General features: G+C 41.5%; 53 protein-coding genes and 1 pseudogene (2 of these 54 only partly in view). 27 read left to right on the top strand and 27 right to left on the bottom strand.

Translation table 11 applies throughout. The features are described 5' to 3' along the window. The 14 genes and pseudogenes from Xenpb_RS01425 to pcp form a co-directional block, all read left to right on the top strand. Nucleotides 1-571, top strand: the 3' portion of a protein-coding gene (locus Xenpb_RS01425) for an IS6 family transposase (protein ID WP_187652753.1). Its footprint begins 125 nt before the window's first position; 571 of the gene's 696 nt are visible here — the last part of the coding sequence; the start codon falls outside the window, past its left edge; the stop codon is at nucleotides 569-571. Between the two features lie 108 nt (nucleotides 572-679). Beyond that, nucleotides 680-847, top strand: coding sequence for a 2OG-Fe dioxygenase family protein (locus tag Xenpb_RS19835; protein ID WP_368666788.1), 168 nt, complete (start codon nucleotides 680-682; stop codon nucleotides 845-847). Between the two features lie 17 nt (nucleotides 848-864). After that, on the top strand, nucleotides 865-1,050 hold the full coding sequence (locus Xenpb_RS19830; RefSeq protein WP_255522989.1) for a hypothetical protein: 186 nt from the start codon (nucleotides 865-867) through the stop codon (nucleotides 1,048-1,050). A 2-nt stretch (nucleotides 1,051-1,052) separates the two neighbouring features. Beyond that, nucleotides 1,053-1,412 (top strand): hypothetical protein, encoded by a 360-nt coding sequence (locus tag Xenpb_RS01415; RefSeq protein WP_255522988.1) that lies wholly within the window; start codon nucleotides 1,053-1,055, stop codon nucleotides 1,410-1,412. Between the two features lie 367 nt (nucleotides 1,413-1,779). After that, complete coding sequence (locus tag Xenpb_RS01410) at nucleotides 1,780-2,454, top strand: PAS and helix-turn-helix domain-containing protein (protein WP_187652752.1); 675 nt, start codon at nucleotides 1,780-1,782, stop codon at nucleotides 2,452-2,454. A gap of 151 nt (nucleotides 2,455-2,605) precedes the next feature. Continuing rightward, nucleotides 2,606-3,607 (top strand): LacI family DNA-binding transcriptional regulator, encoded by a 1,002-nt coding sequence (locus Xenpb_RS01405; protein ID WP_187652751.1) that lies wholly within the window; start codon nucleotides 2,606-2,608, stop codon nucleotides 3,605-3,607. A gap of 36 nt (nucleotides 3,608-3,643) precedes the next feature. Next, complete coding sequence (gene nhaC, locus Xenpb_RS01400) at nucleotides 3,644-5,122, top strand: Na+/H+ antiporter NhaC (protein ID WP_187652750.1); 1,479 nt, start codon at nucleotides 3,644-3,646, stop codon at nucleotides 5,120-5,122. Then, entirely contained in the window at nucleotides 5,109-6,287 is a 1,179-nt protein-coding gene (locus tag Xenpb_RS01395) for a MalY/PatB family protein (RefSeq protein WP_187652749.1), read from the top strand. The genes nhaC and Xenpb_RS01395 overlap by 14 nt, the downstream gene beginning before the upstream one ends. An 857-nt stretch (nucleotides 6,288-7,144) precedes the next feature. Next, nucleotides 7,145-7,862, top strand: a pseudogene (locus tag Xenpb_RS01390) (IS30 family transposase); the annotation flags it as partial. A 304-nt stretch (nucleotides 7,863-8,166) separates the two neighbouring features. Then, nucleotides 8,167-8,847, top strand: a complete 681-nt coding sequence (locus Xenpb_RS01385) for a PAS domain-containing protein (RefSeq protein WP_187652748.1) — start codon at nucleotides 8,167-8,169, stop codon at nucleotides 8,845-8,847. A gap of 34 nt (nucleotides 8,848-8,881) precedes the next feature. Then, the gene (locus Xenpb_RS01380; RefSeq protein ID WP_187652747.1) at nucleotides 8,882-9,562 is read left to right on the top strand and encodes a PAS and helix-turn-helix domain-containing protein; all 681 of its coding nucleotides are present in this window, start codon (nucleotides 8,882-8,884) and stop codon (nucleotides 9,560-9,562) included. Between the two features lie 252 nt (nucleotides 9,563-9,814). Continuing rightward, nucleotides 9,815-10,543, top strand: a complete 729-nt coding sequence (locus Xenpb_RS01375; protein WP_187652746.1) for a DUF969 domain-containing protein — start codon at nucleotides 9,815-9,817, stop codon at nucleotides 10,541-10,543. Beyond that, nucleotides 10,540-11,559 carry a DUF979 domain-containing protein gene (locus Xenpb_RS01370; protein WP_187652845.1) on the top strand — a complete coding sequence of 340 codons (1,020 nt, stop codon included), beginning with the start codon at nucleotides 10,540-10,542 and terminating at the stop codon, nucleotides 11,557-11,559. The genes Xenpb_RS01375 and Xenpb_RS01370 overlap by 4 nt, the downstream gene beginning before the upstream one ends. A gap of 20 nt (nucleotides 11,560-11,579) precedes the next feature. Then, on the top strand, nucleotides 11,580-12,227 hold the full coding sequence (gene pcp, locus Xenpb_RS01365; protein ID WP_187652745.1) for a pyroglutamyl-peptidase I: 648 nt from the start codon (nucleotides 11,580-11,582) through the stop codon (nucleotides 12,225-12,227). Between the two features lie 98 nt (nucleotides 12,228-12,325). Here the strand turns inward: pcp and pgpA are convergent, their stop codons facing one another. From pgpA to queA, 13 genes are all read right to left on the bottom strand, one after another. Next, nucleotides 12,326-12,817 (bottom strand): phosphatidylglycerophosphatase A, encoded by a 492-nt coding sequence (pgpA, locus tag Xenpb_RS01360; RefSeq protein ID WP_187652744.1) that lies wholly within the window; start codon nucleotides 12,815-12,817, stop codon nucleotides 12,326-12,328. After that, entirely contained in the window at nucleotides 12,810-13,856 is a 1,047-nt protein-coding gene (gene thiL, locus Xenpb_RS01355; RefSeq protein ID WP_187652743.1) for a thiamine-phosphate kinase, read from the bottom strand. The genes pgpA and thiL overlap by 8 nt, the downstream gene beginning before the upstream one ends. Nucleotides 13,857-13,957: 101 nt before the next feature. Continuing rightward, nucleotides 13,958-14,374, bottom strand: a complete 417-nt coding sequence (gene nusB, locus Xenpb_RS01350; protein ID WP_099114948.1) for a transcription antitermination factor NusB — start codon at nucleotides 14,372-14,374, stop codon at nucleotides 13,958-13,960. Nucleotides 14,375-14,402: 28 nt separating this feature from the next. Further along, nucleotides 14,403-14,873 carry a 6,7-dimethyl-8-ribityllumazine synthase gene (gene ribE, locus Xenpb_RS01345; RefSeq protein ID WP_187652742.1) on the bottom strand — a complete coding sequence of 157 codons (471 nt, stop codon included), beginning with the start codon at nucleotides 14,871-14,873 and terminating at the stop codon, nucleotides 14,403-14,405. A 98-nt stretch (nucleotides 14,874-14,971) separates the two neighbouring features. Next, nucleotides 14,972-16,093 (bottom strand): bifunctional diaminohydroxyphosphoribosylaminopyrimidine deaminase/5-amino-6-(5-phosphoribosylamino)uracil reductase RibD, encoded by a 1,122-nt coding sequence (ribD, locus tag Xenpb_RS01340; RefSeq protein WP_187652741.1) that lies wholly within the window; start codon nucleotides 16,091-16,093, stop codon nucleotides 14,972-14,974. 5 nt (nucleotides 16,094-16,098) lie between these two features. Then, entirely contained in the window at nucleotides 16,099-16,548 is a 450-nt protein-coding gene (gene nrdR / locus Xenpb_RS01335) for a transcriptional regulator NrdR (RefSeq protein WP_092549050.1), read from the bottom strand. Nucleotides 16,549-16,670: 122 nt separating this feature from the next. Next, nucleotides 16,671-17,639 (bottom strand): protein translocase subunit SecF, encoded by a 969-nt coding sequence (gene secF, locus Xenpb_RS01330; RefSeq protein ID WP_187652740.1) that lies wholly within the window; start codon nucleotides 17,637-17,639, stop codon nucleotides 16,671-16,673. Nucleotides 17,640-17,649: 10 nt separating this feature from the next. After that, complete coding sequence (gene secD / locus Xenpb_RS01325) at nucleotides 17,650-19,497, bottom strand: protein translocase subunit SecD (protein ID WP_187652739.1); 1,848 nt, start codon at nucleotides 19,495-19,497, stop codon at nucleotides 17,650-17,652. Nucleotides 19,498-19,525: 28 nt separating this feature from the next. Further along, nucleotides 19,526-19,864, bottom strand: coding sequence for a preprotein translocase subunit YajC (yajC, locus tag Xenpb_RS01320; protein ID WP_047962359.1), 339 nt, complete (start codon nucleotides 19,862-19,864; stop codon nucleotides 19,526-19,528). Nucleotides 19,865-20,035: 171 nt separating this feature from the next. Continuing rightward, the gene (gene tgt, locus Xenpb_RS01315) at nucleotides 20,036-21,160 is read right to left on the bottom strand and encodes a tRNA guanosine(34) transglycosylase Tgt (RefSeq protein ID WP_187652738.1); all 1,125 of its coding nucleotides are present in this window, start codon (nucleotides 21,158-21,160) and stop codon (nucleotides 20,036-20,038) included. Between the two features lie 454 nt (nucleotides 21,161-21,614). Next, nucleotides 21,615-21,965: a type II toxin-antitoxin system PemK/MazF family toxin gene (locus tag Xenpb_RS01310; RefSeq protein ID WP_187652737.1), complete on the bottom strand. Its 351-nt coding sequence runs from the start codon at nucleotides 21,963-21,965 to the stop codon at nucleotides 21,615-21,617. After that, entirely contained in the window at nucleotides 21,965-22,210 is a 246-nt protein-coding gene (locus Xenpb_RS01305) for an AbrB/MazE/SpoVT family DNA-binding domain-containing protein (RefSeq protein ID WP_187652736.1), read from the bottom strand. Before Xenpb_RS01305 ends, Xenpb_RS01310 begins: the two co-directional genes overlap by 1 nt. A gap of 308 nt (nucleotides 22,211-22,518) precedes the next feature. Then, a complete protein-coding gene (gene queA, locus Xenpb_RS01300) occupies nucleotides 22,519-23,619 on the bottom strand; it encodes a tRNA preQ1(34) S-adenosylmethionine ribosyltransferase-isomerase QueA (protein WP_187652735.1) in 1,101 nt (366 codons plus the stop codon). Between the two features lie 105 nt (nucleotides 23,620-23,724). Here queA and Xenpb_RS01295 point away from each other — a divergent pair, with 105 nt between their 5' ends. The 3 genes from Xenpb_RS01295 to ggt all read left to right on the top strand — a co-directional run bounded on the left by Xenpb_RS01295 (nucleotide 23,725) and on the right by ggt (nucleotide 27,124). Next, a complete protein-coding gene (locus Xenpb_RS01295) occupies nucleotides 23,725-24,312 on the top strand; it encodes an ACP phosphodiesterase (protein WP_187652734.1) in 588 nt (195 codons plus the stop codon). Between the two features lie 191 nt (nucleotides 24,313-24,503). Next, complete coding sequence (locus Xenpb_RS01290; RefSeq protein WP_187652733.1) at nucleotides 24,504-25,106, top strand: peroxiredoxin C; 603 nt, start codon at nucleotides 24,504-24,506, stop codon at nucleotides 25,104-25,106. Between the two features lie 254 nt (nucleotides 25,107-25,360). Continuing rightward, nucleotides 25,361-27,124, top strand: coding sequence for a gamma-glutamyltransferase (gene ggt, locus Xenpb_RS01285; protein ID WP_187652732.1), 1,764 nt, complete (start codon nucleotides 25,361-25,363; stop codon nucleotides 27,122-27,124). A 102-nt stretch (nucleotides 27,125-27,226) separates the two neighbouring features. On the opposite strand, the gene brnQ is transcribed toward ggt, so the two are convergent. From brnQ to phoB, 3 genes are all read right to left on the bottom strand, one after another. After that, the gene (brnQ, locus tag Xenpb_RS01280) at nucleotides 27,227-28,567 is read right to left on the bottom strand and encodes a branched-chain amino acid transport system II carrier protein (RefSeq protein WP_187652731.1); all 1,341 of its coding nucleotides are present in this window, start codon (nucleotides 28,565-28,567) and stop codon (nucleotides 27,227-27,229) included. 381 nt (nucleotides 28,568-28,948) lie between these two features. Continuing rightward, nucleotides 28,949-30,259, bottom strand: coding sequence for a phosphate regulon sensor histidine kinase PhoR (phoR, locus tag Xenpb_RS01275; RefSeq protein WP_187652730.1), 1,311 nt, complete (start codon nucleotides 30,257-30,259; stop codon nucleotides 28,949-28,951). Between the two features lie 84 nt (nucleotides 30,260-30,343). Continuing rightward, nucleotides 30,344-31,033: a phosphate regulon transcriptional regulator PhoB gene (gene phoB / locus Xenpb_RS01270; protein ID WP_187652729.1), complete on the bottom strand. Its 690-nt coding sequence runs from the start codon at nucleotides 31,031-31,033 to the stop codon at nucleotides 30,344-30,346. A gap of 277 nt (nucleotides 31,034-31,310) precedes the next feature. On the opposite strand from phoB, the gene sbcD reads away from it, so the two are divergent. From sbcD to Xenpb_RS01235, 7 genes are all read left to right on the top strand, one after another. Further along, the gene (gene sbcD, locus Xenpb_RS01265) at nucleotides 31,311-32,549 is read left to right on the top strand and encodes an exonuclease subunit SbcD (RefSeq protein ID WP_187652728.1); all 1,239 of its coding nucleotides are present in this window, start codon (nucleotides 31,311-31,313) and stop codon (nucleotides 32,547-32,549) included. Further along, on the top strand, nucleotides 32,546-36,226 hold the full coding sequence (locus Xenpb_RS01260; RefSeq protein WP_187652727.1) for an AAA family ATPase: 3,681 nt from the start codon (nucleotides 32,546-32,548) through the stop codon (nucleotides 36,224-36,226). Before sbcD ends, Xenpb_RS01260 begins: the two co-directional genes overlap by 4 nt. A 55-nt stretch (nucleotides 36,227-36,281) precedes the next feature. Beyond that, a complete protein-coding gene (locus tag Xenpb_RS01255) occupies nucleotides 36,282-36,479 on the top strand; it encodes a type II toxin-antitoxin system HicA family toxin (protein ID WP_187652726.1) in 198 nt (65 codons plus the stop codon). A 915-nt stretch (nucleotides 36,480-37,394) separates the two neighbouring features. Then, complete coding sequence (locus Xenpb_RS01250) at nucleotides 37,395-38,159, top strand: ATP-binding cassette domain-containing protein (RefSeq protein ID WP_187652725.1); 765 nt, start codon at nucleotides 37,395-37,397, stop codon at nucleotides 38,157-38,159. Beyond that, nucleotides 38,149-38,901 (top strand): ABC-2 family transporter protein, encoded by a 753-nt coding sequence (locus tag Xenpb_RS01245; protein WP_187652724.1) that lies wholly within the window; start codon nucleotides 38,149-38,151, stop codon nucleotides 38,899-38,901. The genes Xenpb_RS01250 and Xenpb_RS01245 overlap by 11 nt, the downstream gene beginning before the upstream one ends. Then, complete coding sequence (locus tag Xenpb_RS01240; RefSeq protein ID WP_187652723.1) at nucleotides 38,894-39,664, top strand: ABC-2 family transporter protein; 771 nt, start codon at nucleotides 38,894-38,896, stop codon at nucleotides 39,662-39,664. Before Xenpb_RS01245 ends, Xenpb_RS01240 begins: the two co-directional genes overlap by 8 nt. 9 nt (nucleotides 39,665-39,673) lie before the next feature. Beyond that, complete coding sequence (locus Xenpb_RS01235; protein WP_255522987.1) at nucleotides 39,674-40,471, top strand: NAD(P)H-dependent oxidoreductase; 798 nt, start codon at nucleotides 39,674-39,676, stop codon at nucleotides 40,469-40,471. On the opposite strand, the gene Xenpb_RS01225 is transcribed toward Xenpb_RS01235, so the two are convergent. The 10 genes from Xenpb_RS01225 to mak all read right to left on the bottom strand — a co-directional run bounded on the left by Xenpb_RS01225 (nucleotide 40,439) and on the right by mak (nucleotide 53,002). Then, nucleotides 40,439-40,606, bottom strand: a complete 168-nt coding sequence (locus Xenpb_RS01225) for a hypothetical protein (RefSeq protein ID WP_255522986.1) — start codon at nucleotides 40,604-40,606, stop codon at nucleotides 40,439-40,441. The two genes, Xenpb_RS01235 and Xenpb_RS01225, sit on opposite strands and share 33 nt — an antisense overlap. A gap of 75 nt (nucleotides 40,607-40,681) precedes the next feature. Then, a complete protein-coding gene (locus Xenpb_RS01220) occupies nucleotides 40,682-42,307 on the bottom strand; it encodes an ABC transporter substrate-binding protein (protein ID WP_187652722.1) in 1,626 nt (541 codons plus the stop codon). A gap of 107 nt (nucleotides 42,308-42,414) precedes the next feature. Continuing rightward, nucleotides 42,415-44,049, bottom strand: coding sequence for an ABC transporter substrate-binding protein (locus Xenpb_RS01215; RefSeq protein ID WP_187652721.1), 1,635 nt, complete (start codon nucleotides 44,047-44,049; stop codon nucleotides 42,415-42,417). A gap of 129 nt (nucleotides 44,050-44,178) precedes the next feature. After that, nucleotides 44,179-45,813 (bottom strand): ABC transporter substrate-binding protein, encoded by a 1,635-nt coding sequence (locus Xenpb_RS01210; RefSeq protein WP_187652720.1) that lies wholly within the window; start codon nucleotides 45,811-45,813, stop codon nucleotides 44,179-44,181. Nucleotides 45,814-46,077: 264 nt separating this feature from the next. Then, on the bottom strand, nucleotides 46,078-46,821 hold the full coding sequence (locus tag Xenpb_RS01205) for a bifunctional UDP-sugar hydrolase/5'-nucleotidase (RefSeq protein WP_255522985.1): 744 nt from the start codon (nucleotides 46,819-46,821) through the stop codon (nucleotides 46,078-46,080). Next, nucleotides 46,802-47,071 carry a hypothetical protein gene (locus Xenpb_RS19825; RefSeq protein WP_368666787.1) on the bottom strand — a complete coding sequence of 90 codons (270 nt, stop codon included), beginning with the start codon at nucleotides 47,069-47,071 and terminating at the stop codon, nucleotides 46,802-46,804. The genes Xenpb_RS01205 and Xenpb_RS19825 overlap by 20 nt, the downstream gene beginning before the upstream one ends. Nucleotides 47,072-47,082: 11 nt before the next feature. Further along, nucleotides 47,083-47,856, bottom strand: a complete 774-nt coding sequence (locus Xenpb_RS01200) for a ribonuclease (RefSeq protein ID WP_187652719.1) — start codon at nucleotides 47,854-47,856, stop codon at nucleotides 47,083-47,085. A 67-nt stretch (nucleotides 47,857-47,923) separates the two neighbouring features. Next, nucleotides 47,924-49,879, bottom strand: coding sequence for a bifunctional 2',3'-cyclic-nucleotide 2'-phosphodiesterase/3'-nucleotidase (locus Xenpb_RS01195; protein ID WP_187652718.1), 1,956 nt, complete (start codon nucleotides 49,877-49,879; stop codon nucleotides 47,924-47,926). Nucleotides 49,880-49,941: 62 nt separating this feature from the next. After that, nucleotides 49,942-51,141 (bottom strand): porin, encoded by a 1,200-nt coding sequence (locus tag Xenpb_RS01190; RefSeq protein WP_187652717.1) that lies wholly within the window; start codon nucleotides 51,139-51,141, stop codon nucleotides 49,942-49,944. Between the two features lie 952 nt (nucleotides 51,142-52,093). Then, entirely contained in the window at nucleotides 52,094-53,002 is a 909-nt protein-coding gene (gene mak, locus Xenpb_RS01185; RefSeq protein WP_187652716.1) for a fructokinase, read from the bottom strand. Nucleotides 53,003-53,193: 191 nt separating this feature from the next. On the opposite strand from mak, the gene rdgC reads away from it, so the two are divergent. Beyond that, nucleotides 53,194-54,105 carry a recombination-associated protein RdgC gene (rdgC, locus tag Xenpb_RS01180; RefSeq protein WP_187652715.1) on the top strand — a complete coding sequence of 304 codons (912 nt, stop codon included), beginning with the start codon at nucleotides 53,194-53,196 and terminating at the stop codon, nucleotides 54,103-54,105. Between the two features lie 86 nt (nucleotides 54,106-54,191). On the opposite strand, the gene Xenpb_RS01175 is transcribed toward rdgC, so the two are convergent. Then, a complete protein-coding gene (locus tag Xenpb_RS01175) occupies nucleotides 54,192-55,349 on the bottom strand; it encodes a porin (RefSeq protein ID WP_222942830.1) in 1,158 nt (385 codons plus the stop codon). Between the two features lie 566 nt (nucleotides 55,350-55,915). Here Xenpb_RS01175 and Xenpb_RS01165 point away from each other — a divergent pair. Then, nucleotides 55,916-56,554, top strand: coding sequence for a TetR/AcrR family transcriptional regulator (locus tag Xenpb_RS01165; protein ID WP_187652713.1), 639 nt, complete (start codon nucleotides 55,916-55,918; stop codon nucleotides 56,552-56,554). 94 nt (nucleotides 56,555-56,648) lie between these two features. After that, nucleotides 56,649-57,671: the start of a family 20 glycosylhydrolase gene (locus Xenpb_RS01160; RefSeq protein ID WP_187652712.1), read on the top strand. 1,374 nt of this gene lie beyond the right edge of the window; the window shows 1,023 of its 2,397 coding nt (coding positions 1-1,023); it begins with the start codon at nucleotides 56,649-56,651; its stop codon lies off the right edge, out of view.

The following is a 57,671-nucleotide window of genomic DNA, read 5'->3' as shown; positions in this document are numbered from 1 at the left end:
TGGTGTTATCGTTGATCATTCCACGCTTCACCGTTGGCTCATCCGTCTGGTGCCATTGCTGGATAAGGCATTTCGCCGGCATAAACGGTCGGTAGGCCGCCGCTGGCGAATGGACGAAATCTACATCAAAGTCAAAGGCCAGTGGAAATACCTGTACCGGGCCGTCGACAGCACGGGGCAGACCATCGACTTTCTGCTAACCGCCAAACGGGATGCCGCCGTCGCGTTGCGTTTCTTTCGCAAGGCCATCCGTCACCTCGGCGAACCTGAAATGATGACGATCGATAAAAGCGGCGCCAATACTGCGGCTCTGGCCACGCTCAATGCCGACAAACCTGAAGAGGAAAACATCACCATCAGGCAAAGCAAGTATCTGAATAACCTGGTTGAGCAAGATCACCGTAATATCAAACGTCGGACACGACAGATGCTGGGGTTCAAATCGTTTCGCCGGGCACAGACGCTCCTGGCCGGCATCGAACTGATTCACATGATACGCAAAGGGCAATATCAACATCCACAAAGTGATGGATTATCACCCGCGGAACAATTCTATTTGCTGGCTGCCTAAATAACCGGCAACACCACTTTTGCTAACTTGCCGCCGTTAACGCGACACTGCACTTTATCCAAAGCCACAATACTGAACCCGTGATTTCCGAAGTTTACGCCACCGCCTATGAAGCTCCCCCCCTTATTACATACCGCGATGGGACACTTTCTTGAAACGCTCGCAATAAATGATAAACAACTTTATCATCGAGCAAGCAATGTTCGACAAGTATCTCCTACAAACGCGGCATTTCGGGATCTCTTGCTGGTGACTTTCCGGCAACTTCCTGAATAACAAGAGAGCTAATAATAATGTCAAGTCAGGAAAATAGTTTGAATTTGCGTTGGTCAAGCCTTAATGCCTTACTGATCGTCAGTGCCCGGTTTATTTCTGATTTTGGTGCATTCCTAAATATGGTGGCGCTATCCACCTACGTTTACCTGCTCAGTAATAGCGTCATGCACGTCAGTATTTGCTGCGTAGCCGCAACCTCTTGAGGATGGAAAAACTGTTCTTTATCGGTGTCGCTCTGATGTCAACCGGGTTTATTCTCACCTTCCAACAAAGCAACGTATTCTGGCTACTGACATTTGCAATTTGGGCGGGCATTGGTGGTGGGATCGCGGAAGTCAGCCTGATTTCACGGGCACAAAGCGAACCAGAAAGCTTACGCCTGCCGGTTTTTAGTTTGCTGACGCTGTTGCAAATGACGGGCTTTGGGATAGGTATGCTACTGGTTGCCCCGTTCTACGTCTGGCTGCCACCTTCCATAGTGATCCTGATATTCCACGGATTACCGCTGACGGTATTAGTGCTGGTCTTATTATGGAGCCGATGCTTTACTGTAAGCAAAGTGTAATTGTTGGCAATGTAATAATCAGCACCAATTAAGAGGATAGCTCTGCGGTGCTGATTTTCTGATGATAACAGCATGAATTACTGAGTTAGCTGGTAACAACACCATTCTTGTTTTTTCAGTAATAGCAATATAAAAAATTGCAATAAAGATCACATTTTCATACCTCATGAAACCGGTTACATGGATAGCAAACACCTCTCACATTCCATCTTAAATAAATTGTTTACCCTGCCTATAGCAACTCATTCGAATTGGAGTTATCCCAAAATACATAGATAAACATGTAATTGGACGGGTGCAACCAACAAAGCAACAGCTTGGAAAATAACAGGCATATTATAATATTAATAATTATTTAAGGTTATATATGAGTCAAATAACCCCTCAGTTAACAAACATGTGGAATAAGAGTCATGACTCATGGTCTGTAAAAGATAAGGAGCTGCGTTTTATATATACAAATAAGGTATTTATTGAATTAAATAATTTACCTGAAGATTTTGATGCTATCGGGTATACCGAAAAAGAATTACCTGTTTCTTTCAATCATTATGTTCATCTTTCTGAAGATCATGACCGCCAGGTCTTACAATCTATGCAACGAATATCATCTGTCACAGCTTATTTTCAACGAAGTGCTCAACAAACAAAGCCCTATTTTTGTGAAAAACATCCATTGATGGATGAAGATAATCAATGTATCGGCGTTATTTGTCATACTAAAGAAATAAATCATTTTTCAGTACATCATTATATTAAAAGCGATATGGCTACATCTATTAATCTTAATCCTCCGAACAATATACTGACAGAAAAAGAATGGCGAATCATTTTCTTATTCTGTCGCGGGATCAGAAACAAAGATATCGCTCATAATTTGAAAATATCATGCCGCACTCTGGAAAAACATTTTAAAATCATCTATGAAAAATTATCAATCAATTCGATTATTGAGTTAAAAACACTTTGTGAGAAAAACAATTACAACCTATATATCCCGCCAGAATATTTAAAATCAATAAACCATGCTTTGCTATATTAAAGGCAATACCTATAATGCGGTTAAACCATTCAAACAAACATGATAGATTACTCGCTTGAAATAAAATCAACGAAACCTTTCATGATAATTTGAACAAGTTTGGATATGATCCCAAATCATATTTATCTTATATAACCGCTGGGGGAAGAGCATGGCCACAATGAAAGACGTAGCACATCACGCCAAAGTATCCGTAGCCACTGTCAGCCGTGTCATTAATAATACAGCTTACGTCGAACCGGGAACTCGTGAACGTGTAGAAAAAGCCATGCGTGAGTTCAACTATCACCGTAATTCAGCAGCACTCGCATTGGCAAAAAGATCCGGGAATATGTTGGGATTACTAACGGGTAATCTGGCTGACCCTTTCTTTTCTCTTTTGGCTCGCGGCGTTGAAAACATTGCCCGGAAAAAAGAAGCCAAACTCATGGTTTGTAGTGGGGGGCATCAAGCTGAACTTGAAAAATCTGCCCTAGACTTTTTAATCAATCAAGGATGTGAAGCAATAGTAGCCCATATTAGTAGAATGAGCGAAGCAGATATATTACGTTATGCGGCCCACACCCCAGGATTAGTGATTATCAACCGATATTTCCCAGCTATCGCTAACCGATGTGTTTGGTTAGATAATGTCAGTGCTTCTCAGACAGCTACCAACTATCTTCTCCAAAATGGTCATCGAAAAATTGCTTATGTAACAACAGACCTGCCGATAGATGACAGAAGGCTCCGTTTGGAGGGATATCATGCTGCAATGGCTGATGCGGGTATCACGGTGCCCAGTGATTGGGTTATCAGCGTTCCATTTAACGAAAAAGGCGGGGAACAAGCAGCAGAAAAGCTCTTGGACAGCGGCATCAACTTTACTGCGGTATTAACATTCAACGACGTTATGGCCGCCGGTATGATGCGATCCCTGCATCGGCGGAAAATCAACTTACCGGAACAACTGTCAATCGTTGGGTTTGATGATATTGTCACAGCCCGATATCTCTATCCCCCCTTAACAACCATACATAATCCAATCGAACAAATGGCGCAACGGGCGGCCAATCTGGCATTACAACTCAACGCCAAAAAAGAACTGCTTCCACAAAAAAATATGTTCTCAACGAAACTTATCATCAGAGATTCCGTTTTTTTGATAGAGTAGTTTTTTTCAATAACCTACCGAAAACTGGATTTTTACATGGATGACAAGAAAAAACTTAATCTAGGACTCTCCATACTACCGATTGCAGCCATGCTCCTACTACTCATCATTGGCTATGGTCAACTGGGTCTGCGCATCGAATCCTTATTGCTTATATCAGCAGCTATAGCAGCAGCCTTGGCATATTGGCAAGGCTATCGCTGGGATAACATTATTGATGCCATTGTGGCAAAGCTCGCCAAAGCAATGCCAGTGATCATGATCCTGATTTGCGTCGGGGGGTTAATTGGTACCTGGATGTTCAGCGGAACTATACCTTACATGGTCTACTGGGGCTTAAAGCTGATTAGCCCTCAATACATACTCATTGCCGCCTTCTTTATCACCAGCGTTATCTCTGTTTGTACTGGCACATCATGGGGATCAGCCGGAACAGTTGGGGTTGCCCTAATGGGAGTTGCTTCAGGCCTTGATGTGTCTTTAGCAGCTGTAGCGGGTGCGATTGTTTCAGGTGCATATTTCGGCGATAAAATTTCACCGTTATCTGACTCAACTAATTTCGCAGCCATCGTTGCTGATACTGATCTTTACAGCCATATTCGACATTTAATGTATACCACTATCCCTGGCTTTGTTTTAGCCAGCATCGTTTATTTTATTGCAGGCCATACAAGCTTAACAAATGGTGCCTCAACCCCCGAAAAAATCACAGAAATAATACAATCTCTTGAAAACCTGTATCGCTTTAATTTATTGCTGATTTTGCCACCGATGCTGGTTCTGTGGGGTGCTATGACAAAACGCCCAGTGATCCCAGTCATGTTGACTGCCTGTACATTAGCTATTGCGATAGGTATAGGTGTTCAAGGATTCACAGTTAAACAAGGTCTTAATGCCTTAATTGATGGTTTTAATCTCTCAATGTTCTCTGACCAAGGACACAATATCACAGGAGTTGTTAACGATGTTCCCCGCTTACTCAATCGCGGTGGCATGTCATCAATGATGAGCACTGTTTTGCTTGTATTTTGTGCATTTTCGTTTGCAGGTACCTTAACACTCACAGGCGCCCTAACTATCATCATTAACCAGCTTCTGCGCGCTATTCACACAACCGGGCAACTTATTGCTGCAACTCTAGCCACAACCATTCTTGTAACTGGAGCAACCTGTGATGGAAAACTAGCTCTCCTTATCCCGGCAGAATTGTTCAAAGGGGCTTATCGCCGGATGGGGCTGGATAACAAAAATCTATCACGCACCATAGAAGATGGTTGTACTGTCATTGAACCTCTGCTCCCTTGGACTTCAGCTGGCATTTACATGGCGACGACATTAGGTGTCAGTACGCTTGATTTACTCCCTTGGGCAATCCAGTGCTATGCTGCAGTCTTTTTTGCTCTCATTTATGGTTTTACTGGTTTTGGTATAGCAAAAATTATGCCAGAAACTATACCCGAAACCACACCAGAAAATTCCCTGAAGAAAAAGGAAATTCAACGTGAAATCATGTGATTTCAACCAGATATTTGATCGCTACAATACGGGCTCTGTTAAGTGGGATTTTTTAGATCGCTACCTAAACATAAACACAACTGACCTTCTGCCAATGTGGGTATCTGATTTCGACTTTCGATGCCCAGAAGAAGTCCTGCAAGCTTTATCCTCCCGAATTGACCACGGAATTTTTGGTTATAGCGAACGCGACGACCTCTACTACCAAGCAGTAATAGATTGGTTTTCAAAACGCCATAACCTGATGTTGCACAGGGATTGGTTTACATCAATAGAAGGTGTCATACCCGGATTAGCTTTACTGATACAAATGCTGAGTAAATCAGGAGAAGGAATCATCGTACAAGGCCCCTATTATGGTTCATTTGCCAAAATTATCACGATGAATGACAGGGTGGTCATTGAAAATCCACTTCTTGAGAATCCGGAAGGTTACAAAATTGATTATGACCATCTGGAATACATATTAGAGCAACACAGACCTCCTCTACTATTGTTCTGTAACCCACATAATCCTACTGGTCGATGCTGGAATCGTGACGAATTACTCCAGCTATTGGAACTCTGCAAAAGGTATGGCACAACAGTAATTTCTGATGAAATTTGGGCTGATTTAATTTTGCCCGGAGAAAAATTTACCTCAATATTGCATCTTGGAAGTGAATGGCATAGTCATGTTATTACTGCCACCTCAGCCAGTAAGACGTTTGGGCTTTCCTCACTCCGTATATCAAACTTTCTTATCCCTAATCTCGCTCTCCGGCAAGCCTTTATTGATCGGTTAAATGCTCACGGATTGGATGTATTCAATTCATTATCTATGACCGCAGCTACAGCAGCTTACCAATATGGGGATATATGGCTTGATAAACTACAGGATTATCTGGCTGAAAATCGTAACTGGCTCGAACAGGCTTTAGCATCTTCCATTCCCTGGTGCCGAATGGTCAAAGCGGAAGGGACATATCTGGCTTGGCTGGATTGCCGTGATTTAGGTTTAGATGATAGCACGTTACAACAATCGTTAATCGAAAAAGCGAAAATAGCTGTTTCAATGGGATGCAGTTTTGGTGATAAAGGAAAAGGATTTATCCGTATAAACTTAGGTTGTCCTCGTCAATACCTTGAACAAGCCATCACTGGTTTAGCTCAGTTAAAACGATAATGTTAACATTCTAAAATAAACAGGTATCCGAAAAACCAATCCTACTTTAATTTTATAGTTCTACCTGAAACTTTTTACAAAAAGTTTCAGGTAGTTATCTTCCTTTTACTGATTTCTGCATAAAGTATGTTTGTAAAAGTCATTTAAAATATCTGTTTGGTTATAGAAATAGCTGATAGTGATGTTCCTCATTTCTGAATAAGCCAATAATATCAACTCAATGCCACTCTTGCTATAAGCATTTCCTTTTCCTCTCTCAATCTGGTTATTTAACGCATTAAATGCGTATCCTATTTTTTATATTATTACAAGCTTTTCCCTGGAACTGGCACTAGTAAAAAAATACTAAAAACATCAGTACTAAAGCGTTAACTTCTGCTGGAAACAGTAAAACATTCTCTAAATAAAATTTAGCATCTTATAACAAAATATAACTTATCAATTCAATCAGTAATTGAAGAATAAAAAAACACTCTTATAGATGTTCTTACGATTGATAAGACACTTAAAAAGTTTAGTTATTTTTCGAAATTTAGGAAGCGTATTAAATACTTTAACGAACATTTACTATCTTAAAAAATAAACAGCAGTAAATATTTAGTTACATTATGTGAATATTTCAATATAAATATTTCACAAATTGAATATAAAAGTAAACTATCTATTTCGAAAAATAAAAAATTATATTGATAATCTATTTTATACATCCATGTTTCAACATAATGCCAGATTTAATGATTTTTATTTAACACCAATCAATATAGAATTACTTCTTGGATTCGCCTAATAAGTGCAATTTCTGAGAAAGGTGGTCAGTTGCTATAGTAGGCATCTTTCTCGCCAAAGGAAAATGCACTATGGCCTATACACAACTAACCGAAATAGAAAGATATCAGATTTTCAGCTTAAAAGAAGTCGCTTTTACACAACGTCTTATTGCAACGTCACTCAGTCGAGATCCATCAACGATTAGCCAGGAATTGAGAAGAAATCGGAAGACACAGAAATACTGTCCTAAACAGGCTCAGCTTAAAGCATCAGAGCACCGCCATTCTGCCATAAAAGCAGTCAAAGTCACGCCAGAGATAACAAAGTGGGTTAATCAGTTAATTTGGCAAGATTTAAACCCTGAAAAAACTGTCGGTTATCTCAAAAGGGAAAAGAAAATATCTTACATCATGAAACGGTATGGAAGTTATGAACGCAAAGGAAAAATCAAAAAAGAGTCAGTATTGATAAACAACCAAAATTTGTTAATAAAAAGCAACGTATTGGTAATTGGGAATGTGATACCATCGTTGGAAAAGATCATAAAAGTGCATTATTAACATTGGATGAGCGGAAATTACGATTTACGATCATTGATTAAACTTGAAAATAAAACAGCGGAAGCCGTCGCAAAAGTGGCGATAAAGCACTTATCACCTCTAAAACAGAAAGTTAAAAGCATAACATTTGATAATGACCTGGAATTTGCCGAACATGAGCTTCTCAATAAAAATTTAGAGAGTACTTTCCAAAAGGAACAGTTTTAATAAGGTATCAGAGCTGGAGATCAACCTCGTGGCAAACCGATGAAATAAACGTCCTTGGAAAACACACACCGAATGAACTATTCAAAGAAATACCAACGCGTTTACTTCGTTTATAACGGTGTTGTACTTATTATGTGAATGTAATCTTTTTTAGATTATCAACAATATTAATAGAGTATAATATTAGTAAAATTTAACTTTCAATTAAAAAATAATTTCAAAATGAAATAATATTTTTTGTATTAAAATTAATGAATACACAACCTTTGATTGACTAATTATTTTGCCATATTATATGGTTACATTATTCTAATCACTACTAGAAAATAATTAATATATAAAATATGAAAAATTCAAATAATATCACTCCGCAATTAATTCATATGTGGAAAAAAAGTATTGAACCTTGGGGAGCAACAGATCTCCAATCAAGGTTTATCTATGCCAATTCTGCTTTCTATCAGTTGCTAGACCTTCCTGAAGATTTCGACATTACAGGGCTTAATATAGGCGAATTACCTTCACCTATTGCAAAGTATAGAGAAGAATTTTACCTACAAGATCAAAAAGTTATTCAAAAAATGCAACGAGTAACTTCAATGGAAACTCACCCATTTGGAAAATATAAAGTTAAACAATCTTATCTCTGTGATAAATATCCACTATATGATAATAGCGGCGGCTGCATTGGTATCATTTTTCATATGTACAAAACTCAAGGATTCTCCATCTCTTATTATTATGATGGCGTTATTCCTGAATCACCGGAGTTCAAACCTCCCAGCGATAAACTGGAGCAAATTGAGTGGGAAATTCTCTTTTTACTCTTACGATCATTAGATGAAAAAAGTATTAGTGAAGAATTAATGATAAATATTCATGATGTTACTAATTATATGCAATCAGTTTATCAAAAGCTTAATCTCTCAAAACATCTAGAACTGAAAAAATTCTGCAAAGAACAGAAACTAGATCGCTATATTCCTGAAAGGTTTGTCACTGTTGGTAGTAGAGAACTAAACTGATTATATTATTCAAACATAATAAAGGAATAATGATATGAGTAATAAACCCATCATTTCACCTCAAATAATCAACACACTAGCAGCCAGTAACGATCCCTGGGGAATAAAAGATAAAAGCTCTTGTTTTATTTATGGCAACAAGGCATTGAATGCTATTAAAGGATTTTCTGATTCATTCAATTTTGAAGGACTTAATGATAACGAACTTCCTTGGGATGGCGCTGAATTTGCAAAGGAATATATTCTTCATGACCAAAAGGTAATGCAGGAAGAAAAATCATACACTTCACTCGAAACACATATTTGGGGAGAAACAAAAGCATTATCATCTTATTTTTGCGAAAAATCACCTATTTATCATGAAAATGGTGAGTGTATAGGGATCATATATCACTTATGGAAAGCCCAAGATTATTCACTGACCCGTCTATACCATGGCAAACTCCCTGCTTCCATTATGTTTCAACCACCTACTCATCTATTTACCCAACGAGAATGGGATATTATTTTCCTCTCTCTGCACAAATATACCAGCAAACAAATGGGCAGAATATTAAATATTTCCTATCGTACCGTGGAAAATTATACGGCACAAATATATAAAAAAGTTGGTGTTAACTCAGCTCAACAATTAGAAGAATACTGTCGATTGAATAATTTTGATCTCTATGTACCAGAAAGATTTCTACGCCCTGAAAGCCGCATTTTGGTTTGAATCTTGAAAAAAAGATAGCAGAGCCTTTTTAAGGTTCTGCTGGAAATAATGTGCAAAATATTCTCACCAAATAAGCTCATTTTGCATTCAATGAGTGATCTGCATTCCATTTTTGCAATCCAATTCAGATTTTACTTGCCTGTTTTTTGATCGCAATCTATTTATTTTTCAACAATATAAAAACAATGAATTAACAATAAACATATTTAAACCAACAATAAAACAACACCTATTTTTCAGGGGGAGTAGAATATGCAGCACACTATCAATTTTTGGCCCCTCATCGGGATTGCCGTCATTATCATTGGTTTTATCATCAGATTTAATCCTGTTCTGGTTGTTACCGTTGCCGGCCTCGTCACCGGGTTGTCAGCCCAAATGCCATTCATCGATATTCTGGAAAAGCTAGGTTCAGGGTTTATTAATACACTAAATCTGATGCTGACTATTTTGTTTCCCTTAGTCATCATTGGCCTGTTGGAAAGACATGGGTTAAAAGAACACGCCCAAAAAACGATTGCTCATATCAAAACTGCCACTACCGGAAGATTACTGATTATCTATCTGTTTATACGTGAAACTACCGCCGCATTGGGGTTAACCAGTTTAGGTGGTCATCCACAAATGGTTCGCCCTTTACTCGCTCCTATGGCAGAAGGTGCGGCTGAAAATCAATATGGTGAATTACCGGATTCAGTCCGCCATCGCATTCGTGCTATGTCCGCTGCAACGGATAATACGGGTCTGTTCTTTGGTGAAGATATTTTTGTCGCCTTTGGGGCAATTATTTTTATGCACAATTTCATGTTGGAATCGGGTGGAATTCAAACCGAACCGCTGCATATTGCCCTTTGGGGGATTCCCACTGCTATTTGTGCTTTTCTTATCCATTCTGTTCGTCTATATCGCCTGGATTACCGCCTTGCCAATGAACTTAGTTCTTTGAATCACACCCGTATGAACAGCAAGGAGGCAAGATAATGTTTCAATTACAATATCTCTATGTGCTGGCAGGGCTGCTCTTACTGGCTGTTGCCATTATGTCATGGCGTGATAAAGCCAATCCTCGCCGCTTAACAACAGGCTTGTTCTGGGCACTGTATGGTTTAATTTTTCTGGTGGGGAAATGGAGCGGCCATCTGGCGGCTATCTGGATCAGTGATGAAGCCCACGCCCAGAAAATCGCCCATATCAGTGTTGGTGTGCTGGTCATTGTTATGGCGCTGCTGGCAGGATTCGGTGGAGTGCGTTTGGGAAACTATCATCAACGTACACCAGAACAACGGCAGAAAAGTGCTGATCGTCTTGGTCATCGGTTATTTTTGCCCGCCCTGCTGATCCCTGTCGTCACAATGCTAGGGGTGCTAATGTTTAACCACATTCCCGGCTTACAGCAGGCTGTATTTGGTGAAGGCAATCACTCCACGCTGGTAACACTCTTTTCCATTACTCTTGGTTGCCTGATTGGGTTAATTATCGCGTTACGCATGAGCCGCGATAATATCACACAGCCTATACAGGAAACTCGCCGCTTGTTGGATTCCATTGGCAGTGTATCTATTTTGCCGCAGCTCCTGGCAACTCTCGGATTGTTATTCACCGCAGCCGGTGTGGGTACGGTGATTTCTCACTTAACTGAAAATTATTTGTATGTCGATAATCGTTTTATTGCAGTGGTAACGTATGTCTTTGGCATGGCTCTGCTGACCATGATAATGGGAAATGCTTTCGCCGCTTTCCCGATTATCACTGCCGGTATTGGCATCCCCATTCTGATTTTACAGCACAATGGTAATCCCGCAGTTATGGCGGCCATCGGGATGTTTTCCGGCTATTGTGGAACGTTGATGACACCTATGGCAGCGAATTTCAATATCGTTCCCGCAGTACTGTTAGAGTTGCCTGATCGCAATGCCGTTATCAAGGCTCAGATTCCCACAGGATGTGCTTTACTTATTACCAATGTGTTCTTGCTCTATTTTCTAATGTTCTTATAAAACAACAAAAAGGAATCGTCATGAAAACTATTTTAGTCACTGGTTTTGAGCCTTTCGGAGGAGATAGGATAAATCCATCATGGGAAGCCATCAAACCATTACAGGGTTGCCAATTCGCTGACGCGATTATTGAAGTTTGCCAACTCCCCTGTATTTTTGATACCGCTTTACAACATCTCCATACAGCTATTGACCGGACTCAGCCAGAATTGGTGATTTCAGTAGGGCAGGCAGGAGGCAGGGCAGATATCAGCGTAGAACGCGTCGCAATTAATATCAATGATGCCAATATTCCCGATAATAAAGGGAACCAGCCGATTGATACTCCTGTTATTTCCGGTGGCCCTGTAGCATATTTATCTAACCTACCGATCAAAACTATGGTTAATACGTTGAGGAAGGCGGGAATTCCTGCATCAGTTTCCCAAACTGCCGGCACTTTTGTTTGCAATCATGTGATGTATGGTTTATTGCATTATTTAACACAAAATTTCCCCTCTGCACGTGGCGGATTTATCCATGTTCCTTATCTTCCAGAACAAGCCAAAATCCTCTTTGATACACCAAGCATGACGCTAGAATTGATGGCAATGGCACTTAAAATAGCTATTGAAACTGCGTGGGAAAATCAATCTGATACTGTCGTGACGGGCGGTGCTATACACTAAGAAATGCACGCATTGAAAGAATAAATCGGTACAGGAAATAGATTAGCCACTGAATACAGTGGCTAATCAGAAAAACGCTACATTAGAAATGTCATACATCAGAAAGGCAATAATTGGTAGAAATTCAACAGCCAGATAACCGCAACTGCAAAAATTGCCGCGATAATGTCATCCAGCATGATACCAACTCCGCCTTTTACATAGCGGTCAAACCAGCGAATCGGCCACGGCTTCCACATATCAAAAATACGGAACACCACAAAGCCCACTAAAATCCACTGCCAGTTGAGTACCGGAATTGCCATCAATGTGATCCACATGCCGATGAATTCATCCCAGACCACGCAACCCGGATCTTCTACATTCATGGCATCGGCAGCTTTTTGACAAATCACACAACCAATAACAGTTCCTAACAAGATGGCTATCCATATTCCCCATGCAGGTAATTGCACCAGCAATAACCAGAAAGGGATCGCCGCCACTGAGCCCATCGTGCCCGGTATAATCGGCGATAAGCCACTACCGAACCCCGTAGCCAATAAATGCCACGGATTGCTCATCTTTAAGCGGCGCTTTGCATCATCCATGTGTTCCCTCCGTTTGGTCATTTTCCTCTTGCTGTGCTGCCGAACAAGGTGCTACAGGTTTTTTATCAGTTTTAAAATGGTCAAAACCGTTCAGATTCAGCTCAATTTCTTCGTTATGATTAAAATAGCGGATACCTTCTGATTCTGGCCTGATTTGCCCGATACAGCAGAAACTCGCACCAGAATGGGCCAATGCCATATTTAACGCACCACGGTTAAGCTCAGGTACAGTAAAGCACAATTCATAATCTTCACCACCGCTCAGTGCCCATTTCAATGCCTGTTCAGAGGCAACATATTGCTGCATAGCTTCCGAATAAGGCAGCGCATCCAGATTAATACGCGCACCACATTGGCTGGCTGTCAGAATATGGTTGAGATCAGAAATTAAACCATCGGACAGATCAATTGCGGAAGAAGCAAGATCGCGCAATGCCTGCCCTTGTAGAACCCGAGGTTGTGGACGGAGATGACGTTTGACCAACCAATTATGGATCGCGGCATCCTCCACTGTCAGACGATCTTGCAACAGAGCAAGCCCTGCGGCACTATCTCCCAGTGTTCCGGTTACATAAATCCAGTCACCATTTTTCGCACCCGCACGGCGCAGTGCCCTGCCAGCCGGAACCAAACCATGTACGGTTAACGTCAAACTCATGGGGCCTTTCGTCGTATCCCCACCGATCAACTGCATACCATAATAATTCAGTTGCTCAAACAAACTGTCACTGAATCGCTTTAACCAATCCTCATTGACATCAGGTAGCGTTAAAGCCAATGATGCCCAAGCGGGATCTGCCCCAACAGCGGCCAAGTCACTGATATTGACAGCCAATGCCTTATAGGCCAAATCTTCCGGTGAGATGTCAGGGAGAAAATGAATGCCGGCAACCAACGTATCTGTAGTTACCGCTAATTCTTGCTTATCTGCAACGGTCATCAGCGCACAATCATCGCCAATCCCGAGATTGACATCACGGCGACGGCTAACATGGCGATTGAAATAACGTGCAATGAGGTCAAATTCACCACATGCCATAGTAGAATTCCAAAAAGTGACTAACGATGAACACACAAGGCCGGGGAACCGGCCTCATAAGTAGAATCATCGAGTTATAATGGGGAACTCCTGGCAAGCAATCACTTTTTCTTGCGTGCTGCCGGGCCAGCTTTATCCAACACCCCATTCACGAATTTATGGCTATCTTCAGCGCCAAACACTTTTGCCAGTTCGATGCCTTCATTAATAGCCACTTTGTAGGGAACATCATCACGAAAGCTTAGTTCAAACATTGCAACGCGCAAGATGGCTTTTTCTACCTGACCTAACTCTTCGAGCTGGCGTGAAAGATAAGGTGCCATCAACGCATCCAATTTTGTAGCATTGACCGCTACCCCGGACAGCAATTCACGGAAATAGGTGACATCAACACCAGTTACGTCCTGCTCTGACAGAAACTGCAATTCAACATCAGCAATGCTGTTTTTGGATAATTGCCATGAATAAATTGCCTGAACAGCACACTCACGAGCACGACGACGAGCAGCAGGTTTCACAAAATTCCCCTTAATTAAAACTAAAAATTCAGCCTTTGATGGCTTTGATTACATTAATCATTTCCAATGCGGTTAAGGCAGCTTCTGCCCCCTTATTACCCGCTTTAGTGCCAGCGCGTTCAATCGCCTGTTCAATATTTTCAGTCGTCAGAACACCAAATGTGACAGGAATGTCGCTGGACATTGCCACGTTGGACAAACCAGAGCTGCACTCGCCAGCAACATATTCGAAGTGGGCTGTACCGCCACGGATAACAGTACCCAAAGCGATAACCGCATCATATTTTTTGGACTCAGCCAGTGCCTTGACTGCCAACGGCAGTTCATAAGCACCCGGTACCCATACTACGGTGATATTGTCTGAAGAAACCTGACCGATGCGTTCCAGCGCATCCACGGCCCCTTCCAGCAGGCTGTCATTAATGAAGTTGTTAAAGCGGGCAATCGCAATAGCGATACGTGCTTCAGGAGCTGCAACAACACCTTTGATTACGTTCATAGCCTTCCTTATATCTTATTCATATCCGCAGGGGCGCGGATCTTACCACATTCTTTTTCTCTGCGTCTTGATTTATGGTCATACTAAAATCAAAACACCTAGAGCGGCCGCAAACGAAGGCGCACATCAGGGCCAATCTGTTTTACATCAAACAGCGTAAATTCAGGCGCATCCGATAATCTTTGCAATTCAGGAATAGCAAACAATCCACGGGCATTATTTCCCAGCACCTTAGGCGCGATATAAAGGATCAATTCATCTACCAGCCCCAATGATAACAACGCCCCGGCCAGAGCAGGGCCGCATTCCGCCCAGACTGAATTTACCTGACGCTTACCCAGTTGCATCATCAACAACACCAAATCAACACCATCACCATGTGCCGGCAATAAAATTTGTTCGACGTGGTCAGGCCATTGCTGTTCATCTTTGTCAGTATCCAACAAGTTAGTACGTGCTAACCAACATTGCCCTGTTTGCCGGATAACTTGATGTTGTAGCGTCACGCGATTCTGGCTGTCAGTAATGATACGGATTGGCTGGCGGAGACGTTCTTGGGGATAATCCGCTTGCGTATCAGCATCCAGCTCATTCCAACGGACAGTCAGTGAAGGATCATCCGCCAATACTGTTGCACTGGAACTCAAAATGGCGCTGCACTGCGCTCGCAATTTCTGCACATCCTGACGCGCTTCAGGTGAAGTAATCCACTTACTTTCTCCCGAAGCCAACGCAGTACGGCCATCCAATGAGGCTCCCAGTTTCAATTGCAGGTAAGGGAAACCGGTACGCATACGTTTAAGAAAACCTTTATTCAAGGATTCCGCCTGCGCCATCATCAGGCCATGTTCGACAGTGATACCCGCCTGCTGCAATTTATACAAGCCGCGTCCGGCCACTTGGGGATTAGGATCTTGCATCGCTACCACAACACGACTTAATCCCGCAGCAATCAAAGCATCAGCACAGGGCGGTGTTTTGCCATGGTGACTGCATGGCTCAAGCGTGACATAAGCTGTAGCGCCTTTCGCTTTTTCACCTGCCATGCGAAGGGCATGAACCTCTGCATGCGGTTCACCGGCTCGTAAATGAAAACCTTCCCCGACTATCTGATCATCTTTAACGATGACACAACCTACATTTGGATTCGGAGAAGTTGTAAAACGCCCCTGTTGCGCCAATTCCAGCGCTCGGGACATATATATTTCATCGAGTGTCATGGTATTTAGTCTTGTAATTTGGCTATTTCTTCGCCGAATTCACGAATATCTTCAAAGCTGCGGTAAACAGATGCAAAACGGATATACGCCACCTTGTCCAGTTTCTTCAACGCATCCATAACAAAATTTCCAATCATCTTGGACGGAATTTCACGTTCACCGGTTGCCCGCACTTGTGATTTGATATGGCTAATCGCCGTTTCCACATCATCTGAGCTGACAGGACGCTTTTCAAGTGCCTTTTGCATGCCACGACGCAATTTTTCTTCGTCGAAAGGCTCCCGAATATCATCACTTTTAATAACCCGTGGCATCACCAGTTCTGCAATTTCAAATGTAGTGAAGCGTTCATGACATTCTAGGCACTGACGGCGACGGCGCACTTGTGAACCATCCCCAACCAGACGGGAATCAATAACTTTAGTATCAACGGCTGCGCAAAATGGGCAATGCATATCGTTTCCTGACAGTTAACCGAAGGAATAACAGTGTACCTTGAAGTGATGATGAAAAACACCCTGTCAGTAAGTACTCACAGAGTGTTTAAACGATATCAGAGCTCGATCATACTAAATCGTTAAGGAAGAATAGAAGGCTGATCCGCCCCTTCTTTCTCAACTTTCTGCTGAATCATATGCTCACGCTTCATGCCCAACTTCAGAGCCAGTGCAGAAGCAACATAGATGGAAGACACGGTACCGATAGAAACACCGATTAACATTGCCAGTGAGAAGCCTTTCAACATTTCACCACCGAAAATGTACAGCATCAGTACAACCAACAATGTGGTTGCAGAAGTCATGATAGTACGGCTCAGAGTCTGAGTCAGGGAGACGTTCATGATTTCATAAGACGTACCACGGCGGATTTTGCGGAAGTTCTCACGAATACGATCCGACACCACGATACTATCGTTCAATGAATAGCCGATAACGGACATCAGCGATGCGACGATAGTCAGGTCAATCTCGATGTGGAACAACGACAGAACGCCCAATGTAATGATCACGTCATGCGCAAGCGCGATAACCGCCCCTAATGCCAGACGCCACTCAAAGCGGAAACCGACATAGATCAGGATACAGATCAGGGCAACCAGTAATGCCATTGCTCCGGTTTGTGCCAGTTCACTTCCCACACTTGGGCCGACGAACTCCACACGCTTAACTTTGGCATCTTTATCGATATTCTGGTTAATAACCGAAATAACTTTATTACCCAGTTCTTGCCCTGCATTCCCTTCCACTGGCGGCATACGAACCATCACATCACGGCTGCTGCCAAAATTTTGCAAAAGTGGCTCAACAAAACCATTCTGTGTCAGACTCTCACGCATCTTGTCCAAATCCGCAGGCTTACTCAGGTTCACCTCAATTACCGTACCACCGGTAAAATCAAGCCCCCAGTTAAATCCGCGAACACCGACTATCACGATGGAAGCGATCAATAACAGGAATGAAATCCCAAAGGCAACGTTGTCCCAGCGCATAAAGTCGATCACTTTACGCCCGTAGTTTAATTGTTCAACAGTATAATCCTGTGCCACAACGTGCTCCTTAAATTGACAACTTATTGATACGCTTGCCACCGTACAGCAAGTTCACGATTGCACGAGTTCCTACAATAGCAGTGAACATTGAAGTCGCCACACCAATACTGGTAGTAATCGCGAAGCCCTTAATAGAGCCTGTGCCCACGGCATACAGAATAACGGCTGTAATCAGCGTAGTCAGGTTTGCGTCGATGATACTGGAGAACGCGCCTTTATAGCCTTCGTGAATCGCTTGCTGTACCGTACGGCCATTACGTAGCTCTTCTTTGATACGTTCGTTTATCAACACGTTCGCATCCACAGCTACGGCAAGTGTCAGGACGATACCCGCAATCCCCGGCATGGTCAGCGTTGCTCCCGGTAACAGGGACATGATACCGACGATCAGCACCAGGTTAGCCAACAGCGCACTACTCGCAATCAAACCAAACTTACGATAGTAAATTACCATAAACAAGATGGACGCAATCAGGCCCCATAAACACGCCTCAAGACCCTGCTCGATATTCTGCAAGCCCAGAGTTGGCCCAATAGTACGTTCTTCGACAATCTGAATTGGTGCAATCAATGCACCCGCACGTAGCAACAGTGACAACTGACGAGCTTCGGCAGGATTGCCAATGCCTGTGATACGGAAACTATTACCCAAACGTGACTGAATGGTGGCAATGTTAATGACTTCTTCTTTCTTAACCAAGATCGCACGACCATTGGCATCTTTCTTACCGCTGTCTTTATATTCCACAAACAGCGTTGCCATCGGTTTTTGCAGATTATCTTTGGTGAAATTGGACATCGCCGTGCCACCCGCACTATCCAGAGAAATATTCACCTGCGGATAACCGTTCTCATCCGTGCTGGACGTGGAATCAGTAATATGATCGCCTGTCAGAATAACACGCTTGTACAAGACAACAGGGCTGCCATCCCGGGTATATTTCAATTCTGAATCAGCCGGAATTCGGCCAGACAGTGCTGCATTCTGGTCAACATTACTATTCACCAGACGGAATTCCAATGTTGCGGTTGCACCGAGGATCTCTTTAGCGCGGGCTGTATCCTGGATACCCGGCAGTTCAACAACAATACGATCTGCCCCCTGACGCTGCACCAAAGGCTCCGCAACTCCCAATTGGTTTACGCGGTTACGCAGAATAGTAATGTTCTGTTGTACTGCATAAGAGCGGGCTTCACGCAGACGTTCATCACTCATGACAACTTTCAGGGTACTGTTGGCACCAGTAGAGAACACTAAATCACGGTGGCGAGGTTCAAGGTAGCTTTCCGCTTTGGAACGCGCATCGTTATCACGGAAACGAACTTCAACACCGTAATTATCAATTTTGCGGATGGTAGAATAAGCAATGCCCTGATCACGCAGTTCAGAGCGCAGGCTATCAATATTTTGTTCCTGCAACTTACTCAGTGCGGTTTCCATATCCACTTCCATCAAGAAGTGAACACCACCACGCAGGTCAAGCCCCAGTTTCATAGGCTCAGCACTGATTGCTCTTAACCAGACAGGCGTTGCAGGCGCGAGGTTCAGTGCCACGACATACTGTTCGCCCAATGCAGAAACCAGTGCTTCACGAGCACGGAGCTGCACGTCAGTGCTGTTAAAACGAGCAAGGATAGCCCCATTTTCTAATACAATGGACTTGCTCTGGATTTGATCTTTTTCTAAAACATTACGGACTTGGTCCAGCGTTTTTTCACTGGCGGCGATACCTCGCGCGCCAGTGATTTGTACAGCCGGATCCTCACCATAAAGGTTGGGAAGTGCATAAAGCAAACCGATGAGGATCGCAGCGATCAGCATCAGATACTTCCACAAAGGATAACGGTTCAACACGGCAGTTCCCTTCGGGAAAATCAGAAAATTAAATAGCCTTCATTGTACCTTTCGGCAAAATGGCAGCGACGAAGTCACGTTTGACAGTTATTTCAGTGGTATCATTCAGGGCAATTACAACGTAGCCTGTTTCAGACACTTTAGAGACACGACCAACCAAACCGCCAGAAGTCAGTACTTCATCCCCTTTGGAGATGGAATCCATCAATTTTTTATGTTCTTTGGTACGTTTTTGTTGTGGACGCAGGATCATAAAATAGAAAATCAAACCGAAAACAACCAGCATGATAATCAGAGAATATGGGTTACCCTGAGCTTGCGCTGGTGCACCAGCAGCTGCCGCAGCTTCAGAAATAAAAAAACTCATCAAATTTCCCTCATTGTTATCGAAAACATGTTACCGAAAATCGTGTCATCGAAAATATTACTTTCCGAAAATCTTACTTCTCGAAAATCGTGTTTGCCGAAAATCGACAGTGGCTCGATCAAAAACCAGCCCGATATGCTACACATATTGAGGCTGGTTAGTCACGCCAAATTATATATTTAACGGCGGAACGGGTTTGCCAATCCGCTGATAAAACTCTTCAACAAACTGTTCCAGTCTGTCTTCTTCAATGGCTTTACGAATTCCAGCCATCAAACGCTGATAATACCTTAAATTATGGATTGTATTCAGCCTTGCACCAAGAATTTCGTTACAACGATCAAGGTGATGGAGATATGCACGGCTATAATTGCGACAAGTATAGCAGTCACAATGTTCATCCAGAGGAGAAGTATCTTCTTTATGTTTGGCATTACGGATCTTGATGACTCCTTCTGTCACAAACAGATGACCATTGCGGGCATTGCGGGTTGGCATCACACAGTCAAACATATCGATACCCCGGCGAACGCCCTCGACCAAATCCTCCGGCTTGCCAACTCCCATCAAATAGCGTGGCTTATCCTGCGGGATCTGCGGACAAACATGTTCCAGAATACGGTGCATATCTTCTTTGGGTTCACCTACGGCCAGACCACCCACAGCGTAGCCGTCAAAACCGATTTCCACCAGCCCTTTTATGGAAACATCACGCAAATCTTCGTAAACACTGCCCTGAATAATACCAAACAAGGCATTTTTATTGCCCAGTTCATTAAAACGCTGACGGCTGCGGGCAGCCCAGCGCAATGACATTTCCATTGAACGCTTCGCATAATCCCAATCAGCAGGGTATGGCGTACATTCATCAAAAATCATGACAATATCGGAACCCAAATCATATTGGATTTCCATGGATTTTTCTGGGCTAAGGAAAACGGGTGTTCCGTTGATTGGATTACGGAAATGAACGCCTTCTTCTTTGATTTTACGCATCGCACCGAGACTGAAGACCTGAAAACCACCAGAGTCGGTCAGAATAGGTCCCTGCCACTGCATAAAATCATGCAGGTCACCATGCAGTTTCATGATCTCCTGCCCCGGACGCAGCCAGAGGTGGAAAGTATTTCCTAACAGGATCTGTGCACCAGTCTCTTTCACCTCTTCCGGTGTCATACCTTTTACCGTACCGTAAGTGCCCACAGGCATGAATGCCGGGGTTTCCACTACACCACGTTCAAAAATCAGGCGGCCACGACGGGCATTTCCGTCCGTCTTTTGTAACTCAAATTTCACTTAACCTCCAGACATCAGAAAAACAGTCTGATGCTATACATAAAACAACGCATTCTAATTGCTAATTAAGCCACTGTATACGCCAGCCTCGCAATATACGGTATGTCAATTTTTACGATTTTTTGTATCATTCATTTATTTTTGTGTCACAGTTTTGACACAGCCTCTCACCAACAGTTCGCTGACTACATTGATAGGATCTCTGGGATAATGTGGTGAAAGAAAATGGGAAAGCAATCCGCTAGTCAATTGATCCCGCAAATGGAGTTGAGCTTCTTATATACATTAGCGGCATCTCATGTAGGAGAGTAATCTCTGCCTCAACTTCGCCAATTTTTATCGAGTTTTTCGCAAACAAGGTCCCGTTACTGTATTGGTGTTGAAATTTGGATATAAAAAAGCCACAGTTATGCGGCGTTAGAAATGAAAAATCCACACAGTGGAGCGGGCCAGGTTATTCGAAAAAATGATTTGCTCCAATCAATGGAATCAATCGTGCCAAAACCTCATCCATCACATCAGGTTCAGCTTGAACAACAAATTTTGATTTTCTTTCTTTCCATGACAATGTCTGAACCAGACTTGCAGCAACAATACTTGCTTTTTCCAGATTATTTACTGGCACTTCAGTCACTCCACCACGGATGCTTGTACTGATCGGGCATATAATGACTAACCCAGTTTTTTTATTGTATTCCTCACTTGAAAGAACAAGCGCAGGTCGGTACTTACCGATCTCTTTTCCTTTAACTGGCTCAAAATCAAGGAAAATTATATCATTTCTTTTAGGCAAGTAAGGCAGCATTATGAACCTAACTCCGCACTGGTAGTTATTGCTAATTCATCTGCATGAGAATTATGCTCATTAATATCTGCAAGCAGTACACTCTCAGAGAAGATTTTCCTTTTTCTCTTTGGGGTCAAAATAATTTTTCCAGATTCAACCTGCATATCCAGTGCTTCACCGATCTTCAGATCAGCCTTCTTGAGGATATTGGTAGGTATAATAATCCCTTGACTATTCCCCCATTTTTTAATTGCAGTAGACATACAAACCTCCACAATAAATGTATATACATAGTATATACCCACCCTCTGTAAGAATTGCAAGATGATTTGTTCTATCTAACAATCACGAAATTTAGGGCGATTAACAATCTGCCCGCTGTACGCACTAAGGTTAGGCGAGATGTATAGCATTTCGTGTCGCGCCGCCAAAGCCCATCGCTTCAATGCCTTTGACAATAGACATTTTCACGAAGATATTGGTCAGCATTGAACGACAATCATGTCAGCCAGAAACAACATGTAACGTTATTAACTAGCTGAAATGACGATCATTCTGATTTCAAAATATTTTATTTCAACACCGCTTCTTTCGACATCATTTCTTTCGATGCCATCATATTGCGACTGATAAACATCGCATCACCATAACTAAAAAAGCGATATTTTTCTGTCACCGCTTCTTTATAGGCACTCATGGTATTTTTATAACCGGCGAACGCAGAAACCAGCATGATAAGCGTGGATTCTGGCAGATGGAAATTGGTAATCAATGTATCGACAACCTGATATTCAAAACCCGGATAGATAAAGATTTGGGTATCATCAAAAAAAGGCGCAAGAATCCCATTCTGGCAGGCTCTGGCAGCACTTTCCAATGAGCGGACTGAAGTTGTTCCCACCGCGACAACTTTGTTACCACGCGCTTTACATGCCAGTACAGCATCCACGACATTTTGTGGCACTTCCGCATATTCAGCATGCATAACATGATCTTCGATGGTTTCCACTCGCACAGGCTGAAAAGTACCTGCGCCAACATGCAAGGTGACAAAGGCCATTTCAATGCCTTTTTCACGCAAGGCAGCCAAAAGCGGTTCATCAAAATGCAGTCCGGCAGTCGGGGCAGCCACTGCGCCCGGGCGCTCACTATAGACCGTCTGATATAACTCACGATCTGCGTCTTCATCAGGACGGGCAATATAAGGAGGCAGTGGCATATGACCAATCTGATCCAAAATGGTCAACACATCACGATCATCATCAAAACGAATTTCAAACAATGTATCATGACGCGCCAGCATCGTTGCTTTAATGCTTCGATCTTCACCAAGAACATCTTCACCAAGAATCAGCTCAGCACCTTCTTTTGGTGCCTTGGAAGCACGAACATGAGCAAGCACTCGCTTATTATCCAGCATCCTTTCAACTAAAACTTCCAATTTTCCCCCCGTCGCTTTGCGGCCGAACAGGCGCGCAGGAATGACGCGAGTATTATTGAAAACCAACAGATCACCGGCTTCCAGCTTATCCAGCACATCAGTAAAAACACCGTGCGTCAGCGTTCCCGTTTCACCGTCGAGGGAAAGCAGGCGACAGGCACTCCGCTGTGGCTGGGGATAGTGAGCAATCAGCTCATCTGGCAGTTCAAATGTAAAATCAGCGACACGCATTTTATCTGTATCATTCAAAAAAAACAGGCGGACTAGTCTAGTGCTGCAAACACGAGGGTGCAACAAAGAAGCATCTGGTTTAGCGATTTACGGTATACTCTCATCATGAATTTTCTCGCACACCTTCATTTAGCTGCATTATCGGAAAGCTCCTTATTGGGCAATCTGATGGCGGATTTTGTCCGCGGTTCACCAGAAGGATTGTTCAATTCCGACATTGTAGCGGGCATCCGTATGCACCGTCGGGTAGACAGCCTGACGGACAGACATCCGCTTGTCATAGAAGCACGTCACTTATTCCGTTGCGAGTATCGCCGCGTTGCCCCAATTACCCTTGATATCATATGGGATCATTTTCTTGCCCTACATTGGGACAAACTTGAGAAAAATTATTCTTTGCCTGAATTCGCCAACATTGCCCGCAGCAACATAGAGCCTCATCTCGATTCAACCCCTGAAAAGTTTCAAGAACTGAACAGTTATCTCTGGTCACAAAACCTGCTCATCCGCTATGCGGATATGTCCTGCATTGCCAATGTACTGCAAAGCATGGCACGCAGACGTCCGAAATTATCAGCGCTGGCAGGATCATATCAAGATATAGAAACCCATTACCTTGATTTTGAATCACTATTTTTACAATTCTATCCACAGATGATGGCATTAGCGTCAAATAAGCGCCTGCTTGAATGAAAAAATTTTCCAGAGCCTTGCACTTTTTTCAAATAGTTTTATCTTATGTAGGCAAAAAGGAATTAAAAACAGGTTATCAATAGGTAAAACCTATTACAGTAATTGGTATTTTATTCTTTATTGCTATACCCTAATTCCTTATGCTGTAACCCGTTTTTACATAACATCTTTTAAAATCACAGGAGTCAATTATGGTTTTAGTAACCCGCCAAGCCCCTGACTTTACAGCTGCTGCCGTTCTCGGTAACGGTGAAATTGTTGGTAACTTCAATCTGAAAAAACACCTGAATGGCCGTCCTGCCGTTATTTTCTTCTGGCCAATGGATTTCACTTTTGTTTGCCCTTCTGAGTTGATCGCTTTTGATCACCGTTATGAAGAATTCCAGAAACGCAGTGTTGAAGTTATCGGCGTTTCCTTCGACTCTGAGTTCGTTCACAACGCATGGCGTAAAACCCCAATCAGCGAAGGTGGTATCGGCGAAGTCAAATATCCAATGGTTGCTGACATCAAACGTGACATCATGAAAGCTTACGGCATTGAGCACCCAGAAGCTGGCGTTGCCCTGCGTGGTTCTTTCCTGATTGACAAAAATGGCGTTGTCCGTCATCAAGTTGTTAACGATCTGCCACTGGGCCGTAACATCGATGAGATGGTACGTATGGTTGACGCTCTGCAATTCCACGAAGAACATGGCGAAGTTTGTCCTGCACAATGGGCAAAAGGTCAAGAAGGTATGGGCGCTTCACCTGAAGGCGTAGCCAAATACCTGACCAAAAATGCTGACAAACTGTAATATTCCGCAGCGTTTAGTCATTTAATAACATAAAGTTATTACCCCTTCCAAACCAGCCGCTTGTCGGCTGGTTTTTTCTCGCAAAACAGATCTTCCTGAAGCCCGCTGTCTTATCGGCTTGCATTAAATTACGCACAAAAAATCGCCCTTTCCAAAATCCTGAGCTTTAGATAAGGTAATCTACATACTGCTAACAAAAACATCACAAACAATTGAGTCTCCCCACAGTAGACTCACGCTTAGGAGAACAACACATGTTAAAAGCATGGAAAATACCATTGATAGCTGTATCCCTCTTCGTCTTTTCCCCAATTTATGCAGCCACTGAACCTGCCGTTGAAGCTAAACAAGGCATGGTTGTCAGCTCACAACGCCTTGCTTCACAAGCGGGTATCGATATTCTCAAAATGGGTGGGAACGCTATTGACGCCGCAGTTGCTGTTGGCTATGCCCAGGCTGTCGTCAATCCTTGCTGCGGCAACATTGGTGGGGGTGGATTTATGACTATCCATCTCGCCAATGGCAAAAATACCTTCATTAACTTCCGTGAAACCGCACCCGCCGCAGCCAGTGCTAATATGTATCTGGATAAAGACGGCAATGTTATCAAAAATGCCAGCCTGTATGGTTATAAATCAGTTGCTGTACCGGGCACAGTCATGGGATTTGAAGAAGCCTTGAAAAAATATGGCACATTGACCCGTGAACAAGTGATGGCTCCAGCCATCAAACTCGCTCGTGAAGGCTATATCCTGACCCGAGGCGATACCGATATTCTGGACACAACTGTTAAGCGTTTTGCTCAAGATCCAGAAGCAACCCGTATTTTCCTGCGTAAAGATGGTACGCCATTCGAACCCGGAGACAGACTCATTCAAACTGATTTAGCTAATACACTGGAAGTGATTGCCAAAAAAGGACCGGATGCTTTTTATCACGGTAAAATCCCTCAACTTGTCGAAGAAGCATCAAAAAAATCGGGGGGAATTATCACCGCAGCCGATTTTGCTAACTTTCATACCACCGAAACAACCCCTGTCACCTGTAGCTATCGCGGCTACAAATTCATCTCTTCTCCACCTCCCAGCTCTGGTGGCGTCACGTTATGCGAAATATTGAATATTGTGGAAGGTTATGATCTTAAATCCATGGGATTTAATTCCGCTGCTTATATCCACACATTGACAGAAGCCATGCGCCACGCCTATATGGATAGAAACACCTATCTGGGCGATCCGGCATTTGTCAAAAACCCTCTTGATAGGCTGTTAAGTAAAAGCTACGCAGAATCTATCCGAAAAGAGATTCAACCTGACAAAGCGACTCCATCAGTCAATGTCCAACCTGGCATTGGTCCCCATGAAAAACCAGAAACCACGCATTATTCCGTCGTGGATAAAAACGGAAATGCAGTATCAACCACTTACACAATTAATGGACGCTTTGGTGCTGTCGTGATTGCACCAGGAACCGGCTTTTTCCTGAACGATGAAATGGACGATTTCACAACCAAAGTGGGTGAAAAAAACCTGTACGGGCTAGTGCAAGGCGCAACTAACTCCATTGCCCCGGGTAAGCGCCCACTATCATCAATGAGCCCAACTCTCGTGACCAAAGATGATAAAATCTTTCTGGTGTTAGGTTCTCCGGGAGGTTCCCGCATTATCTCCATCACGCTACAGAGCGCCCTAAATATCATCGACTTCAATATGCCACCACAAGAAGCAGTCAATAGCCCACGTATACACCATCAATGGCTCCCCGATGAAATCTATTACGAGCAACGTGGCCTGTCGAAAGATACCCTGAAGTTACTGGAAAAAATGGGTTACAAAATGGTGGAGCAAACACCATGGGGAGCGACAGAATTAATCATGATTGGATTGCCGGGCGCGGCAGGGGTGACTTCTGTAAATTCTTCCGGCAATGATTCAGCGGTATCAGGCATTGTCCGTGAAGGCTACATCTATGGTTCCAATGATGTACGGCGACCTGCTGGTGCTGCTATTGGTTACTGATTCAGTCTGAGTAAATAAGGGTGGGCATACTAAAACAGCCCACCCTTATTATTAATATCACCAATTCAGTCATGAAGTTAGTGAATAACCACTCATTTTTTCTTACTGTTCTTCATGCTGAGCTTCATACTTTGGGAGTTTTACTCCTCCTGCGATACGGTCATAAACAGCACACACAACGATAGCCAGCAAAGCAGGCAGTAACCATGCCAGACCCTGATCTGCCAATGGCAAATGCTTCGCCCATTCAGGCAATAAGTGAGACAGATATTCAGAAGATTTTACTGCATCCAAAATTCCAAACAGCAGGCTGATAGCCATTGCTGGAGCCAGAATACGCGAGAAGTTATTCCACCAGTTCATTGTAAAGCTCAGTAATACCAGAACGATACATGGCGGGTAAATTGCCGTCAGCACTGGAATAGAGAACTTAATCAAGTGGCTCAGGCCCAGATTAGACACCAGCATAGAGAACGTGCCCAGAATCAGCACGAGCGCACGATAAGATAACGGTAAATAACGGCTGAAAAACTCAGAACAAGCACAAGTCAGACCTATAGCGGTAACCATACAGGCCACGAAAATCAGTACCGCCAGGAAGAAACTGCCGTAGTTACCAAAAACATTTTGGACATAAGCATGCAGGATCACAGCGCCATTTTCAGCATTCGGTACCAATGTGCCACTGTTTTCCCCAAGCTTGAACAAAGAGAGATACACAAGTGCCAGGCCAAGACCCGCAATCAGGCCAGCCCACATGGTATAGCGAGTCAGCAAAGAAGAAGCCTCAACCCCGCGGGAACGAGCAGCATTAACAATAACAATGCCGAACACCATCGCGGCTAATGTATCCATCGTCAGGTAGCCATTTATAAAGCCATTTGAGAACGGAATTTCTTTATAGGTTTCAACGGCGGAAATAGAGTCACCAGCAGGCCACAGCACAGCAGCGATACCCAGAATTGCCAGCGCCAGAATTTTGATTGGAGCCAGTATGTGCCCGATACTATCCAGCAGTTTACCCGGATACAGTGAAATCAGGATCACCAATGCAAAATAAACAACACTGTAGATGAACAAAGGAAGTTCACCAGTTCCGGTAATTGGCGCGATACCCACTTCAAAAGAAACTGTTGCGGTTCTGGGCGTTGCGAATAGAGGGCCTACAGCCAAATAGCAAACAGTTGCCAGAACCAAACCCGCAGTTTTTCCGATAGGTGAACTAAGTGCTTCAATGCCACCACCTACTTTTGCCAAAGCAATTACGGTAATAACGGGCAAGCCAACAGCGGTTAGCAAAAAGCCAGCGGCTGCGATCCAAACATGTTCTCCAGCCTGCAAGCCAACCATAGGCGGAAAAATGATATTTCCCGCACCAACGAACAAGGCAAAAGTCATAAAACCCAATGCCCAAATATCCTTAGATGATAAACGGTATGCCATAATGATTATTAATGTATTGTTGCCAAAAGAATTGTATGTACGATATTAAGTATCGCAATCACTTGAATTTTCACTGGCGAGACTGAATTCTGTTTTAACAATCAGTGAGTAACATAATATTCACTGATAAACGTGAAATACAGAATGATAGTAGTAATTACAGCTAGAATCGCCAACAACTGCCCACAAGTAAAACTTTTATAGCGTCAAAAGGCAAGCATCAAACCAAAAACCAGAACAATATTCTAAACTAAATTTTAAAATCAGTGATTATTGTTATCTATCATTGAATACACACTATATGATTTGTACTTTTTTCACTCATATTGGTTAATAAATAATTTTTCCCGTATTGTTACCATTAAATCCTATTAAACTTAGCTATTTTTTATTCAAACTCTTTTTAGTTGAAACAATAAGTCGAGATGCTAATAGAAAGCTAAAAATAGATCCCTTTCCTAATACACTGGAAATATCGAGGTGGGTATTGTAATGATGTAGTGCGTGTTTCACTATCGCCAGCCCTAGCCCGCTACCTCCAGTTTGTCGGGAACGGGCACGGTCAACACGATAAAAACGTTCGGTAAGACGTGGCAAATGTTCTGCGCTAATTCCTCCCCCATTATCTTCCACTTTAAACAGCGCCCCCTGAGCCTCCCTTTGCCAACTCACCTCAATTCGCGTTCCCTCAGGAGTATGTCTAATGGCGTTATAGACCAGATTAGACATCGCACTGCGCAATTGTTCTTCATTACCAAAAACTTTCAGTTTTTCATCAACATTAAATATGATGTCATACTGGTTATTACCCAAAGCGAGGGTTTCCTGCTGCAATAAACTCAACATAGCGGGAACATCAACCACTTTATTCATATCCACTTGCGGGCCGATTTCAATTTTAGAGAGATGCAATAGTTGCGTAACCAGACTATCCATTCTCCGTATCTGTTCCTGCATCGTTCTGACCGCTTTCTGGTTTACCTGACTACCAAGTACCTGATCCTGCATCATTTCTAAATAACCTTGCAGTACAGTAAGCGGTGTCCTGAGTTCATGGCTGACATTGGCGAAAAAATCCCGTCGGGAATTTTCCAGTAACCTTTTTTGGGTAATATCACGCACCACCATCAATAACTGCCTTTCTGAATAGGGCATGACCCGGAATTCCATCATATTACCGTTGTTCAATTCGATAGTTAAAGGGCGGGAAAAGTCATTTGCTGTGATATAACGACTAAAATCGGGGTAGCGAAGTAAATTGAAAATATGCTGACCATTATCCTCTGGCCAACGGAACCCAAGTAAATGCTGTGCCAGACGATTACACCAGAAAATGTTGCCCTCTGTGGTCATCATCACAATGGCATCCGGTAGTGACTCAGCGCCACTGCGAAAACGTTTGATCAATAATACGAGTTCACGACGCCGTTTACGGTTACGCTGCTGCATCTGATAAATGCCGTAAAAGATAGGTTCCCATCCGCCGCGTCCCGCAGGAGGTAACATACTGCGATCTAACCATAACCAATGGGATAATTTCAGCAAATTATAGCCATGCCACACCAGTGCCAAAAATAGTGCGATAACCAATAACCAAGCCAAATGACCAACAAAAAGAGACAAAATGACAGCGGGCAAACAGAAAAGCACGAAGCCCAATACCAACTTTTTCCATGATAAACGCTCAAGCACGTTATTTTCTCCGGTACGAAAACGGTATTACCCGAAACCATTACCCAAACTTCTGCCAATCAACACCAACGGGACTCATAACCGTCAATAACGGGTAGAAAAACGATATCCTGTGCCACGAACGGTTTGTACCATTTTATCGTGTTTGCCGATTTCCAACGCCTTACGCAATCGCCGGATATGTACATCGACGGTGCGATCTTCCACATAAACATTCGTTCCCCACACATAATTAAGTAACTGTTCCCGGCTATAAACACGCTCTGGATGAGTCATAAAAAAGTGGAGAAGTTTGAATTCGGTTGGTCCCATCTCCAAATCCTGTCCCTGACTGGAAACTCGGTGAGATACCGGATCCAGTATCAATCCATTCATATCAATGACATCTTCTGCTTCCATGGGCGAGATACGCCGCAGAACTGCCTTGACACGGGCAATCAACTCCTTGGGTGAGAAAGGCTTAGTGATATAGTCATCAGCTCCGACATCAAGGCCACGCACCCGATCTTCTTCTTCTGAGCGAGCCGTTACCATAATGACTGGAATCGCCCTGGTATTATTATCCCGCTTAATTTGCTTGATAATCTGTACGCCTGAGCCGCCGGGAAGCATCCAATCCAATAACACTAAATCAGGATAAGGCTCTGACAGACGCCTTATTGCCGTATCATAATCTCCAGCTTCAACGGGCTGATAACCGTTTTGCTCAAGTACAAAACAAACCATTTCACGAATCGGTACTTCATCTTCAACTACCAAAATGCGTTTAGCCATGGTTAATCCTGTCAATATCATTGAAGTCAGCAACATTCACTTTAGGACATTATGAGTCAATTTTATGACAATTTTATGAAAACTATTATCTCTCAATCATCAAGCTGTAATCTGGCTCGCAGGGAATATATACCTCATCTGTCATATTTCATTCTTGATGCGAAGCTACTCGATAATTCAACAAAAGGGACTGAATGGCGCGGGACATCTTTCACATACCCATTATAATTAGCGCTTGTCACAGGTACGAGAAACTCACAGGCAACGGCGGGAAGACATGCGAATCATTCATACATCGGACTGGCATCTTGGACAATATTTCTTTACCAAAAACCGCGCAGCAGAACACAAGCACTTTTTGCAGTGGCTTATTGAAAAAATCATTCAATATCAGGTTGATGTATTGATTATTGCCGGAGATGTTTTTGATACAGGCTCCCCTCCCAGTTATGCACGCGAGCTTTACAACAAATTCATTGTGGCGCTACAGCCAACAGGCTGCCAACTTGTCATTCTTGGGGGAAACCATGATTCTGTCGCTACACTCAATGAGTCAAAAGCCCTGCTTTCTTACCTGAATACAACAGTGATTGCCAATGCCGAAACCAAAGAGCCAGAAAAACAAATAAAAGTGCTGAATAATAAAGATGGTAATGCAGGGGCGATTCTCTGCGCTATTCCTTATCTTCGCCCGCGGGACGTCATGATCAGCCAGGCGGGACAATCTGGCACCCAAAAACAGCAAGCATTACAAAATGCCATTACGGAACACTATCACCAGCTTTATCATCACGCCTGTGCGTTACGGGAACAACTCGGCCAACCATTACCAATTATTGCCACCGGGCACCTCACTACCGTCGGAGCTTCCACCACAGACTCCGTCCGCGATATTTACATTGGCACATTGGATGCGTTCCCTGCCCAAGAATTTCCACCTGCTGACTATATTGCACTGGGGCATATTCATCGTCCACAAGTTATCGGAAAATCTGAGCACATCCGCTACAGCGGTTCGCCTATTCCACTGAGTTTTGATGAAGTGGGCCAGGAAAAAAGCGTCTGCTTAGTTGACTTTAAGGCAGATAAGCTTGATAGCATCACGCTTTTACCCGTTCCAGACTATCAACCAATGCAGTTGATTCGTGGCAACTTGAAACAGATAGAGGAACAATTACAGATTTTCAGGGAGTATCAAGGTGAACGCCCGGTCTGGCTGGATATTGAAGTCGCGACTCAAGATTACCTGCCCGATATCCAGAAACGTATCCAAACCCTGAGTGAAGGTCTGCCCGTTGAGATAATTCTGCTGCGCCGCAGCAAAAATACCCGCCAATTGTCACTATCTGAACAAAATAAAGAAACCCTCACCGAATTGAGTGTCAATGAGATTTTCGAACGACGTTTGGCTCAGGAAGAATTAGAAGATATTGCTAAAAAGCAACGCCTGATTACCTTATTTAAGCAAACGCTGGATGATATTTCTCAGCAATCACATGAAGAGCCTCTCCTATGAAAATTCTTAGCTTACGGCTGAAAAATATCAATTCCCTGCAAGGTGAATGGAAGATTGACTTTACGGCAGAGCCTTTTGCCAGCAATGGATTATTTGCCATTACCGGTTCAACGGGTGCAGGTAAAACGTCTTTATTGGATGCCATTTGCCTCGCTTTATATCATGAAACCCCAAGGCTTAAGACGATTTCCAGTTCGCAAAACGAGCTAATGACCCGCCATACTGCTGAATGCCTCGCGGAAGTTGAATTCGAAGTCAAAGGTGTCGCTTATCGGGCATTTTGGAGCCAACGCCGCGCTCGTAACCAAGCAGATGGCAAACTCCAACAGCCAAAAGGAGAGCTGGCCCTCAAAAAAGACGGGAAAATTCTGGCTGATAAAATTCCAGAGAAAAAAGAAAAAATTGCCGAAATAACCGGGTTGGATTTTGGTCGTTTTACCAAATCCATGCTCTTATCACAGGGTGATTTTGCTGCATTCTTAAATGCGCAGGATAAAGATCGGGCAGACTTACTGGAAGAGCTAACAGGCACAGAAATTTACGGTATTCTGTCTCAGGAAATTTATCGACGCCATAAAGACGCACAGTCTGAGCTGGATATTCAAAATACCAAAGCCTCTTCTATTGAACTACTCACACCAGAGCAGCAACAAACATACCAAAATCAGCAACAACAACTTATTGCAGAAGAAACCGAATTCAGTCAGCAAATTAAGGCATTACAAAAAGCCGAACAGTGGCTTGTCAGAAAAGATGAACTACAGCAATCTCTGGCAAAGAATACATCACTTCTGCAACAAACTGAGCAAGCCATTCAAGAAGCACAACCTCAGTTACAACAACTGGCTACCAGCGAACCGGCTGAAAAAATCCGTCCATTATGGGATGCACAAAACCGGGCTTTTCATGAAAAACAGCGACTCACTGAACAACGCATAAAAATAGAAAATGAACGCCAACAGCAACTAACGCTACTGCAACCTGCTGAACAACAGCTTATACAGTTAGAGAAAAACCGGGAAGAGCACCAACAACATCAAAATCAGCAGGAAAAGCTCATCTCAGAACAAATTATGCCGCTCGATCATAAAATTGATATTCAATCAAAGGATCTGCTGACACTTGAGAAAGAAATAGCGGTACAAGATCGCGAATACTCTGATATTCAATCCCAATACCAAACTACTCAGAACCAGACAGAGGTACTGAATAAAGAGCAAAAAGAGCTGGAATCTTATTACGAACAACATCCCCATTACCGTAATTTAGACAGCAAACTGCCTGAATGGAAACAGCTAATTGCCCGCCAACAAGAGCGGCAAACGAAAATAAACCAACTCACACAAAACACGCAACAAATTGCCACAGAAATCACGCACACAACTGGGCGTTTGAATTCGCTGAATGCAGAATTAGCGGGACAAAAAGAACAGAGTCAGACATTACACAGTCATCTTTCTAGCGCTGAAAATCAGCTCATTGCTTTACAGAAAGCACATCCTTTAGCGCAGTTACAGAAATATTTATCGAATTATCAGAAACAACTGACATCACAGAATCAACTGGAGATCTTACTGCCTCAGATCCAGCAGCAACAAACTGCGATCACTACCGATCAAACTCAACTGGCACAATTTCAAGAATCGCTAAAACGCTTGCCGGATCAGATCACAACCTTCAATCAACAATTAGCAGAAAAACAGCAACACTATGACGATCTTGATAGTCGTATTCGCTTAGAACAACGGATCGTAAGTCTGGAAAAAGAGCGTTCACAATTAAAAGAAGGTGAATCCTGCCCGCTTTGTAGTTCAACTCACCACCCTTTAATCAATGAATACCAAAATATTGCCCTGCCACAATCAGAAGAGCGATTAAAAACCCTGCGCCAGCAGGTTGAACAATTACAAGAAAATCGCACGGCCCTACAACAAAGGCAACAAATTCAACAGCAACATAGCGAACAATTGCAGGATAACATTGCACAACTCAACGTCAAATTGGCCGAATTGGTAAAACAATGGCAACACCATTGCCAACAATTACAGGCAACAGATTTACCGATAGATACAGAGTCGGTTAATGATTTTATCAACCAGAGACAAGCTGCTTATTACCAACATCAAGCTCAGCAGGAAGCACTTTTACAAGCAGAAAAAAACCATCAGGCAGCCGAAAAAGCCCTCACAGCTAATCGTGAGCAATACCAACAGTGTGAAAAAAATATTGAGCTGGAAAAATTCAAACAAGATTCAGCCCAAAAACAATTAGACGAAAAAACGGCTGAAATTCGACAAATAGAAACAGACTACACGGCAGCAGAGCAACAATTAAAGACCGAATTACAATCGACACCTTTTACCTTACCTTCCCATCAAGAAACAGAGAGTTGGCTACAACAGCGTCAACAAGAATTAAAGAACTACCATGAATCTCGTGAAAGATGGCAACAACTACAGAAAGAACAAGCCGCCTCACAAAGCAAACTGAGTGAATTAGAAAAACAAAAAAATAAGCTAACCGCACATCTTCATGCTTTAAATCAGCAGCAACAACAACAAAAGCAGTTATTGGAACAAACGCGTCAGGAACGCCATCATTTATTTGGCGAACAATCTGTTGCTGACGTTCGTCAGGGCTTACAACAAAAAGCCTATGAACTGGAAGAGGCTTATAAACAGGCCACTACCCATCTGCAAGAATTGCAAAACAAAATGAATCAATTAACCGGTGCAGCCAGTGAAATTGAAAGAAGCTGTATCACCACCGAGGCAGCCTGTAAACTTGCTGCCAGCCACTTCCAGACCGGATTGGAGCAGCAAGGTTTTCCCGATCAAACCTCTTTTGAACGTGCCTTATTAGAACCGGAACAGCGGGAAAAATTACAACAATTACAAGAAAAACTGGAACAACAACAATTACAAGCCAAAACACGGCATCACGAATCAGAAGTGGCATTGCAGCGACATGCAGAGACACAACCGCAATTACTTGAGCAATATGAAGCCCAGCAATTATCGGCCATGTTGACCGACACTACAGATAAGTTGAAGCACAACAACCAACAACAAGGTGAAGTCAGGACCCTGCTAAATAGCGATGCAGCTCGCCGCCAGCAACAACAGGCATTACTGTCTCAAATCGCACTCTTACAACAAAACTATGATGACTGGAGCTATCTCAACAACCTTATTGGTTCCGCAGATGGTGCCAAATTCCGCCGTTTTGCTCAGGGATTAACATTGGATCATCTCGTCTATCTGGCAAATATCCGACTGGAAAAACTGCATGGTCGTTACTACTTACAACGCAAAAATGATGGTGGATTAGAATTACAGGTTGTTGATACCTGGCAAGCGGATGCCATTCGGGATACCAAGACCCTCTCCGGTGGAGAAAGTTTCCTTGTCAGCTTGGCCCTTGCGCTCGCCTTGTCTGATCTGGTGAGTAACAAAACACAGATAGAATCCCTGTTCCTTGATGAAGGTTTTGGTACGCTTGACCCTGAAACCCTCGATATTGCACTGGATGCACTGGATCACCTTAATGCGTCAGGAAAAACCATCGGAGTAATCAGCCACGTAGAAGCATTAAAAGAACGGATTCCTGTTCAGATCAAAGTGGAAAAAAAGAATGGCTTGGGTTGCAGTCAATTAGCACCAGAATTTCGGGTTTAAACACGGAGATTAAACCCTATATGGTGCATTAATAAACCACTTTAATGATGTGTATATGATATTCAAAGTGGAAAGGAAGCTGCTTGAACAATTCAGATTTAATGAGATTATTGAAAAAAACGGTTGGAAACTTAGGCGAATAAAAGGAAGTCATCATCAATTTACCCATCCTGAATTCGCTGTCGTAATAACGGCTTCGCATCCATGTAAAGATATCAAACCAGGAATTCTAAAAGATGCAAAACTCAAATAGTTTCATTAACAAATTATCCTGAAAAAGTACACCAGTAAAAATGGAATAAAATTATGTTATATCCGACATTTATTGAAATAGATCAAGATGGCAGCCGCAGTGGTTTTTTAGCCTTGGCTGCCCGCAAGGTACTGCAATAACTTCCCAAAAGGAGCCTGTTTTTCAGGCTATTCTTCCATTCTAAATAGATATCAGAACCCCTCTCTTCTATACCCAATGAATTTCAAGATGCCGCACGATGGCAAAAAAGCTGATTCCCAAGAGCATAGATAATTATGTGACTGGGGTGAACTCAGCCAACAAAGGTGCTATTTGAAAGATGCCGGATGTAATTATATATTTTTAAAATTATTTCCATAGAAAGACACACGAACGATAAACAAAACCACAACCAAAAGAACAATTTCATAGCGAAATATTTACATGATTGCGTGAAACTGTTTATACTAATTTTACTTCAAGATGCTGATTTACCATGATGATTAATCGTTATAAATCAAATTGATATAAGTCAACCAACACTCATCTTAAGGTTTGTTGAGTATAATATTTTCTAATTGTTAGTTAACTACTTTGCATAATTTAGTCGTATTTTAAAGGTAAAATCCTTTAATTATAAAATTAGCAATATAAATTTTATTATTGTTGATTTTAAATTAGGTGGTTTAAATACCATTGAAGATTTTATTATTTACAACGACAGCATTATTATAGGCATAAATTACAGTCGCTATATTTTAGGTTGGCATTTAGAAACTGGTGAAGTATTAGGTAAGTTGTTTTGGGATCAAGATTATGCGAAAGGAATAATGAATATAGATAAAGAAAAATTTATTGTTTATGGTAGGAGCAGTAAAGTAAAAGAATACATTATGCATGACAATGATATATTACTTACAAAAATAGTGAATTGAAATGATAAAAATCACTGAGTTATGTTTTAGTTATAAGAGCAGAGAAATTAAAAAAAACATTTTTAAAAACATATTTTCATCAAATGAAATCGAAGTGGTTTTATTTGAAAATATGAATATTGAAATATTTAATGATAGCAAGATCATAGGACTGTTGGGAAAGAATGGAGCAGGAAAAACAACGTTAATAAAATTGATTTCAGGCATTTTGACACCAAATTCTGGGAATATTACTGTTTTTGGTATTGATTCAAATGGAAGGCCTCCTAATCTTTTATCTAACCTTGGTATTGTTTTTGGTAATAAATCAATGCTTTGGGAAGAGTTATCCCTCTATGAAAATATTGAACTTTTTTCTGCTATATATAAACGTAATTATGATAAGAATCATGTTGAAAATATGATAGAAATGTTGAACCTTAGAAGTATAGCAAGAAAACCAGCAAAAACGTGTTCTTTAGGTCAATCGGTGAAATCTAACTTGTTAATACATCTTCTTAATAGACCAAAATTACTGATATTGGATGAACCAACCATTGGGTTAGATATAGAATCACAAATTCTATTACGCAATATCTTAAAAGATTATGCTGAAAATAATGAAAGTAAAATACTGATCACCTCACATAATATGATAGACATTGCGGATATTTGCAAAGACATTATTTTCTTTAAAGAAGGTAAAATATCAAAAATAAATCTAAATAAGAATAACTCAAAAGAAAAGAATGCGCTATATCTAGAGGGACTTTTCTATGATAATTAAATTTTCTTTTATTGAAACCATTAGGGCGAAGAATATAATATTTGGTTACTTATTTATAATTGTAACATTATATGCAGTTGAACTCTCTTTTTGGGACACCATGACAAAATCAAATGATTTTGTTAACTATACGCATGATGAAATAATAATTTATATATTATGGTCTGTTATTATATTTCAATTGACAAGTATTACCGGATTTCCAGAAAATTTATCGTTCCATATTGAAGATGGCAGCATAGATAGGCTAATTATAATTCCAAAATCAATATTATTATATTATTCAGAATATGCTTTTGGGCAGATACTAGCCAGATTATTTATAATGTCACCATTGATTTTATTTATCATTATATACCAAAAGGATATTCCTAATTTTATTTATCTCTTTATTTCGTTATGTATAGGATTGTTTATCAACTTGTACTTAACAATGACATTGTCATGCATGGCGTTCAAGTTTAGAGGATCGTACTCTTTTATAGTTATTAAGGATACTTTATCATGGGTTCTTTCAGGCGCATTAATACCATTAGATGTATTTGGTGATTCTATAAAATCAATATTTAATTATATTCCATTTCAATATATTACCTATGTTCCAGTTAAAATTGCAACAAATTCAATGTCTGTTTATTTTATATTTAATGGTTTTTTAGTCATGATATGTTTAATGATTATTTTTAATTTGATTTGGAATTATATGTTAAAGTACAATCAAGGATATAATAGCAATGCTTAGAGTGATATTGATTGGTTTTAAAAGTGGATTTTCAGAAGCAAAAAAAAGCCCATTAAATTTTTGGTTATCCGCTTTTGTTAACTTGAATTATTATATAGCACAAGCATTTTTTTGGTATGCTATTTTAAATTCACAATCTTTAGGTTATATTTTATCTGATAATTTTGTTATTATATTTTTTTCTACAGTATGTTTGGTCGATAATTTTTATCTTTTTTTATTTGGCCGAGGAAGCTTCTTGCTGGTTAAAAAAGTTAAGTCATTAAAGTTAGAACCTCATTTAACATTACCTATAAATACTCAATTTTTATATGTTACTACAAATATTGCATTTGAGCATTTTTTGTTATCATTCTTATCTTTAGTATTATTTTTTACTGTACATATTTACCTTGGAACTGATATTTTGTTGGTTTTTTTACATTTGATGATGGCATTCGAAGGCGTCTTAATACTTACTTCAATTACATGGATTATAAGGACAACAATATTTTGGACGGCCTCATTAGTTAGTATTAAAAATTCAAATCCTTGCTTCAAAGTATTGGTGAGACCTGAACAATCTTTTCATGGTGTAGTTCGTTTTGTTCTCATGTTCATACTTCCGTGTCTATTTATAACTGGTGTTCCTGCCTCAGTAGCAAGTGGAATAATGAGCATAAAATGGTTTTTTATTCAAACTCTAGTTACATTAATTCTAATCTTTATAGCAAAATTGGTTTTTGATATAGGTTCTAAAAGGTATTCAAAATATATAACGTGAGGAAAAATGATGAAACTGGGAATTATTTCAGGAAGCCATAGATCGCATTCTAATTCTGGTAAAGTAGGCGATTTCTTCTATTCACTTGAAAGAACTAAAAAAACATTTAAGCATACTGAGCATTTCCATCTGGGAAATTTAGACATACCAATATGGGATGAGTCAATTTGGAATGAAGCAAAAGATCCTAAGTGGCATAAATGGAATTTAATATCACAATCTTTGATGAGCATTGATGCTTTTATTATTGTGGTTCCTGAGTGGGGAGGAATGGTGCCACCAAAACTAAAAAATCTACTTTTATTATGTAGTGATAACGAATTAGCACATAAACCAGCATTGCTAGTGTCAATATCCGCTGGAAATGGTGGCACTTTTTGTATTTCTGAATTAAGGTCATCTGGGTATAAAAACAATAAAATTTGTTTTATACCTGAGCATTTGATACTTCATAACATAGAGAAAGACGGCAATATAAATATATCTTCACAATTATCAGATAGAATGGAGTATTGCATAAATGTATTGCATGGATATGCTTATTATTTAAAAGCGTTTGTTGAAGAATATACTTCTGATAGTTATCGACCCTATCAGTCAGGTACTGCCGTGTATGATGATTTAATGCTTACTGAAGGTAGTCACTATAAAGTAGCTAGAGGAGGTAGTTTTACCAGATTTCGTGATCTATGTAGAACAAGAAGGCGACATGGAAGATATAATTCTCCTTTGTATATTATGGGATTCAGGATGGCGGAAAATCTGGATAGGTATTCAGCAGTAACAAGCCTCCATCACAATTTTTGAAGGAGGCTGTTGCGCAATGAAAGCGATCAGTTTATTGCGTGAAACCACCGTATTTTTAATCACTTTGCCAAGCGGGGACGCAATATGAACTTGAAACACTCGCTTTGCCAGATCAATTCCGATAACTTGTTCCATTGGACACCTCTTCATATTTTTGCTGATGTATTCAGCATGGTTCACTGAAGCCGTTTTGGGGAGGTGTCCATTTCATTAATTCGGGTTAATTATATAAAGATCTTTTGTGAAATACTCTCCCCTTGTGTTAGCATGAAAGCCACCAACATAAGGTTTAACCATATTATGATTAACATAAAAATAAATAGGAATAACCGGCAATTCTTTTGTTAATATATCAGATGCCTTCTGATAATAATCTTTATCATTAGTTTCAGACGCTTTTTCTAATAGCTGATCAAATTCGTCATTTGTATATAGAGATGTATTTTTTACTTGCTTAGATGAAAATAATGATAAGAACGTCATCGGACTATCATAATCCGCAACCCATGCCCGCCGGATAACATCAAATTTCCCTTGGTGCATATTATCTAACATGACTTTCCATTCCTGATTCTGCAAAACAGCATTTACACCAAGATTTTTTTTCCACATTGAGCTAACCGCAATGGCAATTTTTTTATGTCCTTCCTGCGTGTTATAAAGAAGATTAAAAGTAAGCGGGTTATTTTGATTAAACCCAGCATCATTCAATAACTCTTTAGCCTTGGCAATACGCTGCTCCTGAGTCCATGAAGCATAATCAGGTTGTTTAAAATTAAAGCCCCCTATATCTGGTGTGAGCATAGTATAAGCTGGTAATTGCCCCTGCCCCAAGATTTTATCAACAATAATATCCCTATCTACCGCCAAACTCAGTGCCTGCCTGACTCTGGCATCATTAAATGGTGGTTTTTTATTATTAAACTCATAAAAATATACAGTTGCTTTGGGAGAGAGCTTTACCTCATCAGGCAATGATTTTTTCAGTGATGGAAAAGATTCTGCGGCAATAGTAAAAGTAATATCGATTTCTCCCGCCAGATAACGGTTTAAATCTGATTTTTCTGAAGAAAGAGGAAGATAGGTTACTTTATTAATCACTGTATTTTTATCATCCCAATATTGGGTGTTTCTGACTCCGACTATTTTTTCATTAACAACCCACTCAGAAAGTTTATATGGCCCACTGCCCACAAATACTTCCGGTCTTGTCCATTTATCGCCATATTTTTTTACTGCCTTTTCACTTATCGGAAACATAGCGGGATGGGTCAGCATCTGTAGAAAATCTCCAACGGGCTTGTCCAGCCGTACTTCCAGCATCTCATCATTCAGTGCTTTTATCCCTAGTTCTTCTGTTTTTTTCTTACCGATCAAAACCTCATTTGCATTCACTACAGACGCATTTTCAAGATAGCTACCATAAGGAGAAACAGTATCAGGATCAATTAAACGCCGCCAACTGAATACAACGTCATGAGCTGTAATAGGTGAACCATCTGACCATTTGATATCTTTTCTTAAATGAAAAATCCAGGTTTTATTATCTTTGGTTTCCCAACTGCTTGCTAACCTTGGCTCAATCTTGCCCTGCTTATTAACCTGAATCAAACCATCAAAAAAATCACTGATAATATTGAATTCAACATTACTTGAAACTTTATGTGTATCCAATGAAGCTGGCTCTGAGCCATTATTGCGCACAATTTCCTGCTTAGCTGCCAGCTTTGTTCCTTCAGGAATTACCGCAGCATGAGATAATGCAATATTGTTCAATATAAGTGCCATAGCACAAGTAAGTAATTTTATTTTTTTATTGTTGATTATTTTTGACATATTTTAGCTCTCCATAATTGTATTTATTCTTACTTATCCAACTCATGATTTAATTAACTTATCAATCGCTATAATCAGAGCCTGTATTAACAGACTCTGATTTAAGGTTAGTACTTAATAATATAGAGATCTTTTGTCGATACATAATCCATTGGGCTAACGTAGAAACCGCCGACATACGGTTTTACCATGCGGTTAATAACATAATAATAAATAGGAATAACTGGCATATCATTGTCGAAAATATCCATTGCCTTTTGATAATAAGCAGTATCGTTGGTTTCACCTGCCTTAATGACCAACTGGTCGAATTCACTATTTTCATATAATGGTATGTTATGACTGCTTCCTGTCAGGAAAATTCCTAAAAAAGACATTGGGCTATTGTAGTCTGCCGTCCATGCGTATCTGACAACATCAAACTTATTCTGGTGCATATTATCCAACATCACTTTCCATTCCTGATTTTGTAAGCTGGCTTGAACCCCCAGGTTCTGCTTCCACATTGCCGTCACAGCAATGGCAAGTTTTTTATGGGATTCTCTTGTGTTATAAAGCAAATTAAATTTGAGCGGATTTTTCTCGTTAAAACCGGCCTCGTTCAATAATTCTTTGGCTTTTTTAATCCGCTGTACTTGTGTCCAGGAGGCATATTCTGGTGGGTTTAATGTGATCCCACCGATATTAGGTGGAAGAATATCGTAAGCAGGAAGCTGCCCCATCCCCAATACTTTTTCAGCAATCACATTCCTGTCTATGGCTAAACTTAATGCCTTCCTGACCCTGACATCATTAAATGGCGGTTTTTTAATATTGAAGACGTAATAATAAGTGCTGAGCATCGGATCAATATGCACTTGATCGCCTAATGTTTTCTTTAATGATGCAAAGGAATCCAATGGAATGGTAAAGGTAATATCAATTTCACCGGCAAGATAACGGTTTAAGTCCGACTTTTCTGACGTAAGGGCAAGATAAGTCACTTTATTGATTATTGTGTTTTTATTATCCCAATACTGAGGATTCCTGACACCGATAACATTTTCATTCACTTTCCATTCGGAGAGTTTGAACGCACCACTGCCCACAAAAGTATCGGGATGCGTCCATTTATCACCGTGTTTTTTAACCACTTTTGCACTAATCGGAACTAAAATCGGATGAGTCAGCATCTGCAAGAAATACGCCACGGGTTTATCGAGTTTTACTTCCAATGTGAGATCATCCAGTGCCTTAACACCAAGCTCTTCTGCTTTTTTCTTGCCTGATAATATATCGTCTGCATTAATAACGTGAGCAGTTCCAAGATAACTGCCATAGGGGGAACCCATTGTTGGATCAAGTAAACGCCGCCAGCTAAATACGACATCATGGGCGGTAATCGGTGAGCCGTCAGACCATTTAGCGCCTTTTCTGAGATGGAATACCCAGGTTTTATTATCTTTTGTTTCCCAACTTTCTGCCAATCTCGGTTCGATATTGCCTTTTCTATCGGTGTAGACCAAACCATCAAAAAAATCATGGATAATATTCAGCTCGACATTACTTTCTACTTTATGGACATCCAACGAAGCAGGGAAAGAGCCATTGTTACGCACAATTTCTTGTTTATCGGCCAATTGTGTTCCCGGCGGAACGACTGCGGCATAGGAGGGTGCAACGTTTGTTAAGAGTATTCCCATCGAACAGGTCAGGATTTGGGTGAACCTATTTTTGATTAGGCTCGCCATGATTTTTTTCATGTTTTGAATCTCCATTACTTACTGTTTTTATTATTACATTACGATACCATGTTTATTTTTTTACGATTTAAATTGACATTTTTAATGAATGAGAGTCTGCTAAAACAGGCTCTTAATGACTGAGATAATTTAGTGCTTAATAATATAAAGATCTTTTGTCGGCAAATTTCCCAGTGCATTAATATGAACACCACCGACATAAGGCTTAATTAATTGAACACGGACATAATAGTAAACCGGAATAGCAGGCATCTCCTTATTGAGAATATCAATAGCTTGTTGGTAATCGGCAGGATCGCCAGTTTCATCGGCTTTTAAAACCCATTGATCAAATTCCTTATTTTGATACCTCATATGGTTATTGGTATTTCCTGACATGAAAATATCGAAGAAGGTGGTTGGGCTATTATAATCAGCATTCCATGCGTATCTCGTCACTTCAAAGTCACCTTGAGCCATACTATCACTCTGTGTTTTAGTTTCCTGATTTTGTAAGATAACGTCCACACCTAGATTCTTTTTCCATGCCGAGCTGGCCGCAATAGCAATTTTTTTATGGGCTTCAGAAGTGTTATACAGCAAGGTAAACTTGAGCGGATTCTTTTCATTAAATCCCGCTTCTTTCAATAACGCGTTGGCCTTTGCCACACGCTGTTCTTGTGTCCATGAGGCATATTCAGGATGTTTTAAATAAATACCTCCAGCGCCCGGAGAGACCACATCATAAGCGGGTTTTTGACCATTGCCTAACACTTTGTCAGTAATAATGTTCCTGTCCAGTGCGAAAGCCAGCGCTTGCCTGACCCGAATATCATTAAATGGTGGTTTTTGTGTATTAAACAGATAGTAATAAACACTCAGTATGGGTTTAACATGCAACTGCTCACCAAACTTTTTCTTAACCATTGGCAAGAATTCTGATGGCCCACCGTTGGATATATCAATTTCTCCTGCCATATAACGGTTAAGATCAGCTTTATAATCGGATAGTGGCAAGTAAGTGACTTTATTTATGATGGTATTTTTATCATCCCAATAATAAGGGTTTCTGACGCCGACAATTTTCTCATTCACTATCCATTCAGACAGTTTGAAAGGCCCGTTGCTGACAAAAAATTGGGGTTGCGTCCATTTACTGCCATATTTTTTGATCACCTTTTCACTGACAGGTGACATCGCAGGGTGTGCCAGCATTTGCAGAAAACCGGCTTTGGATCTTTCCAGGGCAATTTCTATCGTTGAATCATCCAGTGCTTTAACCCCCAGTTCTTCAGGCTTTTTCTTACCAGACAGTACATTTTGTGCATTCACAACCGTGGCTTGAATCAGGTAGCTGCCGTAAGGGGAAATCGTGTCAGGCGTTACCAAGCGCTGAAAAGAAAAAACCACATCATGGGCTGTAATAGGTGTACCATCAGACCATTTAACCCCTTTTCTTAAATGGAAAATCCACGTTTTATTATCTTTAGTTTCCCAGCTTTCAGCTAAAGCAGGGATGATTTTCTCTTCTTTATCCGTATCAACCAAGCGTTCGAAAAAATCCAGCAAGATATCAAATTCACTACTGCCATCAGATTTATGCGGATCTAAAGAGCCGGGCTCAGAAAAATTATTCCGGGTAATTTCTTGTTTATCTGCTAATCGAACATTGGGAGGAACAACAGCAGCATAAGAGAACGTGATACCTCCTAATATTAAGCTAACAGAATAGGTTAATAATCTGGTTATTTTATTTTTTATCATCATTACCAGAATTTTCTGCATGTTAGTGATCTCCATAACTATTTTTATTATTAAACAATCATTACATATATTATTGTCACCTTATTAGCATTACCGATATAAATATTACTGGAACCAGTAATATCTTCGTGTAATAAGAAATCTTTCCTAAATTTATTCGAATGTATAAGTGCAACGCATAATACTTAACGTTGCACTTATGATCTGGATCAAACAGCCGTTACAGTATCTTTGATCTATCCGTTTTATCTAGCGTGTTCTGCGTTATCTTTTAACGCCATCACACTATTTTCCACCGAGATCAATAATTCGATCTTGTTTCGGATAGTGAATCGGGGATTTTTCTGTGAAATATTTAACAACCGCATACACATCAGGCACGTTATAGATGGGATCGGTGCCTTCTTTAAATACGGAGAAGTTACTTCCTCCTGTCGCCAGATATTCATTGGCCGCTACACGGTATTTCGCTTTCAGATCAATCGGTTTTCCATTGATTTTGATCGAGCTGACAATAACGCGATCACCAACAGGTTTAGTGCTGTCCCAAGAATACTGGAGGGTATGCGATACCGCCAGTACCTGTGGACGTGTGCGATCCCATTGCTGTTCCAGCAGGCGTTTAATCTGCTCACCAGTCAGTGTCTTGGTTACCATTATGTTAGAGAACGGCTGGACAGTATAAATTGCGTTATAAGTCATATCTCCCGCATCCATAGGCGCCCGGATACCGCCGTTGTTGACGAATGCAATCTGTGCTCCGCCATTTTCTTTAGCCGTGGTTGCATACAAATGAGCATCCGCGATCACTTTTCCCAATGCAGATTCTCCACTTTGGCTAATCTCATTGGTCAGATTGCTTTCCAATTTACCAACAATGCGGTTCGCCAGTGGTGTGGCAATTTTTTCATAGGATGACAACAGCTCGGTGATTTTTGGATCCTTGCTATATTTGCGGTTATCAACCCAAATATTTTCAGCCTTGAAATCCACGACATCTTTCGTCGTTTTATCCAGTTTCAGATCCAATTGAGTAAGCAGTGCGCCATTGGATTCGGCTGTTCGGGTTTTCTTGTTTCAGTTCTTTAATCAAGGTAGCCATATGTTCAATGCCACCCGGCTGATTGGGACCGGGTGCCTTTAATGCGCCGTGAAAGTCATTCAGGCCCAGAACCCGTACATCCACCACATTTGCCGGATCATAGGCAGGTTTGGTTGCACACCCTACCAACAAGGCGGTGCCAATCGCAATCGGAAGTAATTTGTATTTATAATTCACTATGTTATCTCTTAATGTTCAGGCTTTGGACAGTCAATCACTTCAAAATTCTTGCTATAGCAGATATAGAATTCGTCACGAGTAATCTGAATATGTTTACCTTTCAATACCGGATTATGTTCTTGCAGGAATTGGATCAGTTTTTCATTGGACGGCCGGCCTTCCGGCAATATCAGGCTGTTGAAAAGCGCCTGCTGTTTGCTGAAATAGTGTTTTGCGGTATCGAAGGCACAAACACCGTGTTTTTCCCATTCAGCTTGCAGCAAATCGATGCCGGGAGAGGTACACAGGTAAGGTTTAATGGTTTGGTAATCCAACGCAGGCAGATCCCCTTTACACAAACGAGGATGTTTTCGAATATCTGACCAGTCGCGGCACTCTTCCATGGATTTGCCATCGCAGGTTTCGGCCCATAAGCCATGCAGTATCCAGCCAAATTTATTATCAGAGAAGCATTGCAGTTTGAATTTTTCATATTCTCGCTGTGCCTTGGCTTTCTCATTCTCGTTTTGCAGGCGTTTTATGTCGTTCATTTTGTAATCACAAAATGAAGGTGAGTAGTTAATAGCCAGTTTAAAGTAGTCAGTTGAAGCCTTGTCGTTCTGCCCATAATGATCAGTTTTTATATCATAGTCGTAATTGGCGGTGGGTTGCTCTGGCACGATGCAGGCAGTCCCTTCCACCAGATTGGCTTGTGCCCTCAGAGGTCCGTGGGTTTCGGGAGAAGTAGCACATCCCGCGGCCATTATTGCCAAAACAAGAGGTAACGGTTTTAGAAAACGCATAGCAATCAATCCACTGTCAGATAAATCGTCCGCCTGCTCCCAATGGAGCAGGCATCAATATCAAGTTTTACTTTTTCTCTGCTAAATCAATTTGATAGATAGCAAAACCGATATCATCGTTTTTCAAGTACTTCACGGGATATTGGGCATGTTCTTTAATGAATTTCGCCGCTTTTTCTGATGGCGAAGTTTCAAAGCGTACATCCAGCTTTTTATCTGTCTTAATTGGCAAGAATGACCAATTGTTTTCAGCCTGTGTGGAGACTACGCCTTTCTCTTTAGTGATCCTGGAAATGTAAGAAGCCAAAATAGTGCGGTTTTCATCCGGTGAAGCAAACGCAATGTGATCTTCTCCGGTTCCTGCAAATTTACCGCCGTAACCGCGGTAGTTATTGGTGGCAACCAGGAAAGTGGCTTTCGGATCAATCGGCTTACCCTGATAGGTCACGTCTTTAATGCGGTTCGCGCCTTTATTGATAAGCTGGCAATCTGTGTCATATTTGGCTGGCTGAGTCAGATCTATTTTATAGTTAACACCTGTAATCGTGTCGAAATTATAAGTACGGAAGCCATCCCAGTTCAGCAATTCTTGCGGTTTGGTGGACGTTGGATCGATCTGGTTAAACATGCCCGCAGAGCATTCCAGCCATTCAACCACATCCGCGCCCGTTGCTTTAACGACAACCAGTGTATTCGGGTAGAGGTACAGGTCAGCCGCGTTACGGAAAGTCAGATCACCTTTTTCCACTTCCACAAAGTCAGCCGGCGCATTTTTGCGCCCGCCCGCTTTGAAAGGTGCGGCTGCCGCCAAGACAGGAATTCCTTCCAGATTCGGATCACCCTGAATGAAGCGCTTGGTGTAATCCACCTGCGCATCGTTGACAATCTGGACGGTGGGATCGCTTTGGATCAGCGCCAGATAGCTGTACATGTTGGCAGAGGTTTTACCAATGAATTTACCAACGAAGTTGCGGGTTCCCTGATGATCTTTTTCTATGATGGAGGCCAGTTTGCTATCTCGCTCGACCAGTGCTTTTTTATGGACTTTGTCATAAATAGGGCGAGCTTCTGCCTTGGCTGATTCGACTTTCCATTCACCACTGTCGTTATTGATCACCATGTCAACAACACCCAGATGATCGCCCCACTGCCCCGGCATCACAGCCGGAATACCATTCACCGTTCCGTTGGCAACATCGACGCCTTTGACTTCCGCATATTCTTTACTTGGGAACACGCCATGGGCATGGCCGAACATAATGGCATTAATACCGGGAACTTCACTCAGATAGTAAACGGAGTTCTCTGCCATTGCCTTATAAGGTTCTTGGGAAAAACCAGAGTGCGGAATGGCAATGATCAGGTCAGCACCCTCTTTCTTCATTTGCGGGACAAATTTTTTCGCAGTTTCCGTAATGTCATTGACAACAACTTTACCGTCCAGATTTGCTTTGTCCCAAATACTGATTTGTGGTGGAACAAAGCCGATATAACCCACTTTAATTGTATGCTCTTTGCCATCCCGGTCTTTTACAGGGGTATCAACGATAATATAAGGTGTAAAGTAGTTTTTGCCGGTTTTGGCATCCATGATATTCGCGTTGATATAAGGGAATTTGGCACCGGCAATGGCCTGTTTTAGGTAATCCAGTCCAAAGTTGAATTCATGGTTACCAAAGTTGCCTACGGTATAACCCATGGTATTCATCAGTTGATGGGCAGGATGAACGTCCCCTTTTTTCAGTCCCTTTGCCGCTATGTAATCTGCAAGCGGGCTGCCTTGAATTAAGTCACCGTTATCAACCAAAATTGCGTTGGTGGCTTCAGACTTGGCCGCCTTGATTAAGTTCGCAGTACGAACCAAACCAAATTGCTCTGTAGATTTATCTTTAAAGTAATCGAAATCCATCAGGTTGCTGTGAATATCCGAGGTTTCCATCACTCGTAAATCGACTGTCGCCGCGTTCACATTGAATGCCACCAACATTGCTAATGTTGATATTTTCAACACACTCTTCATCATGCTATGCCCCTTTATAGAATGATACGGGAGAGCCAAAATGCGCCCTCCCTGTGAAATTTTGCTTAAAAAGACAAACGTGCTCCTGTACCCAGAATGGTTTGTTTTTTATTTTTGTAAGCCGGATTGTCGCTACGGACATCATCATATGCCGTTTCAACAAACAGGATCAGGTCATTGTACTTAGAAACCGCAAAACGTTTATCTAAACCGACCGTATAAGTCTGTTTTTTATAGTTGAATGTATTGGCATCCCCGTCACGCAGGTAATATCCTGCGTACATGCCGCTGCCTATTTTATCCCAATGCCACTTTCCCGCCAGACCGTAGAGATTGGCTTTCCAGTCACCTTTAACCGATTTTTCCTGTAAGTTCCCGCCATTACCTTCTTTGTACACCAGTCCTGAGTTTTTGGAACGTGCCAAGCCGTAATCGAAACCAACGGAGAATTCACGGCCGGGGAAATAATATTCCACCCCCACAGCCAGCAGGCTATCTTGTGGAGAGGCTAATCCTGCTTCGCTGACACTCTTTCCTTTATTGTCCCCTTGACTTACCGTAATTGGTTTTCTGCTTTCCCCTGTTGCCTGAGCATAACCAGCGCTGGCTTCCAGACCAAAGTCTGATTTATAAAAACCGGCCACCGAATAAGCACTACGGATATCACCGTGCTGGCGTTCGTTATCATCACCGGATTTGCCGCTGTAGGTTGCAGCGAGGTTGAAACCTTTATAACTGTTGGTTTGGAAGAAGAGGGTTTGAGGTAAACGGGTGAGGAAATTATTTTTACCAACACCACCTTTATTATAGCCCGTTGCGCTGCTCAAGACATCGCCAAAATAGAATACGCCAGTGTTGCCATAACCGGGGCTGGATTTTTTCACCCAATCGATAGGAATATAAGTACGACCAACCCGCATTTCACCGATATCAAGATGAGAAGCACCGATATAGCCAACACGATTATACATCTCAAAGCTGGTTTTATTATTGTCGCTATTGGATTTTTGTGTATCAGAGCCCCACTCCATTTTACCGAACACTTTGATTTCTCTGGTCAGTTCATGGCTGGCGCTGACACCAATACGACTGCTATCGTCTTTGATTCGGATATCACGATCTTCACTGCTTACGGTCGTTTTCAGACGAAACTGCCCCGTCAAATCCACGCTGGTTCCTTTATCGTTATATACCGTCGCCGCATTGGCGCTGCCAGACATCACCAATAATCCAATTAAAGTCGCCAATGGCTTCATGCTTCTCATAATAAGACACCCATAAAATATTAAATTTAATAATCTGATTTTCTTTCAAGTAAAAGTTTTCAGGAAAAAACCCACCCTATCGCAGACTAAGCTGCAATATATTCAGGGTAATAAATACCCGTCACGATCCTTTAACCAAAAGAAAATCGCTTAAAAAAATGACCAGTTTTGAATATTATTGAAAGTTATCTCTATTACATCTTCCTGTTGAGAGTTTTTATCAACACCAATATGGAGTAAGTAATCAAAATGATTGGTAACAATCGTTAGTTTTATTTTTAAGCAAACAACCACCGGAGAATTAAATTCTAATCTCCTTGAATGCCTAAATTCAGTTTATTGCACTTGTTAATAATAACCTAAAAAAACAGTATTTTTCGTGAAGAAAACCACATTAACACAAATATATAGACAAAATATTACAATTATATGTGACAAACATCACATAATTTTACCAAGCATCATTGGCAATACAAATATTAGCCATAAGAACATACAAAAGCCTTGTTTATCATGTCATTAAAAAAATACATTTAGCCTATTCTTTTCATCACCATTTTTTATTTATTTAATAGATCGTCTTTTTTATCACCTAAAGAGTTAATAAATTTAAAGTCAGGTACGATGTTTTATTCATCAATAAATAAATATATTTTAATTCTGTATAAAACTTTCATCATAAATATAATGAATCTATTAATTTATTATTCCTATTATTACGCATAACATAGAAAACAAATTAACGCATAAGGTTACAAATTTAACTTAAGTAAGGCTTTAATAACCCAGACATCTTTGTGATGAGAAGATAAATAAAACAAGTGAAGATAGAAGCCATATATCATGATTATTCATATTTCAAGTTGCGGTTTTTATTTGCTTTCATTCTCCGGTGCACGCAACTTGAAATCTATTAAGGGTATCGGATTCAGGTATTTTTAATCGATACCTGTTATTGCTGAGGCCACAACCAAGCAGCTCCGCGCACACCACTAGAATCACCATGCACAGCTTTTCTAATCGGTGTAGCACACTCTCCGCCGAACACCCACTCTTTGACCAAATCTGGCAAGGTTTGGTAGAGACGATCAACGTTACTCATTCCACCACCGAGCACAATCACATCCGGATCAAGTAAATTAATGACTTGTGCCAAGGCCCGTGCTAAGCGCCTTTCATAACGGCGCATTGCCAATTCGGCCAGTTCATCCTCTTGTGCCACAGCTTCGATAATTTCATGGCCAGTTTTATGTAACCCGCTTAAGAGAAGATAATCCCTCATAAAACCCGTTCCCGATACAAAAGTTTCGGTACATCCCGGTTTGCCACAAAAACAATGAACTTCTGCCTGATACGCTCGATCTTCTTCATCCATCCACGGTAACGGGTTATGTCCCCATTCTCCTGCCAGCCCATTCCCGCCCGCATGAACCCGACCATCAAACGCAATCCCGGAACCACAACCCGTCCCAATGATAACAGCGAATACCATTGGCATTCCCGCCCCTGCGCCGTCAGTGGCTTCTGATACCGCCAAGCAGTTTGCATCGTTGGCAATACGTATTTCACGCCCCAACAAAGCAGCCATATCCTTATCCAAGATTTGGCCGTTCATCCAAACAGAATTGGCATTTTTAACTTTTCCGGTAAAAGGCGAAATAGCACCAGGTATTCCAATCCCCACTGTACCTTGCTGACCGGTTGCCTGTTCTGCATCGTTAATCAGCTTAACGATCGCTTTCAAGGTTTTTTGATAGTCATTACGAGGTGTATCTCCCCGTTTACGAAACAGCTCTTCCCCCTGATCACCTAATGCGATCACTTCAATCTTGGTTCCACCCAGATCAATACCTATGCGCATAGCTTACCTTTTCTATTTAGTGCCTATTCAGGCAGGCACCGAGTGCAATGAGATTTTTTATTATATGAAATTAAGGAAGTTATTATATGAAACTCATGAAGTTCTAGGGCTTCGTCACATGATTCGTTATTATGCACCCTTATGTTTTAATATGACCTTTGTCATGATGCGCAACAATATGGGGTAACTGCATGTTATGGTTCAAAAATTTAATGATTTACCGTTTAAACCGAGAAATATCTCTTTCTGCGGATGAACTGGAAAAACAATTAAGCCCATTGGCATTCACCCCGTGTGGCAGTCAGGATATGATGAAAACCGGCTGGGTTTCCCCAATGGGTTCTCACAGCGAAGCATTGACTCATGCTTCTGGCAACCAAATCCTGATTTGCGCACGCAAGGAAGAGAAAATGCTGCCTTCCCCTGTCATTAAACAGGAATTACAGGCAAAAATAACTCGCCTGGAAGGTGAACAACACCGTAAGCTGAAAAAAACAGAAAAAGACTCCCTGAAAGATGAAGTCATCCACACTCTGTTGCCAAGAGCATTTAGCCGTTTCAACCAGACCTATATTTGGATCGATACCGTCAATCATCTGATCATCGTTGATGCCGCCAGTGCAAAACGTGCTGAAGATAACCTGGCACTATTGAGAAAAACACTCGGCTCATTGCCGGTCGTTCCCCTGACATTCACCGATCCTATTGAACTGACCTTAACCGAATGGGTGCGTTCAGGTAATCTGCCTACAGGTTATGCCCTGATGGATGAAGCCGAACTGAAAGCGATTCTGGAAGAAGGTGGGGTTATCCGCTGTAAGAAGCAAGAGTTGGTTTCAGACGAAATCGCAACCCATATTGAATCCGGCAAGTATGTCACCAAACTGGCATTGGATTGGGAAGAACGCGTTCAATTCATGCTGTCAGATGAGGGTTCTTTTAAACGTATTAAATTCAGCGAAACCCTTCGTGAACAAAACGATGATATCGATCGTGAAGATGTTGCCCAACGATTTGATGCCGATTTTACCCTGATGACGGGTGAATTAAGCGCACTGATCAAAAACACCATTGATGCGCTGGGTGGCGAAGCAGAAAAATAATAGAGGCAGAAAGGTAAAGCAGAAAGGTAAATAACTGGCGAACTGCCTGCAACGGTGATATCCATTGAGGCAGTTCGACGGGATAATTAGAAGCGATAAACCAAACCAACGCCAAAGATATCATCGGTGTTGATCTTAGTTTTCTTGCTGAAATCATTGTCTTTCAGCAAATTAAATTGATATTCAGCATAGGTGCCCATATTTTTGTTGAAATTGTAGAAAGCACCTACTGAAACATACTTCACCAAATCTTCAGAACCCTTGGATGCCAGAATGCGCTTATCAGCCAGGTCGTTGCCCAGATCTTTGCCTTTAGAATAAACAAAAGCAAGGGATGGACGCAGGCCAAAATCAAACTGATACTGAGCTGTCAGCTCGATGTTTTCGGTTTTATTGGCAAACATTGTGTGTCCGTCCACGGAGCTGCCAAATCTGGTTAAGTTACGGGTTTCACCATACATGGCCGCCAGATAGACGTTATTTCGGTCATATTTGGCAGAGACGCCCCAGGCTTCAGCTTTATTCCCTTTAGCCAGTACCTTAGCGCCATCACTCCCCAGTTTTTGGGCCGAAGTACGGTTAGAGTTACCATATGCAGCACCAATACTGAAACCGTTATCAAAATCATAGGAACTAGAAAGACCAAAACCGTCACCGTTTTGCCTTGAAATATCACTACGACTATTTTTAGTACCACCGTCATTTTTAGCTTGATACTGCAAAGCAAAATTCAGCCCATCCACCAGACCAAAAAAGTCAGTATTACGATATGTCAGTAACCCTGTCGAACGCCCCATCATGAAATTATCAGTTGCCGCCATGGAATCACCACCAAATACTGGCAATGCGTCCGTCCATGCGTTGACATCATAAACGATCCCCATATTACGTCCATAATCCAATGAGCCGTATTCGCCGTATTTCAAACCCGCGAACGCGTAACGTGTTCTGGTATTTTTTCCACTCTCCGTTTCCACGCCGTTGGCACCCATATTAAATTCCCAACGCCCGAAACCAGTCAGTTTATCCGTAATTTGGGTTGAACCTTTAATACCTACACGACCAACAGAGCTATCTCCAGATTCTGTATTTGATTTGGAGAATGTTCTCTGAACATCGGCTTTACCATATAAATCAATTTTATTGCCATCCTTATTATAAATCTCAGCAGCATTTGCAGTGCCTGTGATGCCTGTGATGAGAAGTACCGGAAGTGCCATTGCTATTGCGTTGTGTCTTATCATTATCATGATCCTCATTGATATTGTTATTTTTTCGCCACCGCCAAGAAATTCACATTCCAAGAAATCTTTTCCGGAATAAATGATCAGGTGTGAGCGGAATATTTTTTACATGAACTAGTTACCAAAATGTTAAATTTGTAACAAGCAATAGCGATACTAAGATTTAATACAACCTTTTGCTAACAAAAATTAACAAAAAGTGCCATCCTGTGATGGGAGTCACAATGCGAGCATGAATCCAATGATCTTATCGTATTAAATATGAGAATAAATCATTTAAAACAGTTAGTTATAAACATTAAATGATGTAATAAAAAATATGCTTTTCCGCAATTAAGGCTTTTTTTATTTTAATATATATTTTTTCATTAAAATTTAATTTTTCACGATCGTTAATAATATATTTAGTTATATTAACTGATTGATATTGTTGACAAGCTCCCTTGATTTCTGTATTTGGTGAAAGGTGATTTAATCCTTCCATTTAAAATAAAATCAGTAAATTCTGTTTGTTAATGGAATCACGCCAATGTGGTACAAATATTAACGATTCATAGGGTGCTAAAATGGCAGAAAATCATTCGCGTCCACGGGGTCGCCCCACAATTCCAGAGCAGGAAATACGCCAAAAGATTCACGATGTCACATTTTTACTTATTGTTAATCAAGGCTATAACAAAACAACGATGGATGTTGTTGCCAAGAAAGCCGGCATCGCCAAGAAAACGCTCTATCGTTTTGTTAAGAATCGAGAAGATTTGCTTGAACAAGTTGTCATTCACTGGACTGATAATTTTATTCCCGTTTTTGAGAAAGAAGCCAATAACCCTCAACAACTCATCAAGTTATTAAAAATATATTTAGCAGAAATAGCGGAGAGGTCATTATCGACAAACGCTGTAGGTTTATTCAAATTACTGCAATCTGATTTTCCTTTTCGTGAGATATTGCTGGATAAATATCAGCAAAGCGGTATTGAAAGAAACCAGAATATTCTCGCCAATTGGCTTGAACGCCAGTATCAACGGGGGCTATTGAAAAAACTGGATTACCGCCTTGCCAGTGAATTGATGATCTCAATGGTCATTGCAGAACCCCTCAGGAAAATGGCGCTAGGTCTTCTCCCACCCCTGCCGGAAACAGATATTATGCCTCGTATTACCGCAGCAATCACATTACTCAATAATGGGTTTATAAAGAAATAATCATTATTTATCCATTATGTTACTTTCATTAAAATATAAATCGGCGCTGAAAAAACAAATAAATCAGCGCCTTCTCTAAGATGAGAAAGACATCATGAAATTTTCCTTTCATCCATTATTATTAATCGCAGCATTAAATTATAGTTGTTCATCTATTGCGGCCGCTGCCAATCACCTTCCCCTTATGCCGTGGCCACAACAAATTTCAGTGCAACAGGGAACTCTCTATAATATTGACAGAAAATTGAATATCACTGTTGCAGGGGATGACATGCAGGAGGCAGTATCCCGCTGGCGAAAACGAATTGAAGCCCAAACGGGTTGGGTATTGCCTCCCCCCGATGCAACCTTTTCTCCGGTTCAGACAATCAGAATCAATATTGCTAAGAAAATTTCTCCGATTCCTCAACCTGACAGCGATGAAAGTTACCAGTTAGTCATTGATTCCCGCGGCATTACACTGAAAGCCGCGACCCGTTTTGGTGCACTACGTGGCATGGAAACGTTGCTGCAATTACTACAAAATGATGCCAAAGGAACTTATCTGCCACTGGTGAATATCACGGATAAACCGCGATTTTCATGGCGTGGGGTCATGCTCGATTCCGCCCGTCATTTCCTGCCAATTGACGCAATCAAACGTCAATTAGAGGGTATGGCTGCCGCTAAAATAAATGTATTTCACTGGCACTTAACCGATGATCAAGGCTGGCGTTTCGCTTCTGAGCATTATCCTAAACTGCAACAACTTGCCAGCGATGGGCTGTTTTACAGCAAGGCTCAAATGCAGGAAGTAGTTACTTATGCGAGTAGCTTGGGCATCCGGGTTGTGCCTGAAATCGATTTCCCCGGCCATGCCTCAGCGATTGCCGTTGCCTACCCTGAATTGATCAGTAAACGTGGAACTTATGAGATGCAGCGCGGATGGGGTGTTCACAAACCAACGCTGGATCCGAGCAATCCTAAAGTGCATCAGTTTGCCGATACCTTAATCGGTGAAGTCGCTGCAATTTTCCCTGATCCCTATATCCATATTGGCGGTGATGAAGTGGACACCTCTCAATGGCAGGCTTCCGATAAAATACAGGCATTTATGCAGGAAAAAGGATTGAAAGAC

Origin of the sequence: Xenorhabdus sp. PB62.4 (assembly GCF_014467285.1) — a bacterium.
GTDB lineage: Bacteria > Pseudomonadota > Gammaproteobacteria > Enterobacterales > Enterobacteriaceae > Xenorhabdus.
This window is presented reverse-complemented; position numbering and strand designations above follow the sequence as displayed.

Coding starts and splice junctions, on each gene's coding strand:
- thiL (WP_187652743.1), bottom strand. CDS start 13,856: ATGGCATGTGGTGAATTTGACCTCATTGCACGTTATTTCAATCGCCAT.
- Xenpb_RS01175 (WP_222942830.1), bottom strand. CDS start 55,349: ATGATAAGACACAACGCAATAGCAATGGCACTTCCGGTACTTCTCATC.
- Xenpb_RS01255 (WP_187652726.1), top strand. CDS start 36,282: ATGATATTCAAAGTGGAAAGGAAGCTGCTTGAACAATTCAGATTTAAT.
- Xenpb_RS01225 (WP_255522986.1), bottom strand. CDS start 40,606: ATGGAACAAGTTATCGGAATTGATCTGGCAAAGCGAGTGTTTCAAGTT.
- Xenpb_RS01415 (WP_255522988.1), top strand. CDS start 1,053: ATGGAAAAACTGTTCTTTATCGGTGTCGCTCTGATGTCAACCGGGTTT.
- sbcD (WP_187652728.1), top strand. CDS start 31,311: ATGCGAATCATTCATACATCGGACTGGCATCTTGGACAATATTTCTTT.
- mak (WP_187652716.1), bottom strand. CDS start 53,002: ATGCGCATAGGTATTGATCTGGGTGGAACCAAGATTGAAGTGATCGCA.
- Xenpb_RS01375 (WP_187652746.1), top strand. CDS start 9,815: ATGCAGCACACTATCAATTTTTGGCCCCTCATCGGGATTGCCGTCATT.
- Xenpb_RS01200 (WP_187652719.1), bottom strand. CDS start 47,856: ATGCGTTTTCTAAAACCGTTACCTCTTGTTTTGGCAATAATGGCCGCG.
- brnQ (WP_187652731.1), bottom strand. CDS start 28,567: ATGGCATACCGTTTATCATCTAAGGATATTTGGGCATTGGGTTTTATG.
- nhaC (WP_187652750.1), top strand. CDS start 3,644: ATGGATGACAAGAAAAAACTTAATCTAGGACTCTCCATACTACCGATT.
- Xenpb_RS01380 (WP_187652747.1), top strand. CDS start 8,882: ATGAGTAATAAACCCATCATTTCACCTCAAATAATCAACACACTAGCA.
- queA (WP_187652735.1), bottom strand. CDS start 23,619: ATGCGTGTCGCTGATTTTACATTTGAACTGCCAGATGAGCTGATTGCT.
- Xenpb_RS01195 (WP_187652718.1), bottom strand. CDS start 49,879: ATGATGAAGAGTGTGTTGAAAATATCAACATTAGCAATGTTGGTGGCA.
- Xenpb_RS01385 (WP_187652748.1), top strand. CDS start 8,167: ATGAAAAATTCAAATAATATCACTCCGCAATTAATTCATATGTGGAAA.
- rdgC (WP_187652715.1), top strand. CDS start 53,194: ATGTTATGGTTCAAAAATTTAATGATTTACCGTTTAAACCGAGAAATA.
- Xenpb_RS01245 (WP_187652724.1), top strand. CDS start 38,149: ATGATAATTAAATTTTCTTTTATTGAAACCATTAGGGCGAAGAATATA.
- yajC (WP_047962359.1), bottom strand. CDS start 19,864: ATGAGTTTTTTTATTTCTGAAGCTGCGGCAGCTGCTGGTGCACCAGCG.
- Xenpb_RS01295 (WP_187652734.1), top strand. CDS start 23,725: ATGAATTTTCTCGCACACCTTCATTTAGCTGCATTATCGGAAAGCTCC.
- Xenpb_RS19830 (WP_255522989.1), top strand. CDS start 865: ATGTCAAGTCAGGAAAATAGTTTGAATTTGCGTTGGTCAAGCCTTAAT.
- Xenpb_RS01190 (WP_187652717.1), bottom strand. CDS start 51,141: ATGAGAAGCATGAAGCCATTGGCGACTTTAATTGGATTATTGGTGATG.
- ribD (WP_187652741.1), bottom strand. CDS start 16,093: ATGACACTCGATGAAATATATATGTCCCGAGCGCTGGAATTGGCGCAA.
- Xenpb_RS01410 (WP_187652752.1), top strand. CDS start 1,780: ATGAGTCAAATAACCCCTCAGTTAACAAACATGTGGAATAAGAGTCAT.
- Xenpb_RS01405 (WP_187652751.1), top strand. CDS start 2,606: ATGGCCACAATGAAAGACGTAGCACATCACGCCAAAGTATCCGTAGCC.
- Xenpb_RS01310 (WP_187652737.1), bottom strand. CDS start 21,965: ATGCTGCCTTACTTGCCTAAAAGAAATGATATAATTTTCCTTGATTTT.
- Xenpb_RS01240 (WP_187652723.1), top strand. CDS start 38,894: ATGCTTAGAGTGATATTGATTGGTTTTAAAAGTGGATTTTCAGAAGCA.
- pgpA (WP_187652744.1), bottom strand. CDS start 12,817: ATGGATGATGCAAAGCGCCGCTTAAAGATGAGCAATCCGTGGCATTTA.
- Xenpb_RS19835 (WP_368666788.1), top strand. CDS start 680: ATGAAGCTCCCCCCCTTATTACATACCGCGATGGGACACTTTCTTGAA.
- Xenpb_RS01290 (WP_187652733.1), top strand. CDS start 24,504: ATGGTTTTAGTAACCCGCCAAGCCCCTGACTTTACAGCTGCTGCCGTT.
- Xenpb_RS01235 (WP_255522987.1), top strand. CDS start 39,674: ATGAAACTGGGAATTATTTCAGGAAGCCATAGATCGCATTCTAATTCT.
- Xenpb_RS01220 (WP_187652722.1), bottom strand. CDS start 42,307: ATGTCAAAAATAATCAACAATAAAAAAATAAAATTACTTACTTGTGCT.
- Xenpb_RS01305 (WP_187652736.1), bottom strand. CDS start 22,210: ATGTCTACTGCAATTAAAAAATGGGGGAATAGTCAAGGGATTATTATA.
- Xenpb_RS01210 (WP_187652720.1), bottom strand. CDS start 45,813: ATGCAGAAAATTCTGGTAATGATGATAAAAAATAAAATAACCAGATTA.
- nrdR (WP_092549050.1), bottom strand. CDS start 16,548: ATGCATTGCCCATTTTGCGCAGCCGTTGATACTAAAGTTATTGATTCC.
- Xenpb_RS01260 (WP_187652727.1), top strand. CDS start 32,546: ATGAAAATTCTTAGCTTACGGCTGAAAAATATCAATTCCCTGCAAGGT.
- pcp (WP_187652745.1), top strand. CDS start 11,580: ATGAAAACTATTTTAGTCACTGGTTTTGAGCCTTTCGGAGGAGATAGG.
- Xenpb_RS01215 (WP_187652721.1), bottom strand. CDS start 44,049: ATGAAAAAAATCATGGCGAGCCTAATCAAAAATAGGTTCACCCAAATC.
- ribE (WP_187652742.1), bottom strand. CDS start 14,873: ATGAACGTAATCAAAGGTGTTGTTGCAGCTCCTGAAGCACGTATCGCT.
- phoB (WP_187652729.1), bottom strand. CDS start 31,033: ATGGCTAAACGCATTTTGGTAGTTGAAGATGAAGTACCGATTCGTGAA.
- Xenpb_RS01250 (WP_187652725.1), top strand. CDS start 37,395: ATGATAAAAATCACTGAGTTATGTTTTAGTTATAAGAGCAGAGAAATT.
- ggt (WP_187652732.1), top strand. CDS start 25,361: ATGTTAAAAGCATGGAAAATACCATTGATAGCTGTATCCCTCTTCGTC.
- Xenpb_RS01165 (WP_187652713.1), top strand. CDS start 55,916: ATGGCAGAAAATCATTCGCGTCCACGGGGTCGCCCCACAATTCCAGAG.